A 57,671-nucleotide genomic window follows, 5' to 3' on the forward strand; every position below is an offset into this window, starting at 1 on the left:
TCCGCGGCTTCGCTGATCGTTTGCTCGGTGGAGACTGCCATTTTGTTCTCGATAATGCTTTTGGACTGGGAATACGAAAACAAGCCCACAGCCACTACCAGCACGACGATACAAATGAAAAAAATCAAAAACAGCTTCATGCCGACCGATTTAATCGGGTTTTCGATCGTCATGCCTTTAGTCCCAGGTACAGAAGCATTCGCCTTTCCTGAAAATGGTTTCCACAACTGCCTGAGTGAGGCAATCACTTTCCTGAAGTATTCATTGATCGGTTTCAAATGGAAACACCTTCCTCAAAAAATGGGTATATAGTATATTTCGACAGAACCACCCCAATCCTTTACAATTATTTTTAAAAATATGAAAAGTCCCCGATTCGCATCGGGGACTTTTTGCCTGTTTCTTATGATTTCCGGGTATGAACCGGCATAGCGACTAGTTAAATATGCCCCTTCCGGGCGGCATCTTCCATGTCTCCGGTACTTGACGGGACAGGAATCTGCTCCTAGTTTGCCGTACCGCGCTTTACGCTTTTCCGGTCTTTTTGCGCATCATGTCAAAATAGCGAACCGGCTGCTCGACCTGAAAGCGGACGTGCTGCAGCGGATGGCGCGCAGCGTTCAGCTCGTTGCCTTCCGTATCCCAGATCGTGCCGACGGCCTGCTTGAACACCTTGCCGCCGGGGCCGAAAAACTCGACCTCTTGACCCGGCTTAAAAAAGTTGCGCTGCTGCACCGTCGCCATTCCCGTCGCTTCATCGTAAGCAAGCACGAGTCCCGCAAAATCATAATTGACCGCTTTCTCTTCCGGTCCGAAAATATGGTCCTCATGCCCCGGATCGTCGAAAAAGAAGCCGGTGTTAAGCGGACGGTTCGCCGCTTTGCCGATTTCGTCCAGCCATTCCTGCTTCAGCTCGTAGCCTTCCGGATCCGCCAAGTAAGCGTCGATGGCCTGACGATACGCATTAATGACGGTAGCGACGTAATGAATGCTCTTCATCCGTCCCTCGACCTTGAAGCTTTCTACGCCGGACTCGATCATTTCGGGAATGTAGCCGATCATGCACAAATCTTTGGAGCCCATCGTAAACGGGTCTTCGCCTTCGACAAAGAGCGGTTTCTCCACCGTGCCTCCGCCGAATGTTTCGGCAGCGGCTTTATCCATCGCTTCCTCTTCCGAAACGAACACCTCGCCCGAAGCTTCCCCGCCGGCAAACAGGTCATATTTCCAGCGGCATGATTGGCAGCAGCCGCCCCGGTTCGAGTCGCGGTCGGTAAAATGATTCGACAGCACGCAGCGGCCCGAATACGAGCTGCACATGGCGCCGTGCACGAAGACTTCGATCTCGATATCCACGTTTCGTTTAATCTCGAGAATCTCTTCCATATTGGCTTCTCGGGCGAGCACGACCCTGTCCGCGCCGTCTTCCTTCCAGAATTGAACGGCTTGCCAGTTCATCGTCGACTGCTGCGTGCTCAGATGGATTTCCAGCTTCGGCGCTACGCGTCTGCACGTTTCGATGATAACCGGATCGGCGACGATGATCGCCGCCACGCCGGCATCCTGCAGCCCTCGCAAGTAGTCTTCAAGCCCTTCGATATCTTCGTTATGGGCGTAAATATTCGTTGCGACGAACACCTTGGCCCCGTACCGATTCGCGAATTCGACCCCTTCACGCATTTCCTCCTGCGTAAAGTTGTCCGCGTTGGAGCGCAAGCCGTACTTTTGCCCGCCAATGTAGACTGCATCCGCTCCGTAATGGACGGCAAATTTCAGCTTTTCCAAATTGCCCGCAGGAGCGAGCAGCTCCGGCCGTTTAAGCGTTTTTTTCGCTTGCGGATCCGCCGGTTCCGATTTTAGTTGCATGACCACATGGTCCACCTCGCTTTATATTCCCCTTAACCCTCAAATGACGACTAGTACACCTGCTCCTTGTAGAAAAATCCGAACGAAAGCGGCCGTTCGCCGGGCTGAATCCGTTCGATCTCCTGAAGCCATTCCTCCTGGAAGGCATACCCCTCCGGATCGGCAAAATAAGCATCGATCGCTTTGCGGTAGGCGCTGACGACAGCCTCGTTGTAAGCAACGTCTTTCATCAAGCCTTCGATTTTCAAGCTGTCGATGCCGGCTTCCATGAGCTCGTGCAGGCTTTCCAGCATGCATACATCGTCCGAGCTCATAATATGCGTGCCGTTCCGGTCCTCATAGATCGGGTATTTCTCATCCTGGCGTTCCGCTTCAAGAAGAAACAAGCCGCGCTCTTTGCCGATTTCTGCATCCTTTACCGGACGGCCGAGATGATCGAAGTAATTTTGAACCATCTTGCGCTTGGAATGAAAAATATTCGTAATCCCGTGTACCTGAACTTGCACTTCTATTTTGGCGTTTCGTTTGAATTCCAGCACCTGTTCCATGTTCAATTCGCGGGCCAGCACGACCCTGGTCGCGCCTTTGGCCGCCCAGTAATTGGCCGTCGCATAGTTCGTCGCCGTCATTTCGGGATTCCAATGAAACGGAAACTTGACCTTCGCATCCCTGGCAGCCAGAAGCAGCGCAGGATCGCCGAAAACGATCGCATCCGCCCCGCACGTCTCCATTTGCGACAAATAGCCCGGAAGCTCCGGCAATACGGCATTATCCATGATGTTATTCGCCGCAACATAAATTTTGGCGCCCGCTCCGTGCGCAAGCTTAACGGCTTCCGCAACCTGTTCCGGCGCAAAGTCTCCGGCCAATCGCATGCCGTACCTCTGTTCCCCGATGACAAAAGCGTCTGCGCCCGCCTCGATCAGCCTTTCCAATTCCTTTATCGATCCTGCTGTTGTAAGCAGCTCCGGTTTCTTATTCAAGCCATTCACCCTTTCCACATGCACGACGAAGCAGTAAACAAGCCATTCTTGATCTTAACAAATATCCCCCGCAAAAGGAAGCGACGCGCCGGAGCCAATTTCGACTATTTCTTTAACGCGCCTATTGATTTTTCTTGCTCCGTTCGATATTCTTCTTATGCTCGTCGAAGGTTTCCGCGAACAGATGCCCCTGAGAGCCGTCCTTCTTCGTGACATAGAACAGATAGTTCGTTTTCTCCGGATACAGCGCCGCTTTAACCGACGACAGACTCGGGCTGGCGATCGGACCGGGCGGCAGTCCGTCATGTGCGTACGTGTTGTATGGACTTTCCACGAACAGATCTTTTTCCAGCAGCCGCTCTTTCGGTTTACCTAGCGCGTACTGAACCGTCGCATCGATTTGCAAAGGCATTTTTTTATCCAGACGGTTGTAAATGACGCCCGCCACGACAGGCCTCTCCTGTTCGAGGACAACTTCCCTCTCGATGAGCGAGGCGATCGTCAGCAGCTGATGGAAGGTCAGTCCGCGCTGCTTCATTTGATCCGGCCAGCCTGAAGGAAGTTCGTTCAGCTTGCGGTCCCACTCCGATACAAGCCTTTTCAGAATGTCCTCCGCCGTGCTTCCCTTTTTCATCTCGTACGTTTCCGGGAACAAATAGCCTTCCAATCGGTACGCGATGTCGGGCTGATCCGGAATATCCGCTACCCAATTATTCGGGAGGGTGTGCTTTTCATTCGTCATTTTCAAGAAGCCTTCGGCGTCGACGAGTCCTTGCTCCCCAAGCCTCTCCGCGATCTGCCGCACCGTAAATCCTTCGGGAATCGTAAAACGGACAACTTCTTCTTTGACCGTTTCCCCTTCGTTCAGCTTCTCTATGATTTCATCCAGCGTCATGCCTGGCTTCATTTCGTATTCGCCCGCCTGGAAGCGGCTGCCTTGCTTTTGATAACGAAGATAATAAACGAATAAAGTGCTGTTCTTAATCATGCCTTGCTCTTCCAGCTTGGCCGCGATTTCATTCGTCGACGTACCGGTCGGGATTGCGATGCGAACCGGCTGATCGGACGCGGATACCGGCTGTAGGCCGTTCCACGCATAAAAAACGGCGCTCCCGGCTGCCAATGCCAAGATGATCAAACAGGATAGAAAGACGATCATAAACGTTTTGAGCTTGCTCCTGCGTCCCGGTCCTCCACCTGAATCCTTAAAGGCTTCCCCCGAGTTGTTGAAAGGATGTTCCTCCATGCTTTTCCTCCAATGTCGATAACCCGCTGCTTGATATACGAATTGCAAAAGAGAGCGACGAAATCGCCGCCCTCTCGTTACCATGTGATGCGATTGCCGGACGCCTTTCAGCGTCCGTCGTCGAACGATACCGTCATTTCGTCAAAAAGCTCGGCGACAGCCTCATATTCGTCATCGTCCATGATCGTGTCAAGCTCGTATTCCCCGCTATCGGTTTTAACGATATGGTAAATGACGACCTCTTCATGATGCTGCATCGATTCCGATTGAAGCACCGCGTAATGCGTTCCGCCTAATGAAAATTCGGCCAATATCGCAAAAGGCTCCGGACGGTTTCCTTCGCCTTCCAGCTCGACCGTATCTCCATACGCCTCTTGAAGCCATCTTATCGGCACGACATCCTTCAGCGTATACGAAATCATGCTTTTTCCTCTTCGTCGCCGTCCATTTCCGCCATCAGCGTATTAAACGTCTCTTCGACGATATTCCATTCTTCTTCGTCGTCAATCGTGAACAATTGAAGATCGTCGCCGTCTTCCTCGTAACGGAATGCAAGAAGCTCATCCTCTTCTTCCGCTTCTACCGGATACAGCACCATATATTTTTTGTCCGAGCCGTCTTCTACTTCAAATCTGGCAATGACCTCAAATTCTTCTTCATTGCCCTCTTCATCCGGAATATAAATAATTTCCGGTTCTTCTTCCAAGTTCAAATCTTCATTGGCCACGTGAAATCCCCCTCACTTATTCGTTTTAGCGTCCATATAATTTTGCAATATGAGCGCTGCGGCCATCTTGTCGATGACCAGTTTGCGTTTCTTCCGGCTAACATCCGCCTCAAGCAGCGTACGCGTTGCAGAGACGGTTGTCAACCTTTCATCCCATAAATGAACGGGTACCTGTAGGGTATGCTTCAAATGCTCCGCAAATGCGATACAAATTTCACCGCGCGGCCCGACCGTTCCGTTCATGTTTTTCGGAAGGCCGACTACGATCTCGGCAACACCGTACTCCGCTATGATCGCCTGCATCCTTTCGAGATCGGCTGCATCATTCTTGCGTCTGATCACTTCAAGCCCTTGAGCCGTCCAGCCAAGCTCATCGCTTAGCGCGACGCCAATCGTTTTGTCCCCGTAATCCAGTCCCATAAGTCGCATGTAAAAGTTTAGCCGTCCTTTTTAGATGGGGTTCAAAAGTCGCCTTTTGGGAGGGGTCGACTATTTGAACGCAATCTTCACTTGTTGTGTGCCAAATACGACCGGACCAGCTCCTCGATCAATTCGTCGCGCTCCCGCTTGCGAATTAAGCTTCGCGCGTTGTTGTGACGAGGGATGTAAGCCGGATCGCCGGACAGCAGATAGCCGACAATCTGGTTGATCGGATTGTAGCCTTTTTCCTGCAGCGCATCATAAACGGCCAAAATGACTTCTTTCGGTGATGTTTCGATCCCTTCCGGTTTGACGTCGAATTTCATCGTTTTATCCATGGAACTCATCACCAGCACCTCCCGAATCGAACGTTTCTCTACGCGAATCAGCAATTACGCTTCATCTATGCATATATTCTGTGCGAAAGGAAACAATTCCTTTTTTTTACGCAAAAATTCACAATTTGTTACGCAATTATTCAAAAACGCAGCTTTAGGCCTATACCAAGGCGCCTACCAGGCTTTCGGCTAGCTTAAGCGCTTCGTCAAGCTTTGCCGGATCCTTGCCGCCGGCTTGCGCCATATCCGGCCGACCGCCGCCGCTGCCGCCGCATACCGCCGCAACCTCTTTGACGATCTTGCCGGCATGAACGCCCTTGCCGATCAACTCTGGCGTAACCGCCGCAACCAAATTCACTTTGCCGTCCGTAACCGACCCGAGCACGATGACTGCAGGCGCAAGCTTGACTTTCATCTGATCGACGATCGTACGCAGCGCATCCATGTCTCCGCCGACTTTGGCAACCAGCAGGTTCATGCCGCCGACCGCTTTTACCTGATCGGTCAGACTGCCGGCTTCCACTGCGCTCAGCTTGCCCTTGAGCGATTCGTTCTCGCGTCCGAGCTCCTTCAATTGCTGGAGCAGGCCCTCAATTCGTTTCGGCACATCGGTGATGTTCGATTTTAAGATCGAAGCCGCTTGCTTCAGCTGATCGAGCTGGCCGTCCAAGTATTCGTACGCTAGACGTCCAGTTACTGCTTCAATACGCCGTACTCCGGAGCCGATGCCGCTCTCGCTGACGATTTTGAACAAACCGATTTGCGAGGTGCTTGTAACATGACAGCCGCCGCAAAGCTCGATGCTGTAATCGCCGACGCGAACGACGCGGACGATGTCCCCGTATTTCTCGCCGAACAGCGCCATGGCGCCCAGCGCCTTCGCTTCCGCGATCGGCATTTGCGAGATGTTCAGCACGGTGCCCAGCCAAATTTGCTTATTTACGCGCACCTCGACTTCTTGAAGCTCCTCCGCGCTGATACTGCCGAAATGCGAGAAGTCGAAGCGCAGACGATCCGGCGAAACCTGTGAGCCGGCTTGATTGACGTGATCGCCGAGCACTTCCTTAAGCGCCTTGTGCAGCAAATGCGTCGCCGTATGATTTTTGACGATATCGTCGCGCATGGAACGGTCGATGGCCGCTTCCACGGTATCTCCCTTACGGAGAACGCCGGATTCGACGACAACGGTTTGCACGTGCTGACCGTGCGGCGCTTTGCCGACTTCCTCGACTCTTGCGCGTACCTGTCCGTTCGACAGCGTACCGTGATCGCTTACCTGGCCGCCGCTTTCCGCATAGAAAGGCGTCCGGTCAAGCACGACCTGGCACGTTTCGCCGGCGCCTACCATATCGACCATTTGCTGATCATAGACGATAGCGATAATTTTCGCGCTTATTATCCCTTCAGTATATCCAACAAATTCCGTTTTATCCGTGTAATCGGAAAGCGGCCCGCCTTGCACCTTCATGCTTTCGGTTTCCTGCCGGGCTGCGCGCGCGCGCTCCCTCTGCTCCTCCATCGCCTTGTCGAAGCCTTCGCGGTCGACCGTCAGGCCCTTCTCGCTAGCATAGTCTTCCGTCAAGTCGAACGGGAAGCCGTACGTATCGTACAGTTTGAACGCATCCGCTCCGTTGATCTCTTTGCGGCCTTCCTTATCCGCCTTGTCGGCGAGCTCCGCCAAAATCGCCAGTCCGTCGGTTAACGTTTCATGGAAACGTTCTTCCTCGGTGCGAATCACCTTCTCGATGAATTCCCGCTTCTCTACCACTTCCGGATAGTAAACGCCCATTATATCGCCGACGTCAGCCGTAAGCTGGTACATGAACGGTTTATCCATGCCGAGCAGCTTGCCGTAACGAACGGCGCGGCGCAGCAGACGGCGAATGACGTAGCCGCGTCCCTCGTTCGACGGAAGAACGCCGTCGCCGACCGAGAATGCGACGGTACGGACGTGGTCCGCTATAACCTTCAGCGCAACGTCGTTCTCCGGATTCGTCCCGTACGTGACTCCGGCAATGCTGCAAGTTTTTTGAATAATCGGCTGGAACAGGTCGGTGTCGAAGTTCGAGTCGACGTCCTGCAGGATGGAAGCAAACCGTTCGAGGCCTGCGCCGGTATCGATATTTTTGTTCGGAAGCGGCGTGTAGCTGCCGTCTTTGTTATGGTTGAACTGCGAGAAGACGAGATTCCAAACTTCGAGGAAACGTTCGTTTTCGCCGCCCGGCCAGCATTCCGGATCGTTCAGGTCGCCGTATTTGTCGCCGCGGTCGTAGAAAATCTCCGTACAAGGTCCGCAAGGACCTTCGCCGATATCCCAGAAATTTTCTTGCAGCTTATAGATGCGCTCGGCAGGCAGACCGATTTTTTCGTTCCAATATTTGAACGCTTCTTCGTCCTCCGGATAGACCGTAACCGACAGCCGGTTCGGGTCGAAGCCGATCCATTTCGGGTCGGTCAGAAACTCCCAAGCCCACGTAATGACTTCTTCCTTGAAATAGTCGCCGATCGAAAAGTTGCCGAGCATCTCGAAAAACGTATGATGCCGGCGCGTTTTGCCGACGTTCTCGATATCGTTCGTGCGAATGCATTTCTGCGAGTTGGCGATACGCGGATTTTCGGGCTTCACACGTCCGTCGAAATATGCCTTGAGCGGCGCCATTCCGGCATTGATCCACAGCAGGGACGGATCGTTGTGCGGGACAAGCGGAGCGCTTGGCTCGATCTTATGGCCTTTCTCTGCAAAAAACTCCAGCCACTTTCTTCTGATTTCACTAGCTTTCATTGTGAACCCCTCCGTCATTGTTTAACTGCTTACTTCTGTCCCTTGTGCGGCGGATAGGCGTCGGCTGAGCCAGGGCCCGTCCGAAGCTTGTTCCGCTTTAGCTAGGAGGCTGCTCTTCGCTGCGCACGGCCGATCGCTTCAACAGCTCGATGATCCTGTCATTCTGCTGCGTATGCGTTCTCGCATGTTCCGAAAGCTCCTTCAGCCTCCCTAGAATGGCAAGCATGTTGCAAATCCAGAACAACGCGGATACAACTCCGATGAGCAGCATAAAGTTCTCGTCCATGGCAACCCCTCCATTTCTGTTTTCCAAGGCTAAACGGCTTCGCCGTCCTTTTAGGGACAAGCGCGTTTACCGAGATTTAGAGCGACTTCCACGATATACTTGCTGATAAATCAAGGCTAAACGCCTAACGGCGTCTTTTGATGCCGTCCGTTTGCCTAGACGATGAACAATCCGCGGGGATATGCTTACAGAATCGTCAAAAAAACAAAAAACGCCCCTGAAAACAGGGACGAATCGTTCGCGGTACCACCCTGGTTATCGCACGAATAGCGGCGATCTCCTCAAAAGACGATAACGGGTCTGACGCCGGCGGAGTTGATCCGCGCTCCGAAATTAGCTTGGCCATTCTTCTCCGCAAAGGCTCTTCCAGCAGGTTGCGCTTGGCGCAGCCTGAGCCTTCTCTCTGTCCGGCAGGCAATGGCTCGTTCGATTTCGTCTACGCTTTGACGGATAATAAGCAATTCTTTCATAAAATTATAATCAATCCCGTGAACCCCTGTCAAATCGATTCTTACAAGAACTTGCGCAGCCATTTTTTGCTGTTAGCATCCAGCTGTTCCATATTTTCGATTTCGCAGCGGTTGCCGTCCATGTCGGAGATGAGGAGACGTCCCGGAGCCGGCGACTGAAGATGCTCGTACAGATTGCGCATCGTCAGCTTCAATGGGCCTAGCGTCGTTTCCAGCTCCCATACCCACATGCCGGGATTCTGTTTAATCCTCTCGATCCGAATGACCTTCGGAACCAAATAACGGAGCGTCAGCTCGCGTTCCGCTTCCCTTCTGCTCCTCTCGTCAAGCGAATCCAGGTCGGCGATAACGCCGATCTCCTCCCCGTTCGACGACCGAACGGAGATGAACTGCGTCGGCATGGAAAGGGGAAACGTCCGGTATAAAAGCACCTCGGGATACGACTCCCCGTTCGACTCCATCGTCATGACGCCTCCTGGCGAGCGTCTGAATGCCACAGTGGCCGGATCAAGCTCCGCTACATCGTAATGCCCGGTCATCAGCTTTCAACCCCCTTGATCTTCGACATTTCCTTCTGGGCCTCAACCAGCTTGAAATAAATGCCCTGCTTATCCAGCAGCTGCTCGTGCGTGCCGATTTCCGCCACTTTGCCTTTGTCGAGCACGACAAGACGATTCGCGTTGCGCAATGTGGAGAGCCGGTGAGCGATGGCGAACGTGGTCCGCCCCTGAACAAGCCGGGAAATCGCTTCCTGGATTTGCCGCTCCGTCTCCGTATCGACCGATGCGGTAGCCTCGTCAAGGATAAGAATCCGCGGATCGTGGATGATTGCGCGCGCGATGGCGATCCGCTGCTTTTCGCCTCCGGACAACCGGTGTCCGCGCTCTCCTACCTTCGTGTCGTATCCGTCCGGCATTCGAACGATAAAATCATGGGCATTGGCGATCTTCGCGGCTTTCATGATTTCCATCGGCGTAGCATCCGGCTTGGAATAGGCGATATTCTCCGCAATCGTCCCGTCGAACAGAAACGTCTCCTGCAGCACGACGCCGATCTGCCGGCGAAGATCCTCCTGCTCGATCCGCTTCAAGTCAATTCCGTCCACAGTAATCGTCCCCTGATCGGGGTCGTAAAAGCGGCAGATCATATTGATGAGCGTAGATTTTCCAGCGCCGGAATGGCCGACAAGCCCGATCATCTCGCCCGGCTCCGTAAGAAGGGTGACGTCCTTCAGCACCGGATGATGCTTCTCGTAGCCGTAGGTTACGCCTTTAAGCTCCACTCTGCCTTCCACACGCGGGATTTTGACCGCTTCGGCCGCGTTCGGGACATCCGGCGTCGTATCCATGATTTCAAAGACGCGATCCGCGGCGGCAAGCGCCCTGCTGGTCCAGTTGATCGACTGGCTGAACCATTGAAGGGGACCGAAGAACATGCCCAGGTAAGCGATAAACGCCATCAGGGTACCGAGCGACAGACCGTCCCCCATAACCTGCTTGCCTCCGAAATACCATACTAGCAGCGAACCGGAGGTTGTAATGAGCGCAAACAGCGGAAACACACCCGCCCATACGCGCTCCATTCTGTACGTTTCATTGGCCAGTTCGCGGTTGGCGGTTTCGTAACGATCCTTCTCCGCAGGCTCCTGACCGAAAGCTTTCACGACGCGAATCCCTTGCAGCGCGTCGCCGACCAGCAGATTGATTTTACGCACGGCCCGCCAGTGCCGATCCCAAATGATCCGCAAGGACGGCCATATCGTCATGGAGGCGAATACGACTAACGGAGTCGGCAGCAGCGCGAGCAAAGCCAGCCGCCAATCCAGATTAAACATCATAAAAATGATGGAGGCCAGCATGAGCACCTGACCCGATAAATGGATCACGCCGTCGGTCAAAAACTGCCGCATCGACTCCGAGTCGCTGTTTACCCGTCCGATAAACTGGGAGGTTTGCCGCCTGTCGAAAAAGCTTAAGGATAAGTTCATGAGCGACCGGTAAACGTCTTTCCTTATATCCGCCATTACGTTTCCGCCTACCCATACGCCGATATAGCCGCGCAGCGTCTGCATGACGGACAACAGCACCCGGGTCGCCGCAAGCCCGGCCACCAGCCACAGGAGCGCGCCCCCGATGCTTTTCGGCTGGATGACGTCGTCCACGATTACTTTGGTCAAATATGGCGGAACCAGCTCCATTAAAGTAGCCGCCATCAGAAGCAGCGCCGCCAGCGTCATTTTCCATTTGTAAGGCTTGGCGTAATGCATTAAACGCGTGATAACTTTGCCCTTGTCCGTGCATGCCGGGCATTTCATCATGCCTTCCGGAAGCCGGTTGCCGCAAGTCGCGCAATGTTTCGGCTCGTGAAGCGAGGAGTAGACCGGCAATTCTTCTCCTTTGACTAAAGCCTGAAGCAGCTTGGCTGCAAAGCCGATCTTCCCGTTCAGCGCCGACGTGTAACGAACTAGAACGACCGGCCCGCCGCCCGTATCCGCGATCAGGCTTCCCCCGCCTACGGCGGAAACGGCTCTGGCGTCGGTAATATCGGATAGGAACAGCTGCTTCAGCAAATTGCCGTCCTCTCCGATTACCTCGACGTGGTCGGGGTACACGATCAGACGGCTTCGCGACGGCCCCCCGTCTGCGTCGACATCGGCCTCTTCGAGCAGCAGCCACCCTTCCCCGGGCGATGACGTCTTTCGTTCAAGCGAGTCGGCCAGTTGTTTCTCAAGTACGCTCAACTAAGTACCCCCTCCTAGCATCTCACTACTAAAAACATGCAACTGGGAATAAAAACACAACATAGACCCAGAATATCCCTTTTACATCCGACTATCAAGAGAAAAAACAACTAAAAAAAGAAACTTCGATCGACAGCTGATTTCGTCTGTAATCGAAGTTTCTTATGGGATTTCGTTACTCGTTCATAAATCCGATCGTCAGCAGCACCCGCTTCACCAGTGCAGCAGCTTCCGCTCTCGAAACTTGCCGCTGCGGGTGCAGACCGCCTTCGTCTCCTTGCAGGATGCCCCCTTTGATCAGCGCCTTCACGGCGCCGGCAGCCCATGGAGAGACGGAACCCGAATCGGCGAATTTGGTCAGCTCGCCAGAGTAAACGGACCAGTCGATGCCGGCTTTTTCGCCCTCTCTAGCCAGAATGACGAACAACTGCTCGCGGGTTATCGTTTGATCGGGCTGGAATGTGTTGTCCGATACGCCGTCGACAAGTCCTGCCTCTACGGCTGCGCCGATCCACCCGGCAGCCCAGTGGGACGGACCGACATCCGTGAAAGACGAAGCGCCCGTGCGCTCAGCGAGACCGAGCGAACGCGCCGCAATGGCGGCGGCTTGCGCCCTTGTCAGCGTGCCGTCAGGATTGAAGGTTTGGGCCGTCTCGCCGTTCAGGATCAGCTTTGCCGATAGCTGCTCGATATCTTTCTTCGCCCAGTGAGCTGTAATATCGGTGAAGGCCGGCAAAGATGTTTCCACAATCGTATAAATGCTGTTATGGTTCGTTCGAATCGTCGCCTGCAAGACGCCGTCCTTGGCTTCGAACGTCGTCGGCACCGGGTACAGCTTGCCTGTAGCAGGGTCGAAGTACACGCCCGTCATGCTGCGGCCGGCGTTTGCGGCCGGAAGCGAAATCGTTCTCTCCACATAGCCCTTGTCGAAGCTTGCGATTACCGTGCGTTTGCCCCCCGCTTCGGCTTCCAGCGTAAAATCGAAGCCGGCGGTAACCGGGCTCGCGCCGATTCCCGAGCCTGCTGACTGAATCGCATGCTGTACCGCTTGATCGGCCTTGGCGACCGTAACGATAAGCTTCATGTCTTCAAACGTTGCCTTCAGTTGGATGGCTAATGCCTTGAAATCCAGGGACGCTAACGGGATTTGCAAGCCAAAACCGTTCCCGTTAATTGAGATCGCCGCATGCTTGTGTGTTTGAAGGGCATCGGTCAAAGAAGAAACAGGGAGCCCCACGTTTACCGACGACTCTTGAACGGCTGCAAGATCGAAGGCGATCGTCCGGTCTTGTCCCGGCTTCATTTGGGAAACGGCTTCGTCGAATGTCTTTTTATCCAGTTCGAACGCCGCACCGCTGCCGCCGGCACTGCCATCCTTTACGGATTTCAATGCGCCGCTTGGGAATGTAATGCCGTCCGCGCCGATTTGCGCTGCAGGAGGGTGTTCTTTCTTGCCGCCTGTTTCGTTCGGAACCTGCGGAGCAGGGTCTGGAACGGATGGAGGAGGCGGATTCGTTATCGTCCCTCCCGGAGGCGAAGAAGGCTCTTGTGAAGGGCTCGGATTCGGGCTTGTTGCCGGCTGCCTAACGATTTGTTTGACCGCAGAACGTGCCGATTCATTTCCTACCTTGTCTACAGCCGTAACCTGGAAGCTGTTGGTTTCACTGCTCAATTTACCGACGACAGCCGCTGTGTTTACGAGCAACGACTCTCTTTTGGTTCCATTAACGTAAACGTAATACCCTTTCAGATCCGGTTCCGTATTTGCGTTCCAATGCAAGGTCACGGTATCGACCGATAGCGTTCCATCCAAGCCCGTTGGGACAGCAGGCGCTGTCTCGTCCTGAACAAGCTGTGCTTGAGGAGCTATTACCATATAGTAATCGTTAAATATCCCGAATGGCTCCGTTTTCAATGTAAGGGTCGAAGTTAGCTTGCCATTTATGGCCGTTATCTTATAGGTCCCTGCCGGAACGTCAAAATAATAACTAACCAGTTTGTTATTATCGGTTCTATCGCTAATTTGATATTTGCCGATCGAGGTTGGAGCTTCGGACTCTCCGTATTTGCCTGTGTACAGCACTTTACCGTCTTTTGCATCGGCAATTTCCACAACCGTACCGGCTTTTTGAGCGCCTTTCAGGTCGATATCCCCTTGCAAGCGATAACCTTTTACCGTCGATCCGTCATTTGAAATCCCAGCAAAATAAATTTTTCGCCCAGGACCTCTTTCTCCTGACGGATTGACTATTCCGCTAACCGTTATTTGGTAGATCATGCCTGGCGTCGTTCTAGGAGTGGTAATAAATACGCTTCTCCCGTCCTCGCTCACCTTCGCGTCTAGAACCGGCAGCCCATTATCGATCGTGTAGTGGGAAATCGTCGTAGCCGAATCCGAATCGACCGGGTGATTAAAAAATATTCTGAGCAGCTGCGAGGTCACCGTGGCAGCGCTTTGCGCTATGGGCAGCTCGTTAGGTTGGCCGTTATCGATTTCCGACAGAGCGGACTCGTCTCCGCTTTCGTTAACGCCGCTTACGGCAAATACATACCCTTTATTATCTGTTAAACCGGTTAATGGAAATGAAGTTTCCTTCGTCGTGCCCACTTTCTTATAATTGACATAAACATGATAACCGGTCGTGTTCGCATCCGCGTTGGCCGTCCAGCTGAGTACGGTGCCCGTCGGGGATGCGGTAAAGATTAACCCTTGTGGCTGACCGGGCTGAGGATTTTTACCGGCAATCACCTTCGAGCTCCGATCCGGACGGATGAGGTTTCCGTCAAGATCCGAAACATTAGCTACCTTGACTAGGTAAAGGTAGCCGCCTAACTGTTTTTCCGTTTTCAAAAGCACCGTAACGCCGTCAGGCTGTAGCACGGCACTGGTGATTGATAGCACGCCTACTTCATAATTGGCTTTATTTTCTGCAGAAGCACGATCCAATGGTTCGTTAAACACAAGCTTAACCATTGTCCCGTTCGTCGCTTCCGAAGCAAGCAATGACGGGGATACGGATGGAATGACGTCACTTATCATTTGCTTGTAAATCTCTTGACCCGCTTGATCGACGCCCGCGATAGCAAACTTATAGGCGTTCCCATTCGTCAAGCCCGTAACCCGGTACGCCGCCTCCGTCACCGATGCGATTTTTACCGTGTCCTGATAAATATTGTACGATGACGCAGTTCCCGAAGAAGGTATCGGAGACCAATTGAATTGAACGCTTTGGTTGAGTTCGGATACGGTAAGGAATATGTATTGACCCCCGGCTGCTGTGCCACCGCCTGAACCTGTTGGAGGATTAGTAGGAATTGGCGGCCCGAATCCGCCGAAGTAGAGCCCGGAAGGATCATTCATGACCACCTCATTGCCATTTCGGTCTTTGATGTTCGACACGAGCAGCTTATATACGTATCCGCCACTAAGCGGTATGGAAAGCTTGATTTGGACAACGCTCTCGTTATCCGTCTTCATTACCGAAACGACCGGAATGACGCGGCCCTGACTATCCAATACGGTATAGTTCCCGGCAACCTGGGCTGTTTGCGTATCCACATCGCCGCTAAACATAGCATTTATGGTATATTCGTCTCTCGCAACAACAGCCATAAGGAAATTCTTCGGACTTTCAACCGATCCGGAGATCGACTCCCCTGTCGGCGGTGTCTCCGAAGCATAGGACTGCGGAACGTAATAACCCCCGATGACGGTTACCGCAAGTAGGACGATCATCATCCTTTTAAACGTGAATAGCATTTGTTTTTTACGCGTGGTCAAAATAGAGAGGCCTCCTCAATGAGATATACCTCCCAAATATACAAGCTAGGTTTTGCAAATGCTGTAGAATTTTGTCGAATAATGATCAGATATTGTAAATTTTCACACCTTACACCGTTTTCCGCTGAATATAATACAGCATCACATGCTGGACGATGACTTTACCGACGGCAAAAACCGGGACAGCCAAAATGAGTCCCATGACCCCCGCCAATTCTCCCCCCACTAATATCGCGAAAATGATGGTGAGCGGATGCATATGAAGCGTTCTTCCCACTACTTGCGGCGATATTACATTTCCTTCCAGAATCTGTACGATCGTATTGACAATCACGACATACAGCACCATTTTCCAAGAAATCGTAGCGGCCATCACAAGCGCAGGAGCAGCTCCTAAGTAAGGTCCCAAATAGGGGACGATATTGAAAATGGCTACGACGCTGGCCAGCAGCAGCGGGTACGGCATATCGATCACCCAGTACCCGATATAGGCAAGAAGTCCGACGATGAGGCAAACGAGAAACTGTCCGCGTATATAACTGCCGAGGGCCGAGTCGATATCGATGAGCAGCTTTACGGTTTTTTTGCGGTGGGATCTTGGCACGATGGCAAGCACCGCACGCTCGATCAGCTGAAAATCCTTCAAAATGTAAAACGCCAAAAAAGGGATAATAAACGCGATAAATACGGCGTTTAGCGTGCTTCCGATACCGTCGATATAACCCGAAATTGCCTGGGAAATGCCGCTCTCGACTTTCTCCAAAGAATTGAAAATCCCCATGCGCACGCTCTCCGGCAAATACCGGTTGTCGTTGAGGCTGTCCATCAGCCCTTGGGCCCGCATTGTCAGCTGAGGCATATGAACGTTCAGCTCGGTCAACTGAGACATAAACATCGGAATCAAGTTGATCATGATGACCGTTAAGGAAGTAATGAACACCGCATAAATCAGCAGCACCGCGATCGTCCGCGGCACCTTCCTGACATTAAGCAGCGATACGATCGGATTGAGCACATACGAAATCACCATGGCAATGATGAACGGTCCCAAAACCGCCTTCAAAAACCCGTACGTCCACGACAAAATCGGGCTGATCCGCACAAGCATGTACAAAATTAGAAGACCAAGCAATACGTAAACGAAAACGGAAAACAACCGGCTTTTGAATAACGGTTCCATACCTTCACCTCGCCTTCCCGGCAAACGTCTATGTTTAAGTATATGTACGAGCCGCCCGATTTAATCCAATTGCGAAACAGGCGGTTAACGGCCCGAAAAACCAAAAAATTCCGGCCTCAAGCGAACTTACGCGATATCGCGAAGGTTTGCTTAAAGCCGGAATTTCATTATGCGATTGCCAATCGGTCATGCGGTTAGGTAGCGTGCACTTGAGGAATTTCCTCTTCAAAAAACAAGTCGTCGAGCGAGCTTAGCGTGCCGTCTTCCTCTACCTGGTAGACGGACATTTTGTCGCCGTTGACGGTCAATTCTATAAAGCAGCCCCAGCAATAAAACTGGTGGGAGCCGATCTTGCCGATATCTTTGGAATTGCAGTTTGGACACCGCATCATCGCAATCACCCTATTCCGTATTAATTTCGTTCAATTCCTGCCCGGCTTGCACCGGCACCAGAAGCACATCGTCGCCGAATGTAGATTTCTCCGGAGCAGGAAGCCATTTGCGGCCTTCCGTCACATCCGTCAAAAAACCGTCGGATAATTCGTAGCCTATTATCGGTTTACCCATATTTTCGGAAAAATAAACATCCTCGACCATGCCGAGCTGCAGTCCGTTGACCGTAAGCACCGGCGTACCCTTAAGCTTGCGCTTGCCATTGACGAGACAGATATGGTCCGGCGCTTCTTCCCAGTCGCGCAGAACCCAATCGCCTTGCACCGTTATGGCATCCTCGCCGAACGACACGACGTCGTCCCAATCGATATAACGCGCTGCCGTAAACCAATTTTTCGTCTCCAATACGACGCCTTGGGCATGCATCTCCGCATCGAGCCAAAAATCTTTGGCCGTACCGAGCCGTTTGCCGTGATTCACCTCGATGACCGGCAGCCCTAGAATATCGTAAGCTTTACGCAATTGCCCTTCACCCCGTCCCATTGAGCGATGCCGCTTTCGGCTCGTCCACATTTTTTGCCAAAGATGGGCGCTTTATTCAGAAGGAATTGCAAAAGAAAAGCTTACTTCTTGCTGCGGATTCGTTCCACAATGGTTGCGGCTTGCTTGGCGGCACGAACGATTTCGTCTTCAGGCTGGTTGATGCCGAAGCTGAAGCGAACCGCAGATGTCAATACGCGCTCAGGCAGCTGCATAGCCCGTAAAACGTGAGAAACCTCGAGGGATCCGGACGTGCAGGCCGACCCGCTTGCTGCCGCAATGCCTTCCAGATCAAGATTCATAAGCAACGTTTCGGTATCGACGCCGGGAAAGCTGACATTGACGATATGAGGAAGCCGGCATTCCGCATCCGGATGGCCGTTCATAACAAATCCGTCTTCCCCCAGAGCTTCCTCGAGCGTCCCTACCATACTTTGACGGAGCTTCGCGCAGCTTTGTTGCAGCAATCCGATATGGTCTACGGCAAGCTCCGCTGCCGCCGCAAATCCGACGATGCCCGCTACATTCTCCGTACCCGCTCTGCGCTTACGCTCTTGAGAGCCGCCGAACAGTTGCGGTAATATTTTGGCCTTCGGCGATACGTACAGCGCCCCCGTTCCTTTAGGGCCTTGAATCTTATGCGCGGAGAAGCTCATCAGATCGACCGGAAGCTTCGTAACGTCAACCGGGATATGCCCAAGCGCCTGTATGGCATCGACATGAAAGAGGATCCCTTTGCTGCGCGCGAGCTCCCCGATCGTCTGAATCGGCTGCAAGGTGCCGACCTCGTTATTGCCGTACATGATACTGATTAGAGTCGTATCGGGTCTTATCGCCCGTTCCAATTCCTCGAATCGAATAAGACCGGTCGTATCTACTGGTATATAAGTTACGTCGTGACCGGCGCGCTCCAGCTGTTCGCAAGCATGCAGAACGGCATGGTGCTCGATCTGAGACGTAATGATATGACGCTTCTGCCCGCCCGTTGCGGCAATCGCGCCGAATATCGCCAAATTATCGCTCTCCGTACCTCCGCTTGTAAAAACAAGCTGCCTGCCGTCGCAGTGAAGCTTAGCGGCCAGCAGATCGCGGGCATCGCTTACCGCCATGCGCGCCGCCATACCGAACCGGTGCGTGCTTGAGGGGTTGCCGAAACCGGAAAGACCGCTTAAATACGGCAGCATCCTTTCCAGCACGGCAGGATGAAGCGGCGTCGTCGCGGCGTGATCCAAATAAATGTCATTCATCGCTTTCACCAATCTAAGTAGGGTTGTTCAAAAGAAAAGCGGTCTTTGAACTCGATCTAAATATAGAACATGTAGTTATCGTTTTTGCCTTCGTCATGGAAGGAAATCAGGTTTGCCAAAGTCGTCGAATCCAGCACCAGCGCGATGCTGTCGCGAATGCGAACCCACAGGTCCCGCTTCGCCGGATCGTCCTCTTCCGTGAAATCGACAGGACTGATCGGACCTTCCAAAACACGGATCACGTCTCCGGAAGTAATTTCTTCGGGCGAACGAGACAAAATGTAGCCTCCGTAAGCGCCGCGGATGCTTTTAACCAAACCGGCATTGCGAAGCGGTGCGACCAGCTGCTCCAAGTAGTGTTCGGAAAGCTGATGCTTCTCTGCAATGCTTTTCAAGGAAGTAGGACCTTCGCCGAACCTCGTCGAAAGCTCCATCATAATCGTAAGTCCGTAGCGGCCCTTGGTGGAAATCTTCAAAACAGCACCTCATTCATCTTTTATCGCATATTCCTGCAGCGACCGACTTGTCGCTTTGCCGCCGAAATCCCAGCCGTAAGGCGGATTCCGCGAGCTGCCGCCACTTGCAAGCGGCTCTATTCATAGAAGTCGTTTAGCCTTCATTTCCTATCAAATAACATGCCATACCCGCATTAAATATATGTTAACATACAATGACATCCCTTGAAAACAAAACAATGACAACTTCGTGAAAAAAAAGTGGTGAAACTCACAAAAAAATTTGGCAAAATCACTGAAAAGGGCTAAATTCCGCTGGTAAACAATAGGTTCATCATTCAAAAACCATCTGATTCCCCTCCCAATCGTTGCCGGAGAGCGAACAATTTTTGCCTACTGAGCAGAAATTGGTGACAGATGGGGTCGTTGTGATACAATAAATTTCAGTTTCGGTTATAAAGTGAGGTCATATACCATGAGTGACGTAAAAAAAATGCCGCGCGTCGTGCTTGGCATGTCCGGCGGCGTCGATTCGTCGGTGTCCGCCCTGCTTCTGAAGGAGCAAGGGTATGAAGTCATCGGCGTGTTCATGAAAAATTGGGACGATACGGACGAGTTCGGCCGCTGCACCGCGGAAGAAGATGCAGAGGATGTGCGCCGCGTCTGTGCCCAAATCGGAATTCCGTGCTATACCGTCAATTTCGAGAAGCAGTATTACGATAAAGTATTCGCCTATTTTCTGGACGAGTACCGCAAGGGAAGAACGCCGAATCCCGACGTGATGTGCAACCGGGAAATCAAATTCGGCGAATTTTTGCAAAAAGCGCTCGATCTCGGCGCCGATTATATCGCTACCGGGCACTATGCCCAGGTGGAGGAAGAGGACGGCGTATTCCGCCTGCTTCGCGGGATCGACAGCAATAAAGACCAAACTTACTTCCTCAACGCGCTGAACCAGTACCAGCTCTCCAAAGCGATGTTTCCGATCGGCCACTTGCCGAAGCCAAAGGTTCGGGAGCTGGCACTTGCAGCCGGACTTGCTACGGCCAAGAAAAAGGACAGTACCGGCGTTTGCTTTATCGGCGAACGAAATTTCAAGGAATTCCTCAGCCAATATTTGCCTGCCCAATCCGGCGAAATGCGGACATTGGACGGGGAAGTAAAAGGCCGTCACGACGGGCTCATGTATTACACCCTCGGCCAGCGGCAAGGGCTCGGAATAGGCGGATCGGGCTCCGGAGAGCCCTGGTTCGTTGCGGATAAAGATTTGGAGAACAACATTCTGTACGTCGTTCAAGGGGAAAGCCATCCGCGGCTATACTCCGTCGGACTGGAAGCGACCGATCTGAATTGGATCAGTGGAAGCGCGCCTGGCTCTTCTTTCCGCTGTACCGCGAAATTCCGCTACCGCCAGCCGGATCAAGGCGTTACGGTCCATGTACGCGACGGCGGCGTTTGCGACATCATCTTCGACGAGCCGCAGAAGGCCGTTACGCCCGGACAGTCCGTCGTCTTCTATGAAGGCGAGGTTTGTCTCGGCGGCGGCGTCATCAATCGTACGCAAGGCATGGCGGAGCGTTGATTCTCGGATCAAATCGCAGTGCCAGAAGTCCCCGGAGCTTCATTTTCGGGGACTTCTTCCTATTCGCATAACCCGCTGGCACCGCGCCGTTTAAAGTTTAGCAAGGTAGATACACGCGCATCCAACTTATGCTACAATACCTAATAGACTATTTTTAGCTGCAGAAAGGAAGACCGCATCGTGACGACGGCCACTAAGGTTTATATAGAGGATATCATCAAAGCGAATCATGCCTTGAGCAAAATCATCGAGCAAACGCCTTTACAGCGTAACGAGCTGTTATCCAATCAATACGAATGCAACGTCTACTTGAAGCGCGAGGACCAGCAGATCGTGAGATCGTTCAAGCTGCGCGGCGCTTATAACTTTATTCAAAGCCTGTCCCCCGAGGAACGGAGCCGCGGCGTCGTCTGCGCCAGCGCAGGCAATCACGCTCAAGGCTTCGCTTACTCCTGCAAGCATCTCGGCATACAAGGCAAAATTTTCATGCCGACGACGACGCCCAAGCAAAAAATTTCGCAGGTCAAGTTTTTCGGCGGTACGTTCGTGGAAGTCATTCTTACCGGGGATACGTACGACGATTCTTCCGCGAAGGCGAAAGCCTTCTGCGAACAGGAAAACATGGTGTTTATCCATCCGTTCGACGACTACCGCACGATTGCGGGTCAAGGGACGGTCGGTCTTGAAATGCTGAATCAAATGCAGGAAACGCCCGATTTCGTCTTCGCCACGATCGGAGGAGGCGGCCTCGTCGCAGGCGTCGGCTCCTATGTCAAAAGCGTTTCGCCGGGCACCCGCATCATCGGCGTCGAACCGGCCGGTGCGGCAAGCATGAAAGCTTCCCTTGACGAGGGATGCGTCGTCACTCTGGACACGATCGATAAATTCGTCGACGGCGCAGCCGTGAAACAGGTAGGCGCACTCACATTCGGCATTTGCCAGCAGCTGCTTGACGACATCGTCCTCATTCCGGAAGGCAAGGAATGCACGACTATTCTCGAGCTGTACAACAATAACGCGATCGTCATCGAACCCGCGGGCGCGCTTCCCGTAGCGGCACTCGACGCTTACCGCGAGCAGATTAAGGGAAAGAATGTCGTCTGCATCATCAGCGGCGGCAACAACGATATCGAGCGGATGCAAGAAATCAAGGAACGGTCGCTGATCTATGAAGGGCTTAAGCATTATTTCATCGTGAATTTCCCGCAGCGTTCCGGCGCGCTTCGCGAGTTTCTGGAGGAAGTGCTTGGTCCCGGCGACGATATTACCCGTTTCGAATATATGAAAAAGAACAACCGCGACAACGCGCCCGCACTGGTCGGTATCGAGCTCAGTAACAAAGACGATTACCACGGCCTGATCGGGCGGCTTTCCAAAAGGGATTACGGTTTTGTCGAAATCAATCATGATCCGAAGCTTTTCAACTTGCTGATTTGATGCAAAAGGAGCGTGACAGGCGAGCGAATCGCCTATCCGCTCTTTTTTTGATGCCGGAAAGCCTCCGCTCATTTTCTGGAAAATTGTTTTCGGTGCAACCGCTGATTGGTTCGCCGCCGTTTGGGGACGCTAATCTTATTGATGCTTCGTTAAGCGTAATAGGAGGAGTTCTCATGAATAAACAGGTGAGTGCGGCATTAAGCGCCCTTCTCGTCGCCGTCATGCTGACGTCCGGCTGCGGAGCCAAGAAGGCGGCCGGCGAGGAACAGCAGAATGGCGGCAAGATGAAAGCCATGGGTGCGCCAAACGGGGATGTGCAACCACAGGGAAATGTCAAGCCGCTTTCCTATTCGGATAAACATTTCGATAAAATACGCGAAGCCTCCAAGGCCGTCGAGATGAATACCGTGTATGTCCCTCAGAACGGAGCTGCGGGCGATAAGCTAGACTGGGTTGAAGTGGACAGCAACGTAATAATCCTTCACTACAAGAAGATGGATATCATCGAGTACCAGAAGGAAAGCAAGCCGACAGGCCGCGTAACGAACGAGGAGGACGTCAAGCTGCTCAACGGAGACGGCAAATGGTTCACGATCGGCAAGCGGCAATCGCTGCGGATGAAGCTTCCCGAGGCATACATTATCGTATCCTCGCAGAAAGGCGTGCCTCGCGAAGAGCTGGAGAAGGTTGCGGAATCGCTGCAGCCGTTCAAGCGATGAATACAGGAAAAGCCGCTGACTTTACCAAAGTCAACGGCTTTTTTTCATCCTTTGTGCTGCCTTCTGCGCGCCTGGTTTTGTTTGATTTTATCCTCGGTGCCCTGGTCGCTCGCTTCAAAAAACACCGCGTCCCGTATCGGATCGGGCAAATATTGCTGTTCGACGTAATGGCCGGGGAAATCGTGCGGGTACAGATAGCCCTTATGCCCGAGCTTTTCTGCGCCGCTATAATGCGTATCCCTCAAATGCAGCGGAACCTCGGCCGACTTGATCCGCTCCGCGGCATCCATCACGCGCGAAAGCGCGAGCGGAATGGCGTTGGATTTCGGGCTCTCTACGGCAAAAAGAATCGCCTGCGCGACGATGTACTTCGATTCGGGCCAGCCGATTCGTTCGAACGCCTGCGTGGCGCTGACCGCTTGAACCATGGCCTGCGGATTGGCAAGGCCGATGTCCTCGCTGCAGGCGACCGTTAGCCGTCTCAGGAAGACGCGCGGGTCCATGCCAAGCTTCTCGACTGCGTAGAGAAACCAGAACAGCGCGGCGTCGCTGGAGCCGCGAACGCTCTTATGGAAGGCGGACAGGACATCGTACTGCGTCGACTCGTCCGCCTTCACGGTCGGGCGCCGAATCGATTCCTCCGCCGCTTCAAGCGTTAAGGGAATCGTTCCGTCCGGCGCAGGCGGGCTTGTCAGCGCGGCAAGCTCAAGCGCGTTGAGCGCACGCCTTATATCGCCGTTCGCCATCGCGGCGATATGGGCGATTGCCGCTTCCTCCACACGAAGCGGGAGGAAGCCGAGCCCGCGCTCGTTGTCAGCGAGCGCACGCTGCATGGCTATGAGCGAATGCTCATGCGTCAGGTGCTTCAGCTCGAACAGCGTCGAACGCGACAGTAAAGCGCCGTTCACGTAGTGAAACGGGTTTTCCGTCGTCGCCCCGATGAAGATGATGATCCCCTGCTCGACCGCCGGCAGCAGCGCGTCCTGACGCGAGCTGTTAAAGCGATGGACCTCGTCGAGAAAAAGAATCGTTTTTTTGCCGTACAGGTCTTTCACCTGCTTCGCCTGCTCGATGACTTCGCGAACGTCCTTGACGGAGGCATCGACGGCATTCAATCGTACAAATTCGCCTTGCGTTTTATGGGATATGATATGGGCTAGCGTCGTTTTTCCTGTCCCCGGAGGGCCATAGAGCAGAATCGAAGTCACCTTGTCCGCTTCGATGGCCCTCCGCAGCAGCTTGCCCGGCCCGACGATATGCTCTTGTCCGATATAATCGTCAAGGGAAACCGGGCGCATCCGGTCGGCCAAAAGCTTTGCGCCAGGCTCGGCCGATGCCCGGTAAGAGAATAAGTCCATAGTTCGACAAGCTTCCTTTCCTTAGGCCGCCTCAGAACGGCTGTCATCCGCATGGTGCACCCCCCTATCATAACGCGAACGGGCATGGCTTGTCACGGCTGGCGCCTCGGACCGAGCCCTTTTCTATTCGAAACACAAACCACTCTAGCAGTTCGGCGCATACCATATCATAGCTTGCTAGAAGGAGGGAGTGCATTGTTTGATATCGTTTTTTGGATGTGGTTTGCAGCGGGCGTTCTGTCCGCATTAACGGCGGAGGGTGCCGTATGGCTCTATTGGCGATATTTGGGCGCGGGATCGATTCGCGACTATATTTCGAAGCATGAGGAACCGAGCGGCGCCTATAAGGTTGTCGCCAAGTACAAAACGCTCAATCAGAAGGTCGCCCTGGTCGAGCAGGACGGCTATTATCACGTATTCGCGGATGGAAGCGAAATGTTCAGCACGACGGAGGACGATGACAAGTTCGCGGAGGCTATCGTCCATGTTCCCGCCGCCGTCGCGGAATTTCGCGAGCGCATGCTGATTATCGGCGCCGGCGGCGGCATAACCACCCGCGAGGCGCTGCGGTATCCCGAGGCGACGGAAATCGTCTCCATCGATGTCGATCCCGCAATCATGAATATGGGCAAAACATTGGAGCCTCTGGTGAAGTTTAACAAGGGCTCTTTAAATAATCCGAAGGTACGGACGCTAATCAAAGACGGACGCGCTTTCGTGGAACAATCGAACGAAACGTGGGATGTCATCGTCATCGATTTACCGGATCCGAGCCGTGCCTATCCCGAGTTGCGCCGATTATTCAGCGTGGAGTTTTACAAGCTGCTCAAAACCCGTTTGGAGCCTGGAGGAGCTATAGCAATCGCTTGCTCGGCCGCCTCCGAAATGCCCGGTTATTTCCGGGCCATTCAAGCTACGCTCAAAGCCGCCGGTTTTCACGTCATCCCCTACCACTATGATTTTATCGTGGAGCTGGGTGTGGATTGGGGCTTCTGTCTGGCAACCCTCAGACCGGTCTCCAGGCACGAGATCCGGATGAAGCTGCCGACGAAGTATTTAAGCAGAAGAAGGCTGGACGATATGTTCCGTTTGCCTATCTATTTTAAGGTGAGATGGGATGACCGTAACATACAAACCGATGAGAACCACCTCCTTGCGGACATCGTCGAGAAAGCCGGCGATTGATCAGGCTCTGCAAGGTAAGAGCGTAAAAAAAAGCCCGTGCCCCCCTTATTGGCGGGAAACGGACTTTTTTATGCGTAGTCTGAATCGTCTAGAGATTCCTTAGAGCTCCTGCAAATTCGCTCTATCCTCCTGCAGCTGCTCCTTCACCCGCTCCACGGGCTCTTGATTCGGAACCTCCAGCGCCTGCGACAGCGCATTTTCCGCCTTTTCCAAGGAGTTCTGCGCTTCCTCGATGAGCTGCTCCGTAGGATGCGACTGCGCTTTCGTTACCGCGCTATGAGCCGATTCGGCGGCATCCTGCGCTTGGGATATGCTGTTGCTCGACTGTAAGCTGGTAGGACCGTATCTCGGCATGAAAAAACCTCCTGAATCCGTAGTGGAAAGCACTATTGCCTGTCCATTAGGGTGGAGGTTATCGATGGTTTTTATGCATGCGCATCGGCCCGGGTTGACCGGGAATGACGAACTGCAGAAAGCCGGTAAGAAGCTGGTAAAAATCCGCTATCTGCCCGAATGCTCGATAGTGACGCCCGCCTTGGCAAGCAGATCTCGAACGACGACGCTGGCGGCGATCAGTCCGGCGACAGACGGGACGAAAGCGTTGCTGGAGGGCGGCTGCTGCGCTTTCCGAATGTCCGGCGCATTGTCCGGCACGATTTTATCCGTTACCTCTTTACGCGGCTTGATCGGCTCTTCCGTGGAGAAAACGACCTTCACGCCTTTCATAATGCCTTCCTTGCGAAGCTTCTGCCTGATCACGCGAGCCATCGGATCGACGCTCGTCTTGGAGATGTCCGCAACCTGAAACCGCGTCGGATCCATCTTATTGGCCGCTCCCATGCTGGAGATCAGCGGAATTTTACGGCCGCGGCATTGCTTGATCAGATGAATTTTGTAGCTGATCGTGTCCGAGGCGTCGACGACGTAATCCAGCGGATATTCGAACAGCTTCATGTACGTCTCTTCCGTATAAAACATCCGGAGCGCAATGGCTTCGCATGCCGGGTTGATCTGTCCGATCCGCTCCCGCATCAGTTCGGCTTTCGGTTGACCGACCGTCGACAAGAGCGCGTGGATTTGCCGATTCACATTCGTAATATCGACGACATCCTTGTCGATCATGACGATGCGTCCGACGCCGGATCGGGCTAAAGCTTCCGCCGCGAACGAACCGACGCCGCCTATACCGAGCACGGCCACTGTGCTGTTTTTCAGCGCCTCCAGCCCTTCCTCCCCGAAAGCCAGCTCGTTGCGCGAAAATTGATGCAGCATAAGGATTCCTCCTAGCCATAATAAGATAGAATGATAGCTTTCCCAGATTTCCGCTAGGAAAGCTTGTCTGCAGCGCATAAGCGAGAGCTTGCCGGACGGCAAGCTCATCGCAATTGGACTATGGCACCGCGATATTTCACGGAGTATGAAACATTACTTGGCAGCAGGCTGCTTAAGCGCTACCCGGATCGAAAGCTGCTCAAGCTGCTTGTCGTCCACCGTTCCCGGCGCATCGGTCAGCAGGCAAGTTGCGCTTGCCGTCTTAGGGAAGGCAATCGTTTCGCGCAGGTTGTTGCGTTTCGTGATCAGCATGACGAGACGGTCGAACCCGAAGGCGATGCCGCCGTGCGGAGGCGTGCCGTATTCGAACGCTTCGAGCAGGAAACCGAACTTCTCGTTCGCTTCTTCTTTGGAGAAGCCGAGCGCTTGGAACATTTGTTCCTGCATTTCGCGCTTGTAAATACGCATCGAGCCGCCGCCCACTTCGTAACCGTTCAGCACGAGGTCATACGCTTGTGCCCGTATTTTGCCCGGATCGGTGTCGAAATAATGCACGTCCTCGTCTTTCGGACGGGTGAACGGATGGTGCTCCGCCACAAAGCGTTTTTCTTCTTCGTCCCAGCCGAGCATCGGGAAGTCTACGACCCACGCGAATTTGAACTGCGATTCGTCGATCAGCCCGAGCTCGCGGCCGACCTTCAAGCGCAGGTTGCCAAGCACGTCTGCGACAACCTTCTTGTTGTCCGCCGAGAACAGCAGCAGGTCGCCCTCGACCACATTCAAGCGTTCCGTCAAGGCCGCGATTTCCTCCGGCTTGAAGAACTTGACGATCGGACCGCGCCATTCGCCTTCCTTCACCGTTACCCAAGCGAGCCCTTTGCCGCCGTAGCGCGCCGCGAACGGCTGCAGGTCGTCAAGCTCCTTGCGGCTCCAGTTCGCGCAACCCTTGGCGTTCAACACTTTCACTTGGCCGCCGCCCGCTGCTACGTTTGCGAACACTTTGACATCGCTGCCCGCTACGATATCCGTAATTTCAACCAGCTCGAGGCCGAAACGCAGGTCCGGCTTATCGGAGCCGTATTTGCCCATAGCGTCCGCATACGTGATGCGCTGGAACGGACGAGGAATATCGACGTTCGCGGTTTGTTTAAACAAGCGAACGGTCAGTTCCTCCATCATGTCAAGCAGCTGATCCTGCGACAAGAAAGAGGTTTCGATGTCCACTTGCGTGAACTCCGGCTGGCGGTCGGCGCGCAGGTCTTCGTCACGGAAGCAGCGTGCGATTTGATAATAACGCTCCATGCCGCCTACCATCAGCAGCTGCTTGAAAATTTGCGGCGATTGCGGAAGCGCGAAAAACTCGCCGGGATGAACGCGGCTAGGCACGAGGTAATCCCTTGCGCCTTCCGGCGTGCTTTTGGTCAAGATCGGCGTTTCCACCTCGATAAAGCCGTTCTCGTCCAGGTAGTCGCGGAACACTTTTGCCGCCTTCGAGCGAAGCATGAGCGTTTTCTGCATTTCCGGACGGCGCAGATCGAGGTAGCGGTATTTCAAGCGAAGCTGCTCGTCGATTTCGATGCCGTCTTCGATGAAGAACGGTGGCGTTTTGGCTGCGTTCAAAATTTCGATTTGCGTGACCTGAACCTCAATCTCTCCGGTTTCCAGGTTGGTGTTGACCGTATCGGCCGAACGCTGGACAACTTTACCCGTTACCGAAAGCACGTATTCGTTGCGGGCCCGGTCGGCAACTTCCAAAGCTTCCTGCGAAAAATCCGGGTTGAAAACGATTTGCACCAGCCCGCTGCGGTCGCGCAGATCGACGAACAATACGCCGCCAAAATCGCGTCTTCTTTGCACCCAGCCGTTCAACGTGACGGTTTCTCCGATTTGCGCCTTGCCTAATTGACCGCAATGATGTGTTTTTAACAATGTCATCTTATAATCCTCCTCTAGTGATTGCTTGCCGATTCGTTAGACTTGAACCGTTTTCGCGTTTCGAATAAATGCGGGCAGCTCCTTCAGCGGAACCGTCGCTTGCTCGCCGGTCGCCATCGTCTTGACCGTGATTTCCCCCCGCTCCAACTCGTCGTCCCCTAGTATGGCCACGTATGTGGAGGCGAAGCGGTCCGCCGCCTTCATTTGCGTCTTCATTTTGCGGCCCAGGTAATCTTTCTCCGCCAGAATGCCCTCGCGGCGAAGCTCATACAGTAGCGGCGCAACGACTTGCTCCGCCTGCTCGCCGAGCGCGATCATGTACAGGTCAAGCGGCGCTTTGACCGGAAGCTCGACGTTCTGCGCTTGAAGGATGAGCAGCGTACGCTCAAGTCCGAGGCCGAGGCCGATACCCGGCTTATCCTGTCCGCCGATCTGGCCGACAAGCCCGTTATAGCGGCCGCCCGCTCCGATCGTATCGATAGCGCCGATTCCTGCCGCCTTGTATTCAAACACGGTGTGCGTGTAATAATCCAATCCGCGCACCAGCTTCGTATTGACCGCGAACGGAATGTTCATCGCCGTCAAGAACCCCTTCACTTTATCGAAGTGCGTAACGCATTCTTCGTCCAAGTGCTCCAGCAATGTCGGCGCGCCTTCAAAGCGGTGCTGATCGACCTTGCAGTCAAGAACGCGCAGCGGATTGCGATCGATGCGGGATTGGCAATCTTTGCAAAGCGTTTCCTTCATCGGGAGCAGGAACGCCAGCAGGTGCTCGCGGTATGCGGCGCGAGACGCCGGATTGCCCACCGAGTTAATCTCGACGGTCACTTCGCGCAGCCCAAGCTCCGTATAGAAGGAGTAGCCTAGTGCGATGACCTCGGCGTCGATGCTCGGATCGACGGAGCCGATCGCCTCTATGCCGAATTGGTGGAGCTGGCGGTAACGTCCCGCTTGCGGCTGCTCGTAACGGAACATCGGGCCGATGTAATACAGCTTGGCAACCTCGGGATCTCCATATAGCTTGTTTTCCGCGTATGAACGGACAACGCCCGCCGTTCCTTCAGGCCGAAGCGAAATGCTGCGGTCGCCTTTATCCAGAAACGTGTACATTTCCTTCTCGACAATATCCGTCGTTTCCCCTACGCCGCGTTGAAACAGCTCGGTATGCTCGAAAATAGGGGTGCGGATTTCCTTGTAGTTGTAGCGCCGGCACAAGTCGCGCGCCTTCGCTTCGATGTACTGCCAGTTCTCGACGACGCCCGGCAGAATGTCCTGCGTACCTTTCGGCTTCTGAAAGCTCATATTCCCAACACTCCTTCCACATATTTCTCCACAAAGCGATACGGCCATCCTATGCAAACTGCCGTTGAAAACATAAAAAATCTCCCGCCCCTGTAAAACAGGGACGAGAGATCGTTATCAACAATCACCCGTGGTACCACCCACATTCGGATCACGAAGACGATAAAGCCTGCCCGTGAAACCGCACTTGATGCGGATAACGCCCGCCTGCGCATCGCCGCTAGTTCATGGCCGCCTGCTGCCGAACGTTCCGGACGCTATGTCCTTCGTTCGCATACTGGCCCCAGGTTCACGGAATGTCCTCCGGGAGGTCTGTTCGTCCGGTCGTCGGCGGGAAGCTTGCAGCCAAAGGCTTCCTTCTCTGCAGCCGCGGTAACGGATTACTTTGTCCCATCAATGGATCGATAAATGGCATAAATTATTATTGATTGTAATATTGCCATCCATGAATGTCAAGCGGCCTTCATCTTGAGCGGTTATTTTTCTATAAATCCGTTGTAGGAATAGGAATTTTTATCCCAAACTACGATATCGCCCCCGCCCCAAGTATGCTCGTTGGTTTGACCCACAAGCCAGTCTTTCCCTTCCTCGCCGCCCAATAAGCGAATCGGGTAGCTCTCGTCGTATGTCTGCTCCCATTCGCCATTATGGAGCTTATTGTCCCATTTGCTGTCCCATTCATAAGTCCCGTCATCGTGCAACAAGAGTCGGCTTGCGAGGTTATACCCCGGAGTAGCGGTTCCTTTGTTATAATCGACGGCGCCGGCAATTCTCAGTTCGAATACTTTTTCCAGAAATAAGGATACGTCGGGCTCTGCCGAATTGTCCGACGGCTTCGTTCCGCCTTTCCCCGATGCGGCTTGGTCACCGGTAATCGTGATCGTTTTTGTCGTATCCTCAAAATCAACGTGCAAACCGAAGTTTTCGTTGATAAATCGGAGCGGCACCATCGTACGTTCACCCACGATTGTCGGAGGCACAGCCATGGAGGCTTCCTTTCCGTTTACTTTCGCAACCGTCTCGTCAACCCACATTTCGATTTTCCGGTCGCCCAGCTGCAGCGTGATTTTCCATTCCGTTCCATCCCAGTCCAGCGTCGAGCCGAGCGAATCGGAGATGAAGCGGATCGGCACCATCGTGCTGCCGCCGACAAGCATCGGGGCCACGTCCAGCTCCACCGTTTTCCCGTTTACGCTGGCTTTTTTATTGTCGAGCTGCAGAACGATTTTATTGTCCGTTGCCGGTGCCGTAATCTTCACAATAATCGGAATCGATTCGCCGACCAGTTGACCCGAAGCGTTATAAACAAGCCAGTAGTACGTGTAAGACCGGCCCGCTTGAACGAACGTATCCAAATGCTCCGGCTTCGTCAGCTTAAAATCGTTCACCTTCACCCACGCCCCGCCGTTCTCGGAGCGGAACAGGTCCCACGAGGCGTCTCCGCTCTCTTTGGCAACGGTTAGAAGCGCGCCGCTCGGGTCATACACCATGGGATACGTTTTATAAGAATCGGACAATGGCTTAGGCGTTGTTACGGTTCCGCCTGTCGTACCCCCACCGCCATTCTGCGGCGTCGGCTTAGGCTTAGGTGTAGGCGTTGGTGCCGGCTTTGGTGCCGGCGTCGCTGATGGCGTCGTCGTTGGTGCCGGCGTCGGAGTGGGAGCAGGTGCGCCTTTCGATTCCAGTACGTAAGAGAACGCAGCCATCTTCGTATTCAAACGGTCGATGCGCAATTTGGCATAGGAGCCGTCATGCAGCGAAAGAAAATAAACGGAGCCGGCGGCTGCCGTCGCATGATCGCTCAGCTTGAGCGGAACGACGGTCGTTTTTTTCTCGAGATCCTCTTTCAGCAAGGCAACGCCGTTCGCCCCGATATCGTTAAACGTGTTGATGACGAAATCCGCTTCATCCGTTTCCTCCGTCAGCTTCCCTTCCATGATCGAATAACCGCCCTGGGACAACGGATTGTTAATAATGAGAGCCCCGTACGTCAACGGCGAATACGTCCCCGTCTTCACCTCGCCCCACGCGATTTCCTCGGTTTTGGCTCCTGCCTGCCCGACGGCAAACAACTGAATAATCAGGCTGAACAGAGCCGCCATCCAAAACGTTTTTTTCATTCCGTTTCTCCCCATTCCCAGAAAAGTGCATTCCTTTCGAAGAACGCTGGACTCACTTTACCATAGGGGATCTTACAAAATTCTTACACATTTCAAGCATGAGAAAAGAAAAAAGCCTACAAAACAAGTTTGTAGGCTCTAAAAGATATATATGTTTAAAAGGGGGTCGACTATTATTATAGGCGGGCAACGTTAATGAACGATGAAAATATGATTACAGTTTCATTACAAAAAATAAAGCGCTTTAACCCGTAATAGGGGCTCTTCTATTCCTTCACCCTGCACATATAGATATAGCACAAGGGACAAACCCTTGAATTCTAGAAACGGAGTGATCAGGATGATCCATGACGACCTGCTTGAAGAGAACGGTGCGGTTCAACCGGAGGACGGCGAGCTGACAAGCGATGCGGCTATACTCGTTCAATCGGACGCCGATTCGGATGATGATGAGGACAGCGCTGCCGAAGAGGAAAGCGCGGATGAAGCCGAGCAAGAAGACGCCTCTGAGGAAAGCAGCGAGGAGGAATCCGGCGAGTCGGCGGAAGATGAAAGCGATGACGACGATGCTGACGAGGAAGTCGATGCCGGTGAGGGCGCAGCTGTCGATGACGGTGCCGGCGATGACGCGGCTTCCGATGCGGAAGAAGCTCCTGAGGAAGAATCCGAGGACAACTAACAAGATGCTGGAATAGCCGAAACAACCTGCAGTAATTTAATAAACTTACTGCCTAGCACCCCCATTCTTCTCCTCTTCATCGTAACGAAGCTTACGAATGCCGATTTAAACGGTAACCCTTATCGCATCGTTCCCTCAGAGGAATCTTATCGTTTCCTTTGCGGGCAGCCCCAAAGCCAATATTACCTTCTACAAAACAAAAGCCATCCTTAACGAGAATCCCTCTTAAGAATGGCTTTTGCGTATGTTTGAATTAGAAACGATAGCCGAAGCTTTCCAGCATATCTTTGAGGATCATGTAGACTTCCCCGTATGTCAGCTTTTTCTGATCGGCGATCAGGGCGATCGTTTCTTTCGTAAGCAATTTTTTATTTTGCAGCTCGGCTACCGCCTTATCCGCGGATACATTCAATCCGATCGCTTTCGTTATCGAATAGGCAGCCTGCGTCAAGGTCAATGGCTCCGTTTTGGCGTCGCCCTTAATAGCCGCTAACGCATCGTTCGGGTTGCCTTTCAAATAATTCGTCCCTTTGCCGGTAACGACTTTCTTGACCGAGTTCAGCTGATTGACGATCCGCTGAGGGTTCGCCGGATTATCCAGTTCAAAATCGATGCCCTTCTCGCCACGACCTGCCGCGAGATTGAAGTAAATGGCCATTTTCAAGCCGGGATACGTTTTATGCGACATATAAGCCGGTTTTTCCTTCAAGGTGTAAGCCTTAACGTCCATTCCTTGCTTATTCAGGTTATCCTGAAGCTTGGCGATCAGCTCTTTGGACTCCGCCAGCTTGCGGAATGTCAATTTATTGTCGATAGCAAGCTTCGACGCTGCTCCTGCCGCTTCGCCTTCCGCCATCCCCGTAGGAATGACGCGGGCGGAGCCGTGCGGAAGCGTATCGTAGCTTGCGCTTCTTCCTACGACCAGCAGGCCGTCTACCCGCTGCGGCACGATGCTGCGGAACGGAATCGCATACTTGATCGGCTTCATGACCTCTTGACCGTTGTCCTTCGGACCGGTCCGCTGGATATCGACCGTATACGAGCCGAAGCCGATCCGATCCCACTGGTCGCGGTTGTCGAGCACGTCGATCATCGTGAGTCTGTACATGCCCTGCATATGACGGGTTTCGCGAACATACAGCTCCGGCGCAAGATCCTCGAGATCAACCTCGACGCTGGCGAATTCCGGATAGTTCTTTTTAAAGAAAGCCATGATATTCGGCAGCTCGCTCTTGGCCAGCTCGTACGCTTCTGCTCGCGATTTCGGATCGGCTCCGTCGATACCGAAAATCTGAATCATGTTGAGCAGCGCCGTATCGTCGTTCTGGCGGCCGATGTTCGGACCGCGCACGCGGACCCGTTCTTTATTGACAGGCTCGTATTTGCTGTTGAAATCGACATAGCCCCAAGCGGAACGCTCGTCGGCATCCGTATCCGGACGTCCGTCCTCGGCTAAATACTTGCGGATTTTTTGCCAAACGTTGGCATCGACGTGCTTCATGCGAAACACGACCGTTACCGCCATTTTGGTATCCTTGTCGCCCAGATCCTCGCGCCCGATCGTAAACGGAACGCCTGCGGCTGCTGCGATGTCCGCATCCTGCGTAGCATCGATTACCGATTTGGCCTTCACGTTATAAGCTTGTCCGTCTTCCGTCGTGACCGCTACGCCTTCTACGAGGTCGGAATCGGTTCCTTTATTGACGAGCGGCGTGATCGACTTCGTTTTAAGCAAGACATCGATATTCGGTTCGTTGCCTACCAGCTTATGAAAGGCGTTGGCTGCCGTCGTCACGTCAAACGAAGTTCCTTCGATAAGATTGTAAAATTCTTGGAAAATACCTTTGTTAAGCAGCGGCACCTGCGTGCCCGGAACGTAGTTCTGTTCCTTATCTTGATTTAAATCAATTGTATTCAGCCAGCCCAGCGTCATCAATCCGCCCAATATTTCACGGTCGCGCCCGTCGACGAGAAGCGTCTTCAGTCCGTTCCTGGCTGCCGATATCGCTGCGGCTACTCCTTCCGGATCCGTTCCAACCACAACGGCGTCATAGCTGTCCTTAGGCTTGGATACGGTTTTGATCGGCTTGAGCGTTTGAGCATCGGGCGTTTCGTTGACGAGTCCGCCGCCGTATTTCTCTTTATAATAGAGTACCGGGGCTCCCGCCCCGAGCAGAACGACAAACGAAAGTACCAATATGAACCATTTGTTGCGCAGCATCCTCGTTATACTCCCCTTTTCATCAGGACGGCGTTACGGTACGCCTGTCCAGCAGCATCTGTTTTTTGTCGAACCGTTTCTAGTACGATTTGGTTGAGAACAACGCTCCTTCAAATGAAAAACTGGCAGGATTCGCCTTTTTTCGTCATTGAAGAGGCGCGCTTAACCGGCAGCTTATGCACGGCAAACGACTCCAGCATGAGCCTTTCCCATTGGTCGAACGTCATTTTTGAATTCCGCCGTCCCTCGATCGGCATCCCGTCGGTAAGCTCCGTGTCGATGTCGCCACGTCCCCTTTTCCTCGAAAACTTTGCCTTTCGGTTAGACCTCAGCTGCCCCTTAAGAAAGGCAAATTCCGTTCCATTCGTTTCATTACCGTTTCGCCGACCGGCTATTGCCCGCAAAATTGCCGTCGTTTCCTCCGCATTATGCTTACGCAGAAGGTTATGTACAGGTTTCGCCGGGTGAACAACCGCAATCGCTTCCCTCAGCTTGTTCGATTCTTGTAGGTTCGGTTACCTGCAGTTCCCTTCATGCCGCACGGATTGGAATCAGCGTGGCTGAAACCATCCGTTTACGGTCCCGGTCCAAACAACCCGGTTTTCGACATATAGCTAACGCTATCCCTTAGTTTACCACATATGCCAAGCAGAAAGGAATGGCGATCCCCTCTCATCACGACCCGTAAGCCGTGTTTTCCGTTTAAACTCCTACTTTTTCGCGCGAAAAAGGGCTCTTCCCGAAGGAAAAACCCTCTTCTCCTAACTTCCGATCGCCGGTTATCTCGGCGTCTTGCGCGGCACGAATCTCCACTGGTCGGCATGCATCGAACCGGACATCGTCAGGTCGGCCTCGCCCAGTAGCGGCTCCGATGCGATCGCTTCTTGAAAGCCGCTCGATTGCAAACGATTCGCGCAGTCGATGACGATTTTCTGCTTAACGGATTGGCGCATATATTGGACAAACTCCCTTTCATCCAACAGGATTGCCAATAGTTTTGCCGCTTTCCGCAAGCTTTAACCGCCGAAGGCTTCTTTTCGCTTACGCTTTGCTTTCCACAATTAAGGTGACCGGTCCCCAATTCGTCAGCGCTACATCCATCATCGCCCCGAAGGTGCCCGTTTCGACATGAAGCCCCTGTCCGCGCAACAGCTCGTTAAACCTGTCGTACAAAGGCTCAGCTTGTTCCGGCCTTGCTGCAGCCATAAAATTCGGACGCCGCCCCTTGCGGCAATCTCCATATAGCGTAAACTGGGATATGGAAAGAATTTGTCCGCCCATTTCGGCTACGGACAGGTTCATTTTGCCTTCTTCGTCCTCAAAAATGCGCAAGCCCGCAATTTTCTCCGCCAGAAATTTGGCGTCCTGCTCCGTATCCTCGTGGGTAACGCCGACAAGCAGCACCAGCCCTTGCTCGATGCTCCCTACGATTCGGCCTTCTACGGACACGTGCGCTTCTTTGCTTCGTTGTACGATGACTCTCACACTTCAACCTCTTTTCTGCCTTTGAAACGCGGGTGTCCGAATCTAGGTCTGCATGATCCGCTGAACGGAATAGACGTCCTTCAGCCTTTTTATTTTATCGACGACCGATTGCAAATGATCGATATTTCGAATGAGTATCGTCATATGAATCATCGCCATCTTGTTCTTATCGGAGCGGCCCGAAACCGCAGATATGACCGTTTTGCTCTCGGATACGACCTGAAGCACTTCGTTCAGCAGGCCGCGGCGGTCATGGCCGGTAATTTCGATTTCCACGCTGTAGTTCGCCTCGACCGAGTCCACCCATTCGACTTCGATGACGCGGTTCCCTTCTTCGCCTTCGCTCATCAGCGGGATATTCGTGCAGTCCTGCCGGTGAATCGAAACGCCGCGGCCGCGCGTAATATAACCCACGATATCGTCACCAGGCACGGGATTGCAGCAGCGGGCAAAACGGACGAGCAGATTGTCCACGCCTTTGACCTGCACGCCATGCGTCGGACGGCTTTTGCGTTCCTTCTCGGGGGCCGATTTTAAATCCTTGACTTCGTTCGTCAGCTCCAGCTGGTATTCCACTTGATCCTTGCGCAGCTTATCGGTCAATCGCGTGCAGATTTGGGCCGCCGTGATGCCGCCGAATCCGACCGCCGAAAGCATGTCCTCGATATCGTTGAAGTTGAACTTGCCCGCAACCTCCAGCATATTGTCGTCGGTCATAACGGTCGAAGGCTCCATCGCCAGCCGTCTTAGTTCGCGCTCAATCGACTCTTTTCCTTTGGCTACGTTCTCCTCGCGGCGCTCCTTCTTGAACCATTGCTTGATCTTGGTGCGCGCATGCGAAGATTGCGCAAGCTTGACCCAGTCCTGGCTTGGGCCGTACGAATGCTTCGAGGTCAAAATCTCGACGATATCGCCGGTTTTCAGCTTATAGTCGAGCGGCACGATCCGGCCGTTTACTTTGGCACCGATCGTCCGATTCCCCACCTCGGTATGGATCCGGTAAGCAAAATCCAGCGGTACGGAGCCCGCCGGCAGCTCGATCACTTCGCCCTTCGGCGTAAAGACGAAGACGAGATCGGTAAAGAAATCCATTTTGAGTGATTCTACGAACTCCGACGCATCGCGTGCTTCATGTTGAAGCTCCAGAATTTCACGGAACAGCGACATTTTGTTCTCGAATTTTCCGCCCGGCACGACCGAGCCTTCCTTGTAGGCCCAGTGTGCGGCAATCCCGTATTCGGACGTCTTGTGCATGTCCCACGTCCGAATTTGCACCTCGAGCGGCTCCCCGTTCGGTCCGATCACCGTCGTATGGAGCGACTGGTACATATTCGCTTTCGGCATGGCGATGTAGTCTTTGAAGCGGCCCGGCATCGGCTTCCACAGCGTATGGATAATGCCTAGCGTCGCATAGCAATCTTTAATATTGTCCACGATCACGCGAATGGCCAGCAGGTCGTAAATTTCGTTGAACTGCTTGTTTCGCGCGGTCATCTTTTTGTAAATGCTGTATATATGCTTAGGGCGTCCGGAAATATCGCCGTCGATGCCCATTTCCGAAAGCTTTTCATTAATGCTCGAGATGACGTTCTGGATAAACTGTTCGCGCTCCGCACGTTTTTTCTGCATAAGATTGACGATCCGATAGTATTGCTGCGGGTTCAGATAGCGGAGGGCGATGTCTTCCATTTCCCATTTGATCGCGGAAATCCCGAGCCGGTGGGCGATCGGGCAAAATATTTCAAGCGTCTCGTCGGCAATCCGGCGCTGACTCTCTTCGGACTGATATTTAAGCGTACGCATGTTGTGCAGGCGATCCGCCAGTTTGATCAAAATAACCCGGATATCCTGCGCCATCGCGACGAACATTTTACGATAATTTTCGTTCTGCTGTTCTTCCTTCGATTTAAACTGGATCTTCTCCAGCTTCGTCAAGCCGTCAACGAGCATCGCGCATGTTTCGCCGAAATGCTGCAGAACCACGTCCAGCGACACCGTCGTGTCTTCCACGACATCATGAAGCAAAGCCGCTATAATCGAGGTCACGTCCATTTGCATGTTGACCAATATGTCGGCCACCGCAAGCGGATGCAAGATGTACGGCTCCCCGGACTTCCGCACCTGGCCGAGATGCGCCTGTTCGGCAAATGTGTAAGCTTCCTTTACTTTGTCAAGGTCGCTCTCCTTCATGTAGGTTGACGCTTTCTCCATTAATTGCTCGATGCTCATTGCCCGGTCCTTTCCGTTCTAACGATATTGAATCCATTATGCCGCTCTAGCGCCGCTACGTCAAGAATCGGGTTCATTCGACTCACGGCCGGCTACCCCTTATCCCCTTCAAAGGGGTTTTAAGTTCCAACCTTCTAAAGGCGTAATACTTCTAAAAGCGTTCCAAACTTCAAAGGCGTTCCAACTTTCTAAAAGCGTTCCAACCTTCTAAAAGCGTTCCAACCTTCTAAAAGCGTTCCAACCTTCTAAAAGCGTTCCGACCCCTCCTAAATCCTCCCCTTCCCAAGGGGAGGACCCCAAAGGGCAGCTGCCCTTTGGATACCCGCAAGTAAACACACGCCTACACCTCATATGGTCCCTCGATGCCACTCCCTACTCCGAACCGCTTACGTCCTTTCGGACACGCTCCACTTTGATCAAAAAGCTCATACTGGCTGCTAAAGTTCCAGCCACTCTAAAAGAAAGTTCCACCCTTTTAAAGCGTTCCGCCCCCTCCTACATCCTCCTCCCAAGGAGGACACAAAAGGCTGCTGCCCTTTGGATACCCGCAAACAAACACACTTATATACGCAATATGGTCCCTCGCTGCCACTCCCTACACCGAACCGCTTACGTCCTTACGGACACGCTCCAGTTTGACCAAAGAGCTCAATACTGGCTGCTAAAGTTCCAGCCGTTTTAACAAGAAAGTTCCACCCTTTTAAAGCGTTCCGCACCCTCCTACATCCTCCTCACAAGGAGGACACAAAAGGCTGCTGCCCTTTGGATACCCGCAAACAAACACACTTATATACGTATGGTCCCTCGATGCCACTCCCTGCGCCGAACCGCTTCCGTCCTTTCGGACACGCTCCATGTAGGCATTGATCTCTTGCTAATTCTAGAATAAAGCACTTAATGAACCAAGCTTCACTATTAGTGAACGTAAGTTCATTATCTTTGCATTATTGAAAGTTTTCTGCAGGATAGTGAACTAAATGCCACTAATAGTGAACTTCACAGTCCATTTTGGCCTATTTGGTTCACTAATCATTTATCAACGTGCTATTCGACAACATATAGTTACTTTAGATTCACTAATAATGAACTTTGGTTCACTAAATTGATCAGTTTGTTAAAGGGAGAACGTCAGAGCATGGATTACGGCCAGTCTATAGGGTTAGGCAGTCAGTCCGATTAGTCTGGTTAGTCTGGCTAGTCTGGTTAGTCTGGTTAGGCGGGTTAGGCGGGTTAAACGCGGATTAAACGCCTCGGAGTCAGGCAGATCGGGCGGTTCGTGATCTGAACGAGCTTTGCTTTCAGCAAGCCGAGGCTCTGTCACAAGCAGTAGCGGTGAATAAGGTGAGAACGGGATATTGAATAGTAGAAAGGAGGTACCAGACCAAGTAACTTTCGAATTGCGGGAAAAATACCCGCTAAAAAAGCCAGGGGCGAGGCCCCTGGCTTTTCTTGTATGCGGCTTACGTAAGCGTGTCCTCTTGTTGCTGTAGGCAACCGAGGGACGAAAAGCGGTACCGGCTTCGCAGTCCTGTCGGAGGACCGAACAGACTGATCTCCGCGTGTTTGCTTTGCGGGAGTCCAGAGGGCCGGCAGGTCCTTGGGGTCCTCCCCTTGGAAGGGGAGGATTTAGGAGGGGTCGGAACGCTTTTGAACGATCTTGAACGATCTTGAACGATCTTGAACGATCTTGAACGCTTTCGAACGATCTTTTAATGTATCGCAAAGGGGTAACATACCAGGGGAACGTCCCCTAGTAGGTCACCAGCGATACCACATCGATGCCGTTCAGTTTTTCCCTGCCGTTCAGGTAGGACAACTCAATCAGGAACGCGGCGCCGACGATATCGCCGCCCAGCTGTTCAATCAAGTTGATTGTGGTGGAAATCGTACCGCCCGTGGCCAGCAGGTCATCGGCGATCAGAACCTTTTGCCCCGGCTGAATGGCATCGCGGTGCATAGCCAATTTGTCTTTGCCGTACTCCAGCGAGTATGAAGCCTCGATGCAGTCGCCCGGGAGCTTTCCGCTCTTGCGGATCGGAACGAAGCCGACGCCGAGCGCCAGCGCCAGCGGAGCGCCGACTACGAAGCCGCGCGCTTCCGGACCGGCGATCAGGTCGATTTCTTTCTCCTTTACCATCACGCGGAGCGCTTCGATGGCGGCACTGTAAGCTTTCCCGTCCTTGAGCAGCGTCGTAATGTCTTTGAAGCGGATCCCCGGCTGCGGAAAGTCCGGAACCACTCGGATATAATCTTTAAAATTCATACAATTCCCTCCAATGGTTGATCATCATTTGGTAAAAAGCGTTCCCGCATCCAATCGCTCATTTCTTGAGACGACGAATAGAGAAGCGCCTGTTCGATTTGCTCTCGGTGAACCTTATCTTGATAGACGGCCGCTTCCGACAAATCTTTTTTGCCCGGGGAAGCTACCAGGCGTATCCCCTTTTCCGTCTTTTCGATGAAACCGAGCTCGACGAAAACGTCCACGATAAAACGTATCGACGGAACCGGCAGCCCCGAGCGCTTGCTGAAAGCCGTCAGCAGCTGCGTATCGTACGATTCGAAGCCGCTCTGCCGCTGGATCACCCCATATACCTGCTTGAACATATCCCGCGACGGCAAGGTAGAAGCCGCATCCGGCTCGGGATCGCGGAAAATCGCGAAAATGCGTTCCGCTCCTTCTGCCGCTGCAAGTGCGCTGCGGAGTTGCTCCATGCGCAGCGGCATATCGAACAAGATAAGGTCGGTAAGCGCATCATAGGCTGCCGTAATAGGCTCTTCAGCCCCGTCCGAGGCATACGCAGCCGTCAGCTCTCCCTCCCGGGATACGCGCCAAACCGAAGCTTCGGGCATCAAACCCGCCGGCGGGCTCACCTTATCGGCATCGCCGAACAGCACGATGCCGATCTTACGAACGGCTTTGGGCATAGCCTGGAGAGCGATGTCGAGATCGGCGAACTTTCGCTTCAGATCGCCTCCGCGCCAATCGAACATCTGCTTTTCCCGGATCCGGATATCTTGCACGACGATTTGGGGTTTACGCATGCCGTTCCATTCGTTTATCGACAATTCGCCAAGCACATCCAGAAGCGCCGAGGAGGAAATCAGCTCCGATACGGCGCCCCGGCCGAAGCCGATCGCTTCTACCGTGCAGGCCGACTCCTCTACCGTTTGATTCAGTTGAAGCCTCAGATGCTGCTGCTCTTTGCCGATTTTCTTCTTGTCACCCACGCTTAGTCCGGAGAAAATGAATTTCGGCTGCGGGTTCCCCATGCCGAAAGGGGCGAGCCGGTTCAGCTGACGAATCGTTTCGACCGGCATCTCCGCCAGCGTACAGAACGCATCCGCCTGCATGATCGGCATCAAATCCTCCTCGCTCAATTGCTCGGAGGCGATTTCCTGCAGCCGCTTGCGAAGTTCATCGATCTTGCCGCCGCTTAACGACATGCCCGCAGCCGCTTGGTGCCCGCCGAAATGATCGAAAAGATCGGCGCACTGCGATAGCGCCCGGTAAATATCGAAGCCGGCAATCGATCGGGCCGACCCCTTCGCTTTGCCCGTTTCCGGGTCGATTCCCAAAATGATCGTCGGCCGATACCATTTCTCCAGCACTTTAGAAGCGACGATACCGATGACGCCTACGTTCCAGCCCTCTTTTGCCAGCACGATGACGGAAGGATTATCCGCCAAGCTTTCTTCGAGCAGCTGCAGCGCTTCCTTGGTCATGTCCTCGACTATTCGCTGCCGCTCCTTGTTGAGCATATCAAGACCGTCCGCAAGGAACTGCGCCTCGTCCTCGTTCGTAGAAACCAAGAGCCTGACGGCGTCTTCCGCGCTGTCCAGTCGGCCGCCCGCATTGATTCGCGGCGCCAGGGAAAAGCCCACATGCGTGGCATTTACTTGCGACGGATCGATTCCGGCGGTGCCCAGCAGCGCGCGAATGCCTGCATAATCGGAGTTTTGCATGCGCGAGAGACCTAGCTTGACTAGGATTCGGTTCTCGTCGACAAGCGGCATCAAATCCGCTACCGTGCCGATCGTGGCCATCTCCAGCAATTCCTCGGGAAAGCGGCCGAGCAGTGCATGCGCCAGCTTGAAGGCAACGCCGACGCCGGCCAGCTGCTTGAACGGATAAGGGCAGCCCGGTTTTTTCGGGTTGATGACCGCGGCGCATTCGGGTAAAAGCTCCGGCGGCTCGTGGTGATCGGTCACGATGACATCGAGGCCGATTTCCGTAGCGAACGCGATCTCTTCCCTCGCGCTAATGCCGGTGTCCACCGTAATGAGCAGGGACACCCCCTGCTCTTTCGCCAGCGCCAGCGCCGGCTTGTTTAAGCCGTAGCCTTCATTCACGCGGTGCGGGATGTACGAATCATGCTCCGCTCCCACCTGCCGAAGCAGCCACACCATGAGCGAAGTGCTGCTGACGCCGTCCGCATCGTAGTCGCCGTATACGCGTATTTTTTCCCCTGCAGCCAGTGCGGCCCGAATTCTGGCTATCGCAGCTTCCATTCCGTCCAAAAGAAAAGGATCATGTACATGATCCGCATCTGCCTGCAAAAACCTTTGAGCCTGATCTACGGAATCGATTCCCCGTACAACGAGCAGCTTGGCAATTAGCGGCTCCACGCGCAGCGCCTCGGCCATTTGCCGGGCGGCGGCCTCGTCGCTCTCGCTGATTTGCCATCTAGCCTTCGAATGAAGCATGTATGAAACCGAACCTCCCAAATCCTCGCTTCTAAAGAAATCGAACCTATCCGCAAGAAGGAGGATTCATGATGAAGCCGCTGTCCAGGCAGCGGCTCTCAAGCGTCCTTTAGTGAAGCACGGACGGAAAATCGTCGTGATCCGGATCGACATTCGCCTTGTAAGGGTAGCCCGGATCGTATGGATTGACATGTATGAAGACGTCTGACACGTGAATAAAACGTTTCATCAGCTGCTGCTTGACTGCTTTCCCGATATCGTGGCCTTCCATGACCGATATTCGCGGATTGACGCTTATTTTCACGTCTACCACGACATAATGGCCGTGTTCGCGCGCGCGCAAGTTGTCGACGGCGATGACGCCCTTGACGCGTTGAACCGTCTTGACCAGCTCTTCCGCATCTTCTTGATGGAGGACGTGATCCATGGTCTTATGAATGGATTCCATGATCAATTTATAGCCGGTCCTAAGAACCAGCAGCGCTACAAACAAACCGGCGAGTGGGTCCATATAATACAAGATCGGCATGTCGAACGTGTTGCCCATCCGCGCGCCGAACACACCTGCGAACACGGCCAGCGACGAATAGACGTCCGTTCGGTGGTCCCATGCGCTTGCGATAAGTGCTTGGCTCTTGAGCTGCTTGCCGAGCTTATAGTTATAGCGGAATAGAACCTCTTTAACGACGATGGCAACCAAAATAGCCGCAAGCGCGAACCATTCCGGCGGCTTCTCGATGCCTGAAATCATCGTCTTGATCGCGCTGAGGCCGATCTCGAAACCGACCAAAAGCACAAGGACCGATACGACAATCGCTGCGATGGACTCCGCTTTGCCATGCCCGTAAGGATGATCTTCGTCGGGAGGTAGCTTCGCTGCGCGAAAGCCGAACAAAACGGCGGCGGAACCGACAACGTCGGAAGCCGAGTTGGCTGCGTCGGCTAAAAGTGCTTTACTGTTTGCAAGCCAGCCGACGACCCCCTTCATTATCGCCAACAACAGATTGGCGACGATGCCGACCCATGCGGCAAATTCCGCTTTGACAAAACGCTGTTCAGACAACTGGGCCACTCCTTATATACAAAAGGTGGTGAAACAAACGCCGCGAAATCGTTGCTTTCGCGGCGCACGGATAGGAATGCGGATTGCTCCGCTACTTGGCGGCTGCGACCTTTTTGACCGCACCGAGCTTGTTTCTTCTCATCAGGTACCAAAGCGAAGTCGCGATACAAACGGACGAATAGGCGCCGCTTGTAAGACCGAATACTTTCGCAAGCGCGAACAGCTTGATGGATTCGCTGCCGAATATCATCAGACAGACCGCCGCGATGAGCACCGTCAATACGGTATATACGTTCCGCGCCATCGTCTGCCAAATACTGTGATTGATCAAATCCGCCAAATCCTGATCGGTCCGAAGCTTGGCAAAGCGCATATTCTCACGGACGCGGTCAAAGATAACGATCTTATCGTTGATCGAATATCCGATCGTCGTAAGCACCGCCGCAAGGAATGGCAGGTCGACCTCGAAGCGGAAGATGGCGAACATCGCCACAACGAAGAAGGCATCGTACAAAATCGCAATGATTGCGGCCACCGCGAACCGCCATTCGAATCGGATCGTTACGTAGATGCAAATGGCTACGGCAGCGATAAGAACCGCATAAATGGCCTTGACGCCCATTTCCTTCGCCATGTCCGCCGACACCGTGTTCACTTCCGTCGACACTTTATCTCCGTAGGCGGACGTTAAAGCCGTTTGTATTTTTTTGACGTCCGCATCGTTCAAAATTTCGTCGAAACGTACCGAGACGCGGTCGTTGTTTCCGCCCATCGTAACCAGGAAGCCGGTGAAGCCGTCGTCGGTAACCAGCTTCTCCACTGCTTGTTTATCGGTCGATTTGCCTAATGTGGCATCGATTGTCGTCCCCGCTTTAAAATCGACGCCGAAGTGCATGCTCGCCGCAAACAACGTGATGATCCCGGCAAGCGTTATAAGAATGGAGAAGGCAAAAAACTTGTTGCGATGCTTGACGAAATCGAAATGTATTTTAGAGTTCACGAATTTCTGCCTCCTTTACTCCATAATACGCCGGCTTCGAGAACAAATTGCTACGAATGAGCAAATGGATAAGCAATCTCGAGAAAAAGATGTTGGTAATAATACTCACGATAATACTCATGATCGAGGTTAGCGCAAATCCGCGAATCCCTCCGTTACCGAACGTGTAAAGCACGCCGCTTGCGATGATATTCGTAATATTCGCATCCATGATCGTACGGAACGAATGCTTGGAGCCGGAGCGAAGCGAGGACAGCATGCTTTTGCCGCTGCGGATTTCTTCCTTAATCCGTTCGTACATGATAATGTTCGCGTCCACCGCCATCCCGACCCCGAGAACGAAGGCGGCGATACCCGGCAGCGTGAGCGTAGCTTTCATCAGATAGAATGCCACTAGAAGCAGCCACACGTACGTAATGATCGTGATGCTGGCAACAACGCCGGGCAGTCTGTAGAAGACGAGCATGAACGCCAAAATAATGATCGAGGCGATAAGCCCCGCTTTTACCGTCTGTTCAAGCGACAATTGGCCGAGCGAAGCGCCGACGCTTTGCGTGTACTTCTCGGTCAGATTGAGCGGAAGCGCGCCGAGGTTGATCGTGTTGGCAAGGTTGTTCGCCTCTTCGAACGTGAAACGTCCCTCAATGACGGCTGTGTCCTGTCTGATCACCGTATTGATCGACGGGTTCGAAATCATTTCCTCATCCAGGTAAATGCCGAGCGTTTTACCCAGCAGCTTTTCGGTTACTTGACCGAACTTTTCCGCGCTTTTCAGCTTCAGAGAGACGATCGGCTGATTGTTGTTGTATTGGACCGTAGCGCCGCCAGGCACAAAGTCGCGTCCGTCGAGTTCAACCGTGCCGTCCGGCCCTTTGAACTGAAGGTTCGCCGGCTTCTTCAGCGTCTCGCGCACCTTATCCTCGTCGGTAACGCCGGCAATCCGAACGCGGATGCGGTCTTCGCCCTCCGTCGTAATATCCGGCTCCGCGATCCCCTGTTTGTCGATACGCTTCTGCAGGCTTCTCGCCGTTTCTTTCAGAGCTTCCTTCGTTACCTTGCCGTTCTCGTCTATCGGCGTGGCGACGTACAAAATCTCGAATCCGCCCTTTAAATCCAAGCCAAGCCTAATTTGTTTCACCAAATGAGGGCTCGTGATAGCGACCGCGCCAAGCGTTACGACCACGATCAGCAAAAATGCGATAAACCTTTTGGCATTCATTCCGATGCTTGTCTCCCTTCCATACTCAATATTCCCATTATAACCACGTGCCAAAAACGAGTCAATTTGCGACAAAATTTGCAGGCAAGGCGTCAGACGCCCCGCCGCCGCCTGCGGAAGCCGCTTTCGGCCCCTTAAATCCTTGATCGGCTTCGATTAAACTTACCGGCGGTTAAATCATCACTGCCGTCGTCTCCGCCATCATTTGGATAAGGATACATGACAAAAAAGCCCCTTCGGATTAAAAGGAGCCGTCCTTGTACATGCGCATCGTCATCCAGTTCATGAACTGCGTCGATTTCAGCGACAAAATGTCGTTAACGACCTGGTGGAGCGGCGGCGTTCCTTTCTTCTTGTACTTATCCGTAACGCAAGCCCAAACGTCCCTCCAGGTTACGCTGTCGTAGCCAAGCGAACGAAACTCTTCGGCCTTGCTGACGCACAAAACTTCCAGCGCGCTGTTCAGCTTCTCCCCGCCAAGCGGGTCTTCCTCGTCCGGCGTCTGATTTTCGATCTGATGGTCGTTCGGTACCTGCAGCCTGCCGGCTTCTACTTTCACTTCTTTCGGGGCCAGCTCCCAGAAAGGCAAGCCGTCTTTGTGCTCGCGGGTGTGGTCCATGGCGGGTAACGCCCCCTCTATCGATATGCTGCCTGGTTATGTATTCGCTGCCGACGGCGGTAATTCCTTCCTGAACGAATCTATAATGACGAAACCTCGTTACGGCGTTTGTCCGCCTCCGCCGCCCCCTATAAAAATGTAGCATGAGCTTGGACACAAGCCGCATATTCTTGTACAAGACCACCCTTGTACAGGAAGAAGGTATCGAACGTGAGCCATTTAAAGCAATCGTTTATAACAGGCACGGTTATCCTCCTCTTGGCCGGCGTCGTTAACCGGATATTAGGCTTCGTCCCGCGTATCGCCCTCCCTCGCGTAATCGGTCCTGAAGGGGTCGGGATTTATCAGCTCGGGTATCCGTTTCTAATCTTTATTATTACAATCATTACCGGCGGCATACCGCTTGCCGTGGCAAAGCTGGTCGCGGAGGCCGATTCGGAAGGCGATGAAGCGCGGGTAAGGCGCATATTTAAGCTATCGCTTACGCTATCCGCCGGCCTGGGGCTGTTTTTCACGATTATTTCCATGCTGTCCGCGCGCTTCATTACAAGCCATTTGATGACAGACCCGCGCGTCTACTACACGTTTCTATGCATGAGTCCGATTATTTTGCTCGTATCCGTTTCGGCCGTCATTCGCGGCTATTTCCAAGGACGCCAGAACATGATTCCGACCGCTTCTTCGCAAGTGTCGGAAACGGTCGTACGCATTTTCGGCATGCTCCTGTTTGCCTACTGGCTGCTCCCTTACGGGATTGAATTCGCCGCCGCGGGGGCGATGATCGGGGTGACCGTCGGCGAGCTCTGCGGCATGGCCGTCATCTTGCTGCATTACTACTTCAGCCGCAACGCTTACAAAGCGAAAAGCGGCCAACAAACGCCGTCTGCCCCAAAAACGCCTGGTTTCTCGCAGGAAAGCCTTATGAAGCGGCTCTTCCGAATCGCTCTGCCGGTTACCGCTAGCCGGCTGGTCGGCTCCACCTCGTACTTGCTCGAGTCGATCTTTATAGCGCAAAGCCTCGCGGTCGCCGGTATCGCCGCTGCTGTCGCAACTGCGCAATACGGGACTTTGCAAGGGATGATCATTCCCGTTCTGCTGCTCCCGAGCGCGCTTACGTACTCCTTGTCCGTTTCCCTGATTCCGTCCTTGTCCGAGGCAGCGGCGCATAACGACCTTAAGACGATCCATAAAAGGATGCACCAATCCATTCGGCTCGCACTTGTAACCGGAGCGCCGTTCGCCGTTATGATGTACGTCCTTGCCGATCCGGTTTGCTACTATTTGTACAAGAACACGGAAATCGGTTCCATGCTGCGTATGATGGCTCCAATTGCGCTGTTCATCTATGTGCAGGCACCGCTCCAAGCGGCGCTGCAGGCGCTAGACAAGCCCGGGACGGCGCTCGTGAACACCTTTATCGGTTCCGCCGTCAAGCTGCTGCTGATTACTTTGTTGGCAAGCAAACCGAATCTCGGCATATTGGGCGCCGTCATCGCCATCAACATCAACATCATCATCGTGACGATGCTGCACTGGAACAGCGTATCCAGACTTTTAAAGCTATCGCTGCCTACCTCCGATTTTACCAAGCTCGGCGCTGCTATGCTGGTTATGGGGCTAACGTGCTACGGTGTAATGAACGCCGACTGGACGGACAATGCGGGACTGCGCTTCGGAATATCGGCCGGACTCGGCGGCGTCGTCTACCTGCTCTGTATGGCCTGGTTCAAGCTGGTCGACATCTACGATCTCCGGCGCATCCCCTGGATCGGCAAAAAGCTATGAGGCTTCTGCACCGATCGCATCCTTACAGCCTGATAAATGAATAAAAAAGCCCGCTCCCTCAGGCCCGGAGCAGGCTATTTTTTCTTCTTATCCACAAACAGCTTCCCTCTATGATCGATCGAGCAAAAGAACACTTCCTTAAAATCGTTCACGCCCTTCGTTTGCAGCTGATTTTTCAGCCAAAACCGGGTTTGACCGAGCTTGGACAAGCTTTCGTCCTGCACCTTGCCGTCCATAATGAGCGGCAGCGGAAGTCCTTCTAATCGCATCGTGTCCTGAAACTCGGAGCGCGCCTCCTCCGCCTTCCCCTTCTTCTCAAGCACCGTCAGCTTACCGGATGGCTCGAGTATCGCAAATTCGACATCCGCTACATTGACCACCCGGTTTTGCCTCAGCTGCTGCATCAGATCGTCTAGGTTATAGCGCTGGCGCTTCATTTCGTCCCTGTCCAACTGCCCGTTCTTGATCAGAAAGCTCGGCTTGCCGTCGAACATGCTGCGTATCCACTGGCTGCGAAGGGCGAGTATGGCCAGCCCGATCTGCGTAAGCATGAGCGTCAAAATCGGCACAATGCCGTAAGTAAGCGGCTTATGTACATCTTCGATCACGAATACCGCAATTTCCGCAATCATGATGAAAATGACGAGATCGAACACCGACAGCTTGCCGATCTCCCTTTTGCCCATTAGCCGCATAACCATAAATACGATAAAGTAAGTCAGCAATGTGCGAAAGAAAAGGCTCCAAACCTCCATCGTTGACCACCCCTCTCGTCGGGAAAAGAAGGCCCGCTTCGCAGCTGCCGTCCGTCCGCTTAGGCAGTCGGAGCGACACTTCGCAAAGTAGGCCGTTCTTGATCGTTCAATGGGTATTCTGACCGCCGAGACCGTTCCTCATACGGGAACGGAACTGCTCAATTGCTGGCAAACGGCAATCTTTACAGCAGAATAAAGGAAACGTAGAGCGTAGAAATAACCAGGGAAAGCAGCGTTATCGGCACCCCGACCTTTAGATATGCGACAAACGAAAGCGGCTTTCCTTCCTTGCCTGCCATCCCGGCCGCAATTAGATTCGCGGATGCGCCGATCAGGGTTCCGTTGCCGCCCAAACACGCGCCAAGCGCCAAGGACCACCAGACCGGGTCGAGCGCCGTTTCCGGCACGTTCATCTGGACGCCCAGGTCCTTGATCATCGGAATCATCGTTGCCACGTACGGAATGTTGTCGATCGTAGCGGAAGCGATACCGGACAGCCAGAGAATAAGCAGCGACGTGAACGCGAGGTCCGCGCCCGTCATTTCCAGCACCATGGTCGCCAGCTTATTGACGATGCCGGCATCGATCAGACCGCCTACCAGCACGAACAGCCCTGCGAAGAAAAAGACCGTCACCCATTCGACCGAGTGGAATACGTCCTCCACATCGATCTCCTTCACGCTTATCAGCATCAGCAGCGTTGCCCCGCCAAACGCCACGACCGCCGCTTCCACATGAATCGCATGATGCAGCACAAACCCGATAAGCGTAAGTCCGATAACGATCACCGATTTGATCATCAGCTTGCGGCTCTTGATAAAAGTCGCCGCATCGATCGCCATCAGCTCCGCTTTATGCCGCTCGTCGGCCTTCAGCTGCGCTCCGTACCATTTACGCAGAATGAGCAAGGTTACCGCCAGTATGACGATAGCTACAGGGGCCAGATTGACTAAGAAATCATTAAAACCGAGATGGGTAGCCGTTCCGATCATGATGTTCGGAGGATTCCCGATCAGCGTTGCCGTTCCCCCGATATTGGATGCGAGTATTTCCGAAATCAAATAAGGAATCGGATTCACCTTCAGCACCCGCGTTATCGTGAACGTAATCGGAACCAGCAGAAGCACCGTTGTGACGTTATCCAGGAAAGCCGAGCCGACCGCCGATAGTACCGACAGCAGCAGTAAAATACGAATCGGCTCCCCTTTCGCTTTTTGCGCCGCCTTGATCGCTATGTATTGAAAAATGCCGCTTTTATTCGATATTCCGACGAGAAACATCATCCCGACCAGCAAAAAGATCGTCTGCCATTCGATATGCTGCTGGTAGGCGGTTTTCCAATCGACGATACCGAGTACCACCATAAGCATGGCCCCGGCTAATGCGACGATGGCCCGATTCATTTTCTCTGTGATGACGACCGCATAGCTAACCAGAAAAATGACAACGGCGCCAATCACCTGCCAGTTTGCCAGCTGAGTAACAGCTTGATTCATGTCCTTACACTTCCTTTCCGTAAAAAAATCCGTCGATACCATCTTGCAAGAAATCGGTGCTTGAGCGCAACCTAAAAATCTTATGCGAACGAAAAAAAGCACTACTTTATTACGCATTTTCTAAGGTTACGTTTCGCTTTCGGCCAATAGTAGGTCTATTTTACAAGGCTTGACCATAAAATGGTGTTAGAATTTGTCCATTAATAATGAAACTCTCGGGAGGGGCCGATTATGAATCCAATGAACAAAGTCGCCCAAGTACGAATGACTTCGCCTCTATTGGCCGGACTAGCCTACGCTTTCATTGCGATGGGGCTCGCTACGCTCGTCACTTCTTTCATCCTTATGCTCACCGAGCAGAAAGAAGAATCACTTCCCACTTTCGCTTATGTCATTCACGCCTTGTCGCTACTCATAGGCGGCTTCGTCAGCGGCAAACGCAGCAAAAACAAAGGCTGGTACCACGGCGGACTGCTGGGGGTCGTCTACTCCGTCATTATTTTTATCATTGCGTTTCTAAGCTTCGATCAAGGCCTTGGGCTTCAGTCTCTTACATTTTTGGCGGTTTCCTTCGGCTCCGGCGTCATCGGGGGTATACTAGGCGTTAATGCGTCACAAGGATAAACGCCATTCGGCGTCTTTGAAGCCAGACGTTTTCCGAGAAATGGAACAATCAGCAGAGGAACGCTTTCTGACATTTAAATAACATTTCACCTTTCTTCTGAAATTATGGTATACTGTCTTAGCTCTTTCTTTCTCCGTTCCTTTCTGACCATAATCTAGGAGGAAACGTTCGATGTTTGTATTCCAATCGATGAATACCGTAACGGTTGCAATCGTTGTGGCGACTTTTTTTCTGCTTTTGTTCTCAATGCGAAGCAATCCGCTCCTCGTTGCAAGTTCTTTCGTGCAAGAAATATTTACGAACCGCAAATACCTGTTCCATTTTGCAGCGATGATCGCCATCCTCGTATTTAACAAAATTGAACAGATGATCGAAAACAGCATGACGTACCACGCGGATTTCACGTCCGCCGTTCACCGGCTCGAAGGCGATATCGTGCCGATGATCCAACACTATTTTAACAACGACGTGCTAACCTATGTCTCGACTTTCTTCTACGTCGTCATTTTCCCGACGCTAATGGTCGTTTCGATCGGTCTGTACACGTTTAAGAAGCAGTATACCTTGTTCTACTCGATTTGCTATGCGTTAATGTTCAACTATATGATCGCCATACCGTTTTATTTGTTTTTCCCGGTCAATGAAGTATGGTCCTTTCACCCGGATGTCAAATTGCTGATGACGAGCGTGTTTCCGACTTTCGAAACCGACTACCGCCCGTTATCCGGCTTGGATAATTGTTTTCCGAGCTTGCATACGTCGATTTCCGTTTCCATGGCGGTTATCGCCATGAAATCGAACAACAAGTTTTGGCGATGGTTTACGATGATCAGCGCCGTGTTCATTATTTTCTCGATCTTCTACCTCGGCGTTCACTGGGTGACCGACATGTGCGGAGGGCTGCTGTTAGGCGTTTTTGCTTCACGCATGGCGCTTCGTATCAGCGAAGGGCGTTCGCTGCTCGGGTCGTTCATGGTCGGTCAGAAAAGCCGCAATTTCGGCAAATAGCAAGATGCGTTTATGAAGAGCGGGCAAGCAGCCCGCTCTTTTGTTGCGGACAATTAGGGACAAGCCCGTTTACCGAGATTTTCTGAAAATTAAAGAAGAACGAGCGGCTTCCCAATGGGGAAACCGCTCGTTCTTTCCTATGTAGGTTACACTCGGAGATGCCGGTAAGCTAGCTTATTCCTTTTCCGTTGCAGCGGACTTGTCCGCTTTCTTCTCCTCGGACTTCTTCTCCTCAGCAGCCGCAGGGCTGGCTTGCGAAACCGAGTTGATCGCGGAGCGATCGAACGTCATCTTCGTTGCGTCGTTAACGCGAAGCACGACGATATCGTCGGTCAGTTCGATGATCGTTCCGTGCAAACCGCCGATCGTAACGACCTTGTCCCCTTTTTTCACTTGGTTCAGCATGGAGCTACGCGTTTTTTGGCGCTTCTGCTGGGGGCGAATAAGCAGAAAATATAGCACGACGAACATCAAAGCAAGCGGCCACAACGACAAAAGCATATTTGGCGAACTACCGCCTGCTGCATCAGCTAAATATATCATGAGGTTTCCCTCCCTTCCTTGGAATCAACTATAATCATACGTTTACGGCGGACAGCGGTTTCAGGTTTCCCGAAAATAATATTGTCGTGTCCGTACTGAATGCGTTTGCGCGAAAGAACAGACAAGGACTGACGATGTACGTCAAAATCCTTTTCCGTTCTGTTCCATGCCGTACTGTTCGAAAAACTCGTCGCGGAAATCCAGCAAACGGTCTTCGCGAATTGCTTGGCGCACGCCCCGCATAAGCTCCAGAAGGAAATGAAGATTATGGTACGTAGTCAACCGGATGCCGAACGTTTCATCGGCTTTAATCAGATGGCGAATGTAAGCGCGCGAATAGTTCGTACAGGTGTAGCAGCTGCAATTCGGATCAAGCGGCCCGAAATCTTCGGCGTGCTTGGCGTTCCGGATGACCAGTCTGCCTTGACTCGTCATACAGGTACCGTTGCGCGCAATCCTCGTCGGCAGCACGCAGTCGAACATGTCGATCCCGCGAATGGAACCTTCCACCAGCGCATCGGGCGAGCCTACGCCCATTAGATAGCGCGGCTTGTGCCCAGGCAGCAGCGGAACAGTCGTTTCCAGCGCTTCGTACATCAGATGCTTCGGTTCGCCCACACTCAATCCACCAATAGCATACCCCGGGAAATCAAGCGAAGTCAAATCCGCGGCGCTTTGTTTCCGCAAGTCGGGATACATGCCTCCTTGGATAATGGCGAACAAGCCTTGGTCGTGAGGACGTGCATGGCTTTGCAGGCATCGCTCCGCCCATCTTGTCGTCCGCTCCAGCGATTGCTTGACGTAGTCATATTCCGCAGGATACGGCGCGCATTCGTCGAACGCCATCATGATGTCCGAACCGAGCGCGTTCTGAATTTCCATTGCCTTCTCGGGCGAGAGGAACAGCTTGTCCCCGTTCAGATGCGACCGGAACTCCACGCCTTCTTCGCGGATTTTGCGGATATCGCTCAAACTGAATACTTGAAAACCGCCGCTGTCCGTCAATATCGGCCGGTCCCAATTCATAAACTTATGCAGGCCTCCGGCACGCTTGATGAGATCATGTCCCGGACGGAGGAACAGATGATACGTGTTGCTCAAAATAATGTGCGCATCCATCTGCTTTACTTCTTCCGGGCTCATCGTCTTCACCGTAGCCTGCGTACCGACGGGCATGAAGGCCGGCGTTTCGATGACTCCGTGGGGCGTATGGACGCGGCCTAGGCGCGCTCCGCTTTGTTTGCAAACTTTGAGTAGTTCATATGTGACTGCTGCCACTTTAGATCGCATCCTTTGTAATCTTGAAAGCCGTTGTTCGAGCAGCTTCCGAATTAGTAAATGAACATCGCATCGCCGAAGCTGAAGAAACGGTATTCCCGCTCTACCGCTTCGCGATAGGCCTTCAATACCGGCTCACGTCCGGCTAACGCGCTGATGAGCATAAGCAAAGTCGACTTCGGAAGATGAAAGTTGGTCAGCAGTGCATCTACCGCCAGCAATTTGACCCCCGGATAGATGAAAATGCCTGTCCAGCCGTCGCATGGCTTCAGCATACCTGACGGCAAGCCGCCTTCCTCGCTGAGCCGTGCCGCCGTTTCCAGCGTTCTCGCTGAAGTCGTGCCGATGGCAACGACACGGCGGCCGTTCGTCTTCGCCCGGTTCACCGCATCCGCCGTTTCTTGCGGAACGCGGAAATACTCCTCGTGCATCGTATGCTCTTCAATGCGGTCCACGGAAACGGGACGAAACGTTCCAATCCCCACATGCAGCGTTACGTATGCGATTTCCACGCCTTTCGCCGCAATCTCGCGCAAGTAGGCCTCCGTAAAATGAAGCCCGGCGGTCGGCGCGGCAGCGGAGCCTTCGTGCTTGGCGTAGACCGTTTGATAGCGTTCCTTCTCATCCGAGGGAAGCTGTTCTTTGATATAAGGCGGCAGAGGCATTTGGCCGAGACGATCGAGAATTTCATTAAAGATGCCGCTATATGAAAAACGCAGCACGCGGCTCCCCATATCGCCTTCTTCCTCGATAACCGCACTTAACGGACATTCCTCGATTGCAGCAGCGAAGCCGGCTTCGTCCTCATGCTTCGCCTGCACGCCGAACGACAACCTGGCGCCTTTCTTAAGCCGTTTGCCCGGCTTCACAAGCGCTTCCCAGCGATCGTCGCCCAGCGCCTTCAGCAGCAATATTTCCGCTCTTGCTCCCGTATCCGACTTTACGCCAAAAAGCCGGGCTGGAATGACCCGCGTATCGTTCAACACGAGCACGTCCCCGGCTTCTAAATAATGAATCAAATCGCTAAACGGGCGATGCTGGATCTCGCCTGTCGTTTTATTCAGCGTCAACAGTCTCGACTGCAGCCGGTCGGCTAAAGGCGTCTGCGCAATGAGCCGCTCAGGCAGCTCGAAATCAAACAATTCGACTTCCATTCGTTATTCAGTCCTTAGCTAAGGTAACACCTGTATAGTAGTATTGTAAAATGCTGCGGTAGTCATACCCGCGTTCCGCCAGTCCGCGCGCGCCCCATTGGGACATGCCGAGTCCATGGCCGTTTCCTTGACCGGTAAACAGAAACTGCGGTTTATTCGTCAACACGCGGGCTTGTCCTTCTTTACCCACGGCGATCCACTGCTCTTTCGCGAGCGCCGCTCCGGCGCCCCCGGATTTGGCTTGATCCGCTCCGACGGCATAAAGCGTTCCTGTCGTTTCAGGCAACGTGCGGGTAGCCCCGTTCGCTCCCAATATAGTATAACGTCCCGTTTCTTCAATATCAAACTTCGAGCTGGGCAAGCTGAGAAATACGGTGCGAAACGCATCGCCATAGTCCACCTTGATCGGCTGTCCATTCGCCTTCACCTCGGCAGCTCTTCCGGAAGCTCCACGCCGCGTAACCTCCAGACGCTGCAGCTCCCCGGCAACCGCCTTCGGCACCATCGCGTTGATCTTATCGCGAAGCTCCGCTGCGTCGTAAGGTCCCCGTTGCCATTGAAACGAATTCGAGTCTTCGACTTTGCGGACAGCCGTAACTTTATCCTTGCTATCCAGCTTGCCGGTAACCGTTCCGCTAGCATCCGTCGACGGCGCCGAACGGACGTTCACGCCATTCTCCGTCGGCTCCATAATCGCAAAGCCCGCGGCATTACGCGTACCCGTTTCGCGCAAATATGCCGAACTCACATATCCTAGGGAACCGTCGCTCAGCTCGACCTGGTACCAGGGAACCCGCCCTTTGGCAGCTCCTTCGTCTGGGCTCATTACGCTCTTCAGATAGCCTACCGGATTGCCCCAGACTTCTGTCGGCTCTGCCGTCATTCCGCCCGCATTGGCGGAAAAATAAGGCATGACTACCGCGCCGTCGGAGGCGACGAGAACCTCGCCCTTGGTCAGGTCGACTGCCCGTATGACGCCTTCGTCTTCTTCCCCGTTATAAGCCTGATCAGTGACAGAATCGCTTACATGGGCGATATCGTATTTATTGCCTAACTTCAGAGCATAAGAACGAGCCGCTACGGCTTGCGCTTTAAGCGCCTCGACCGGCCATCCCTTCCCCATCTCGGCGGTTACGACCGAATACAAATACTGCTCGAAGGGAAGCTCGTTTATGAGCGCCAACTTGCCGCTCCATACGCTTAATTCCATGGAACCTCGATATGTACGCCCGTTTTTCTCCGCTACTTTGATTTCGCCCTGCTTGGTCGTGATCGTTACCTTCTGTCCGCCCGGATTGAACAGCACATGCATAACCGGCGGCTTGGTCGTACCGTCCGAAATATCTTCCCGCTTCAGCAGGTAAGCGGACTTCGCCTCGACCGGCGCTAGGGCAAGTCCGGGAACGGCCTTCGCTGCTTGCTGCTTGATCGCGTTAAGACG

At 53.3% G+C, this 57,671-nt stretch carries 48 protein-coding genes (2 of these 48 running past the window's edge); 8 read left to right on the forward strand and 40 right to left on the reverse strand.

Annotation, left to right across the window (positions count from 1 at the left end):
- The 18 genes from ACKGJP_RS25445 to cymR form a co-directional block, all read right to left on the reverse strand.
- Positions 1 to 173, reverse strand: partial view of a methyl-accepting chemotaxis protein gene (locus ACKGJP_RS25445; RefSeq protein ID WP_409341584.1) — the 5' end (the start) only. It extends 1,879 nt beyond the left edge of the window; the window shows 173 of its 2,052 coding nt (coding positions 1-173); its start codon is at positions 171 to 173; the stop codon falls past the left edge of the window.
- Positions 174 to 525: 352 nt separating this feature from the next.
- Positions 526 to 1,866: a peptidase U32 family protein gene (locus ACKGJP_RS25450; RefSeq protein WP_409341585.1), complete on the reverse strand. Its 1,341-nt coding sequence runs from the start codon at positions 1,864 to 1,866 to the stop codon at positions 526 to 528.
- 50 nt (positions 1,867 to 1,916) lie between these two features.
- Positions 1,917 to 2,849, reverse strand: a complete 933-nt coding sequence (locus ACKGJP_RS25455) for a peptidase U32 family protein (RefSeq protein WP_409341586.1) — start codon at positions 2,847 to 2,849, stop codon at positions 1,917 to 1,919.
- Between the two features lie 121 nt (positions 2,850 to 2,970).
- Entirely contained in the window at positions 2,971 to 4,095 is a 1,125-nt protein-coding gene (mltG, locus tag ACKGJP_RS25460) for an endolytic transglycosylase MltG (protein WP_409341587.1), read from the reverse strand.
- 107 nt (positions 4,096 to 4,202) lie between these two features.
- A complete protein-coding gene (locus tag ACKGJP_RS25465; RefSeq protein ID WP_409341588.1) occupies positions 4,203 to 4,517 on the reverse strand; it encodes a DUF1292 domain-containing protein in 315 nt (104 codons plus the stop codon).
- Positions 4,514 to 4,822, reverse strand: a complete 309-nt coding sequence (locus ACKGJP_RS25470; RefSeq protein ID WP_409341589.1) for a DUF1292 domain-containing protein — start codon at positions 4,820 to 4,822, stop codon at positions 4,514 to 4,516. The genes ACKGJP_RS25465 and ACKGJP_RS25470 overlap by 4 nt, the downstream gene beginning before the upstream one ends.
- 12 nt (positions 4,823 to 4,834) lie before the next feature.
- Positions 4,835 to 5,251 carry a Holliday junction resolvase RuvX gene (gene ruvX, locus ACKGJP_RS25475; RefSeq protein ID WP_409341590.1) on the reverse strand — a complete coding sequence of 139 codons (417 nt, stop codon included), beginning with the start codon at positions 5,249 to 5,251 and terminating at the stop codon, positions 4,835 to 4,837.
- 77 nt (positions 5,252 to 5,328) lie between these two features.
- Positions 5,329 to 5,589, reverse strand: coding sequence for an IreB family regulatory phosphoprotein (locus tag ACKGJP_RS25480; protein ID WP_113030227.1), 261 nt, complete (start codon positions 5,587 to 5,589; stop codon positions 5,329 to 5,331).
- Between the two features lie 151 nt (positions 5,590 to 5,740).
- Positions 5,741 to 8,362 (reverse strand): alanine--tRNA ligase, encoded by a 2,622-nt coding sequence (gene alaS / locus ACKGJP_RS25485; RefSeq protein ID WP_409341591.1) that lies wholly within the window; start codon positions 8,360 to 8,362, stop codon positions 5,741 to 5,743.
- Positions 8,363 to 8,459: 97 nt separating this feature from the next.
- Positions 8,460 to 8,648, reverse strand: a complete 189-nt coding sequence (locus ACKGJP_RS25490; RefSeq protein ID WP_409341592.1) for a hypothetical protein — start codon at positions 8,646 to 8,648, stop codon at positions 8,460 to 8,462.
- Between the two features lie 511 nt (positions 8,649 to 9,159).
- Positions 9,160 to 9,657, reverse strand: a complete 498-nt coding sequence (locus ACKGJP_RS25495) for a DUF1854 domain-containing protein (RefSeq protein ID WP_409341593.1) — start codon at positions 9,655 to 9,657, stop codon at positions 9,160 to 9,162.
- Positions 9,657 to 11,858: an ABC transporter ATP-binding protein gene (locus ACKGJP_RS25500; RefSeq protein ID WP_409341594.1), complete on the reverse strand. Its 2,202-nt coding sequence runs from the start codon at positions 11,856 to 11,858 to the stop codon at positions 9,657 to 9,659. The genes ACKGJP_RS25495 and ACKGJP_RS25500 overlap by 1 nt, the downstream gene beginning before the upstream one ends.
- Before the next feature lie 175 nt (positions 11,859 to 12,033).
- Positions 12,034 to 15,639, reverse strand: coding sequence for an S-layer homology domain-containing protein (locus ACKGJP_RS25505; RefSeq protein ID WP_409341595.1), 3,606 nt, complete (start codon positions 15,637 to 15,639; stop codon positions 12,034 to 12,036).
- A 109-nt stretch (positions 15,640 to 15,748) separates the two neighbouring features.
- Positions 15,749 to 16,819 carry an AI-2E family transporter gene (locus ACKGJP_RS25510; RefSeq protein ID WP_409341596.1) on the reverse strand — a complete coding sequence of 357 codons (1,071 nt, stop codon included), beginning with the start codon at positions 16,817 to 16,819 and terminating at the stop codon, positions 15,749 to 15,751.
- 194 nt (positions 16,820 to 17,013) lie between these two features.
- Positions 17,014 to 17,211: a hypothetical protein gene (locus ACKGJP_RS25515; RefSeq protein ID WP_409341597.1), complete on the reverse strand. Its 198-nt coding sequence runs from the start codon at positions 17,209 to 17,211 to the stop codon at positions 17,014 to 17,016.
- Between the two features lie 10 nt (positions 17,212 to 17,221).
- Positions 17,222 to 17,755: a PRC-barrel domain-containing protein gene (locus ACKGJP_RS25520; protein WP_409341598.1), complete on the reverse strand. Its 534-nt coding sequence runs from the start codon at positions 17,753 to 17,755 to the stop codon at positions 17,222 to 17,224.
- Between the two features lie 80 nt (positions 17,756 to 17,835).
- Positions 17,836 to 18,999 carry a cysteine desulfurase family protein gene (locus tag ACKGJP_RS25525; protein WP_409341599.1) on the reverse strand — a complete coding sequence of 388 codons (1,164 nt, stop codon included), beginning with the start codon at positions 18,997 to 18,999 and terminating at the stop codon, positions 17,836 to 17,838.
- A gap of 56 nt (positions 19,000 to 19,055) precedes the next feature.
- Positions 19,056 to 19,475 (reverse strand): cysteine metabolism transcriptional regulator CymR, encoded by a 420-nt coding sequence (gene cymR / locus ACKGJP_RS25530; protein WP_409341600.1) that lies wholly within the window; start codon positions 19,473 to 19,475, stop codon positions 19,056 to 19,058.
- A gap of 454 nt (positions 19,476 to 19,929) precedes the next feature.
- Between cymR and mnmA the strand changes: the two genes are divergently transcribed.
- The 3 genes from mnmA to ACKGJP_RS25545 all read left to right on the forward strand — a co-directional run bounded on the left by mnmA (position 19,930) and on the right by ACKGJP_RS25545 (position 23,192).
- On the forward strand, positions 19,930 to 21,036 hold the full coding sequence (gene mnmA, locus ACKGJP_RS25535; protein ID WP_409341601.1) for a tRNA 2-thiouridine(34) synthase MnmA: 1,107 nt from the start codon (positions 19,930 to 19,932) through the stop codon (positions 21,034 to 21,036).
- A gap of 180 nt (positions 21,037 to 21,216) precedes the next feature.
- The gene (ilvA, locus tag ACKGJP_RS25540) at positions 21,217 to 22,473 is read left to right on the forward strand and encodes a threonine ammonia-lyase IlvA (protein ID WP_409341602.1); all 1,257 of its coding nucleotides are present in this window, start codon (positions 21,217 to 21,219) and stop codon (positions 22,471 to 22,473) included.
- A 173-nt stretch (positions 22,474 to 22,646) separates the two neighbouring features.
- A complete protein-coding gene (locus ACKGJP_RS25545; RefSeq protein WP_409341603.1) occupies positions 22,647 to 23,192 on the forward strand; it encodes a hypothetical protein in 546 nt (181 codons plus the stop codon).
- A gap of 44 nt (positions 23,193 to 23,236) precedes the next feature.
- Here ACKGJP_RS25545 and ACKGJP_RS25550 read toward each other — a convergent pair whose 3' ends face one another.
- Positions 23,237 to 24,550, reverse strand: a complete 1,314-nt coding sequence (locus ACKGJP_RS25550; RefSeq protein WP_409341604.1) for a replication-associated recombination protein A — start codon at positions 24,548 to 24,550, stop codon at positions 23,237 to 23,239.
- Between the two features lie 195 nt (positions 24,551 to 24,745).
- Here ACKGJP_RS25550 and ACKGJP_RS25555 point away from each other — a divergent pair, with 195 nt between their 5' ends.
- Positions 24,746 to 25,735 carry a spermidine synthase gene (locus ACKGJP_RS25555; RefSeq protein ID WP_409341605.1) on the forward strand — a complete coding sequence of 330 codons (990 nt, stop codon included), beginning with the start codon at positions 24,746 to 24,748 and terminating at the stop codon, positions 25,733 to 25,735.
- 99 nt (positions 25,736 to 25,834) lie between these two features.
- On the opposite strand, the gene ACKGJP_RS25560 is transcribed toward ACKGJP_RS25555, so the two are convergent.
- The 5 genes from ACKGJP_RS25560 to ACKGJP_RS25580 form a co-directional block, all read right to left on the reverse strand.
- On the reverse strand, positions 25,835 to 26,089 hold the full coding sequence (locus ACKGJP_RS25560; protein ID WP_409341606.1) for a hypothetical protein: 255 nt from the start codon (positions 26,087 to 26,089) through the stop codon (positions 25,835 to 25,837).
- 147 nt (positions 26,090 to 26,236) lie between these two features.
- Positions 26,237 to 27,007: a ThiF family adenylyltransferase gene (locus tag ACKGJP_RS25565; protein ID WP_409341607.1), complete on the reverse strand. Its 771-nt coding sequence runs from the start codon at positions 27,005 to 27,007 to the stop codon at positions 26,237 to 26,239.
- A gap of 153 nt (positions 27,008 to 27,160) precedes the next feature.
- Complete coding sequence (gene aspS, locus ACKGJP_RS25570) at positions 27,161 to 28,942, reverse strand: aspartate--tRNA ligase (RefSeq protein ID WP_409341608.1); 1,782 nt, start codon at positions 28,940 to 28,942, stop codon at positions 27,161 to 27,163.
- 36 nt (positions 28,943 to 28,978) lie between these two features.
- Positions 28,979 to 30,244 carry a histidine--tRNA ligase gene (hisS, locus tag ACKGJP_RS25575; RefSeq protein WP_409341609.1) on the reverse strand — a complete coding sequence of 422 codons (1,266 nt, stop codon included), beginning with the start codon at positions 30,242 to 30,244 and terminating at the stop codon, positions 28,979 to 28,981.
- A 476-nt stretch (positions 30,245 to 30,720) separates the two neighbouring features.
- Positions 30,721 to 32,364 carry a copper amine oxidase N-terminal domain-containing protein gene (locus ACKGJP_RS25580; RefSeq protein ID WP_409341610.1) on the reverse strand — a complete coding sequence of 548 codons (1,644 nt, stop codon included), beginning with the start codon at positions 32,362 to 32,364 and terminating at the stop codon, positions 30,721 to 30,723.
- A 340-nt stretch (positions 32,365 to 32,704) separates the two neighbouring features.
- Between ACKGJP_RS25580 and ACKGJP_RS25585 the strand changes: the two genes are divergently transcribed.
- A complete protein-coding gene (locus ACKGJP_RS25585; RefSeq protein WP_409341611.1) occupies positions 32,705 to 33,043 on the forward strand; it encodes a hypothetical protein in 339 nt (112 codons plus the stop codon).
- Between the two features lie 253 nt (positions 33,044 to 33,296).
- On the opposite strand, the gene ACKGJP_RS25590 is transcribed toward ACKGJP_RS25585, so the two are convergent.
- The 10 genes from ACKGJP_RS25590 to ACKGJP_RS25635 all read right to left on the reverse strand — a co-directional run bounded on the left by ACKGJP_RS25590 (position 33,297) and on the right by ACKGJP_RS25635 (position 47,586).
- The gene (locus tag ACKGJP_RS25590) at positions 33,297 to 35,264 is read right to left on the reverse strand and encodes an FAD-dependent oxidoreductase (RefSeq protein WP_409341612.1); all 1,968 of its coding nucleotides are present in this window, start codon (positions 35,262 to 35,264) and stop codon (positions 33,297 to 33,299) included.
- Positions 35,265 to 36,043: 779 nt separating this feature from the next.
- Entirely contained in the window at positions 36,044 to 36,217 is a 174-nt protein-coding gene (locus ACKGJP_RS25595; protein ID WP_409341613.1) for a hypothetical protein, read from the reverse strand.
- An 88-nt stretch (positions 36,218 to 36,305) separates the two neighbouring features.
- A complete protein-coding gene (gene dtd / locus ACKGJP_RS25600) occupies positions 36,306 to 36,749 on the reverse strand; it encodes a D-aminoacyl-tRNA deacylase (protein WP_409341614.1) in 444 nt (147 codons plus the stop codon).
- Positions 36,750 to 36,791: 42 nt separating this feature from the next.
- The gene (locus tag ACKGJP_RS25605; RefSeq protein WP_409341615.1) at positions 36,792 to 38,978 is read right to left on the reverse strand and encodes a RelA/SpoT family protein; all 2,187 of its coding nucleotides are present in this window, start codon (positions 38,976 to 38,978) and stop codon (positions 36,792 to 36,794) included.
- A gap of 1,750 nt (positions 38,979 to 40,728) precedes the next feature.
- The gene (locus ACKGJP_RS25610) at positions 40,729 to 41,241 is read right to left on the reverse strand and encodes an adenine phosphoribosyltransferase (protein ID WP_409341616.1); all 513 of its coding nucleotides are present in this window, start codon (positions 41,239 to 41,241) and stop codon (positions 40,729 to 40,731) included.
- Positions 41,238 to 43,685 carry a single-stranded-DNA-specific exonuclease RecJ gene (recJ, locus tag ACKGJP_RS25615; RefSeq protein ID WP_409341617.1) on the reverse strand — a complete coding sequence of 816 codons (2,448 nt, stop codon included), beginning with the start codon at positions 43,683 to 43,685 and terminating at the stop codon, positions 41,238 to 41,240. Before recJ ends, ACKGJP_RS25610 begins: the two co-directional genes overlap by 4 nt.
- A 109-nt stretch (positions 43,686 to 43,794) precedes the next feature.
- Positions 43,795 to 44,748: a cation diffusion facilitator family transporter gene (locus tag ACKGJP_RS25620; RefSeq protein ID WP_409341618.1), complete on the reverse strand. Its 954-nt coding sequence runs from the start codon at positions 44,746 to 44,748 to the stop codon at positions 43,795 to 43,797.
- 91 nt (positions 44,749 to 44,839) lie between these two features.
- Complete coding sequence (secF, locus tag ACKGJP_RS25625) at positions 44,840 to 45,748, reverse strand: protein translocase subunit SecF (RefSeq protein ID WP_409341619.1); 909 nt, start codon at positions 45,746 to 45,748, stop codon at positions 44,840 to 44,842.
- Complete coding sequence (gene secD / locus ACKGJP_RS25630) at positions 45,738 to 46,967, reverse strand: protein translocase subunit SecD (protein WP_409341620.1); 1,230 nt, start codon at positions 46,965 to 46,967, stop codon at positions 45,738 to 45,740. Before secD ends, secF begins: the two co-directional genes overlap by 11 nt.
- Positions 46,968 to 47,208: 241 nt before the next feature.
- On the reverse strand, positions 47,209 to 47,586 hold the full coding sequence (locus tag ACKGJP_RS25635) for a post-transcriptional regulator (protein ID WP_409341621.1): 378 nt from the start codon (positions 47,584 to 47,586) through the stop codon (positions 47,209 to 47,211).
- Between the two features lie 210 nt (positions 47,587 to 47,796).
- Here ACKGJP_RS25635 and spoVB point away from each other — a divergent pair, with 210 nt between their 5' ends.
- Positions 47,797 to 49,371, forward strand: coding sequence for a stage V sporulation protein B (gene spoVB / locus ACKGJP_RS25640; RefSeq protein WP_409341622.1), 1,575 nt, complete (start codon positions 47,797 to 47,799; stop codon positions 49,369 to 49,371).
- Between the two features lie 74 nt (positions 49,372 to 49,445).
- Here the strand turns inward: spoVB and ACKGJP_RS25645 are convergent, their stop codons facing one another.
- Positions 49,446 to 50,126: a DUF421 domain-containing protein gene (locus ACKGJP_RS25645; protein WP_409341623.1), complete on the reverse strand. Its 681-nt coding sequence runs from the start codon at positions 50,124 to 50,126 to the stop codon at positions 49,446 to 49,448.
- Between the two features lie 182 nt (positions 50,127 to 50,308).
- Positions 50,309 to 51,622, reverse strand: coding sequence for an ArsB/NhaD family transporter (locus tag ACKGJP_RS25650; RefSeq protein WP_409341624.1), 1,314 nt, complete (start codon positions 51,620 to 51,622; stop codon positions 50,309 to 50,311).
- 231 nt (positions 51,623 to 51,853) lie between these two features.
- Here ACKGJP_RS25650 and ACKGJP_RS25655 point away from each other — a divergent pair, with 231 nt between their 5' ends.
- Both ACKGJP_RS25655 and ACKGJP_RS25660 read left to right on the forward strand, forming a co-directional pair.
- A complete protein-coding gene (locus ACKGJP_RS25655) occupies positions 51,854 to 52,246 on the forward strand; it encodes a TIGR04086 family membrane protein (RefSeq protein ID WP_409341625.1) in 393 nt (130 codons plus the stop codon).
- 172 nt (positions 52,247 to 52,418) lie between these two features.
- Positions 52,419 to 53,255: a phosphatase PAP2 family protein gene (locus ACKGJP_RS25660; RefSeq protein ID WP_409341626.1), complete on the forward strand. Its 837-nt coding sequence runs from the start codon at positions 52,419 to 52,421 to the stop codon at positions 53,253 to 53,255.
- Between the two features lie 174 nt (positions 53,256 to 53,429).
- Here the strand turns inward: ACKGJP_RS25660 and yajC are convergent, their stop codons facing one another.
- The 4 genes from yajC to ACKGJP_RS25680 all read right to left on the reverse strand — a co-directional run.
- The gene (gene yajC, locus ACKGJP_RS25665; RefSeq protein ID WP_409341627.1) at positions 53,430 to 53,798 is read right to left on the reverse strand and encodes a preprotein translocase subunit YajC; all 369 of its coding nucleotides are present in this window, start codon (positions 53,796 to 53,798) and stop codon (positions 53,430 to 53,432) included.
- A 141-nt stretch (positions 53,799 to 53,939) separates the two neighbouring features.
- Positions 53,940 to 55,076, reverse strand: a complete 1,137-nt coding sequence (tgt, locus tag ACKGJP_RS25670; protein WP_409341628.1) for a tRNA guanosine(34) transglycosylase Tgt — start codon at positions 55,074 to 55,076, stop codon at positions 53,940 to 53,942.
- 53 nt (positions 55,077 to 55,129) lie between these two features.
- A complete protein-coding gene (gene queA / locus ACKGJP_RS25675) occupies positions 55,130 to 56,230 on the reverse strand; it encodes a tRNA preQ1(34) S-adenosylmethionine ribosyltransferase-isomerase QueA (protein ID WP_409341629.1) in 1,101 nt (366 codons plus the stop codon).
- Positions 56,231 to 56,237: 7 nt separating this feature from the next.
- Positions 56,238 to 57,671, reverse strand: partial view of a SpoIID/LytB domain-containing protein gene (locus tag ACKGJP_RS25680; protein WP_409341630.1) — the 3' portion only. The gene runs 699 nt beyond the window's last position; the window shows 1,434 of its 2,133 coding nt (coding positions 700-2,133); its start codon lies off the right edge, out of view; it ends in the stop codon at positions 56,238 to 56,240.

It is taken from the genome of Paenibacillus litoralis, assembly GCF_046244365.1.
Classification (GTDB): Bacteria; Bacillota; Bacilli; order Paenibacillales; family NBRC-103111; genus Paenibacillus_V.

Excerpts from the sequence above, each read along its gene's own strand:
- ACKGJP_RS25450 (WP_409341585.1), bottom strand. The coding sequence starts at position 1,866 with ATGCAACTAAAATCGGAACCGGCGGATCCGCAAGCGAAAAAAACGCTT.
- mltG (WP_409341587.1), bottom strand. The coding sequence starts at position 4,095 with ATGGAGGAACATCCTTTCAACAACTCGGGGGAAGCCTTTAAGGATTCA.
- ACKGJP_RS25465 (WP_409341588.1), bottom strand. The coding sequence starts at position 4,517 with ATGATTTCGTATACGCTGAAGGATGTCGTGCCGATAAGATGGCTTCAA.
- ruvX (WP_409341590.1), bottom strand. The coding sequence starts at position 5,251 with ATGCGACTTATGGGACTGGATTACGGGGACAAAACGATTGGCGTCGCG.
- ACKGJP_RS25480 (WP_113030227.1), bottom strand. The coding sequence starts at position 5,589 with ATGAGTTCCATGGATAAAACGATGAAATTCGACGTCAAACCGGAAGGG.
- alaS (WP_409341591.1), bottom strand. The coding sequence starts at position 8,362 with ATGAAAGCTAGTGAAATCAGAAGAAAGTGGCTGGAGTTTTTTGCAGAG.
- ACKGJP_RS25490 (WP_409341592.1), bottom strand. The coding sequence starts at position 8,648 with ATGGACGAGAACTTTATGCTGCTCATCGGAGTTGTATCCGCGTTGTTC.
- ACKGJP_RS25495 (WP_409341593.1), bottom strand. The coding sequence starts at position 9,657 with ATGACCGGGCATTACGATGTAGCGGAGCTTGATCCGGCCACTGTGGCA.
- ACKGJP_RS25510 (WP_409341596.1), bottom strand. The coding sequence starts at position 16,819 with ATGGAACCGTTATTCAAAAGCCGGTTGTTTTCCGTTTTCGTTTACGTA.
- ACKGJP_RS25515 (WP_409341597.1), bottom strand. The coding sequence starts at position 17,211 with ATGATGCGGTGTCCAAACTGCAATTCCAAAGATATCGGCAAGATCGGC.
- ACKGJP_RS25520 (WP_409341598.1), bottom strand. The coding sequence starts at position 17,755 with ATGGGACGGGGTGAAGGGCAATTGCGTAAAGCTTACGATATTCTAGGG.
- ACKGJP_RS25525 (WP_409341599.1), bottom strand. The coding sequence starts at position 18,999 with ATGAATGACATTTATTTGGATCACGCCGCGACGACGCCGCTTCATCCT.
- mnmA (WP_409341601.1), top strand. The coding sequence starts at position 19,930 with ATGAGTGACGTAAAAAAAATGCCGCGCGTCGTGCTTGGCATGTCCGGC.
- ACKGJP_RS25545 (WP_409341603.1), top strand. The coding sequence starts at position 22,647 with ATGAATAAACAGGTGAGTGCGGCATTAAGCGCCCTTCTCGTCGCCGTC.
- ACKGJP_RS25550 (WP_409341604.1), bottom strand. The coding sequence starts at position 24,550 with ATGGACTTATTCTCTTACCGGGCATCGGCCGAGCCTGGCGCAAAGCTT.
- ACKGJP_RS25560 (WP_409341606.1), bottom strand. The coding sequence starts at position 26,089 with ATGCCGAGATACGGTCCTACCAGCTTACAGTCGAGCAACAGCATATCC.
- ACKGJP_RS25565 (WP_409341607.1), bottom strand. The coding sequence starts at position 27,007 with ATGCTGCATCAATTTTCGCGCAACGAGCTGGCTTTCGGGGAGGAAGGG.
- aspS (WP_409341608.1), bottom strand. The coding sequence starts at position 28,942 with ATGACATTGTTAAAAACACATCATTGCGGTCAATTAGGCAAGGCGCAA.
- hisS (WP_409341609.1), bottom strand. The coding sequence starts at position 30,244 with ATGAGCTTTCAGAAGCCGAAAGGTACGCAGGACATTCTGCCGGGCGTC.
- ACKGJP_RS25580 (WP_409341610.1), bottom strand. The coding sequence starts at position 32,364 with ATGAAAAAAACGTTTTGGATGGCGGCTCTGTTCAGCCTGATTATTCAG.
- ACKGJP_RS25585 (WP_409341611.1), top strand. The coding sequence starts at position 32,705 with ATGATCCATGACGACCTGCTTGAAGAGAACGGTGCGGTTCAACCGGAG.
- ACKGJP_RS25590 (WP_409341612.1), bottom strand. The coding sequence starts at position 35,264 with ATGCTGCGCAACAAATGGTTCATATTGGTACTTTCGTTTGTCGTTCTG.
- ACKGJP_RS25595 (WP_409341613.1), bottom strand. The coding sequence starts at position 36,217 with ATGCGCCAATCCGTTAAGCAGAAAATCGTCATCGACTGCGCGAATCGT.
- ACKGJP_RS25605 (WP_409341615.1), bottom strand. The coding sequence starts at position 38,978 with ATGAGCATCGAGCAATTAATGGAGAAAGCGTCAACCTACATGAAGGAG.
- ACKGJP_RS25610 (WP_409341616.1), bottom strand. The coding sequence starts at position 41,241 with ATGAATTTTAAAGATTATATCCGAGTGGTTCCGGACTTTCCGCAGCCG.
- recJ (WP_409341617.1), bottom strand. The coding sequence starts at position 43,685 with ATGCTTCATTCGAAGGCTAGATGGCAAATCAGCGAGAGCGACGAGGCC.
- secD (WP_409341620.1), bottom strand. The coding sequence starts at position 46,967 with ATGAATGCCAAAAGGTTTATCGCATTTTTGCTGATCGTGGTCGTAACG.
- ACKGJP_RS25635 (WP_409341621.1), bottom strand. The coding sequence starts at position 47,586 with ATGGACCACACCCGCGAGCACAAAGACGGCTTGCCTTTCTGGGAGCTG.
- ACKGJP_RS25645 (WP_409341623.1), bottom strand. The coding sequence starts at position 50,126 with ATGGAGGTTTGGAGCCTTTTCTTTCGCACATTGCTGACTTACTTTATC.
- ACKGJP_RS25650 (WP_409341624.1), bottom strand. The coding sequence starts at position 51,622 with ATGAATCAAGCTGTTACTCAGCTGGCAAACTGGCAGGTGATTGGCGCC.
- ACKGJP_RS25655 (WP_409341625.1), top strand. The coding sequence starts at position 51,854 with ATGAATCCAATGAACAAAGTCGCCCAAGTACGAATGACTTCGCCTCTA.
- ACKGJP_RS25660 (WP_409341626.1), top strand. The coding sequence starts at position 52,419 with ATGTTTGTATTCCAATCGATGAATACCGTAACGGTTGCAATCGTTGTG.
- yajC (WP_409341627.1), bottom strand. The coding sequence starts at position 53,798 with ATGATATATTTAGCTGATGCAGCAGGCGGTAGTTCGCCAAATATGCTT.
- queA (WP_409341629.1), bottom strand. The coding sequence starts at position 56,230 with ATGGAAGTCGAATTGTTTGATTTCGAGCTGCCTGAGCGGCTCATTGCG.